The following is a 52,659-nucleotide window of genomic DNA, read 5'->3' as shown; positions in this document are numbered from 1 at the left end:
CGGCGATCTTCTCGTCGGCCAGTGCGGCGGTGCGCACGGTGTCCTCGTCGGCGTCAGCCGCGACGGTGATGCGGCTGCGCACCTTGCCCTTGACCTGGATCGGGATCTCGACGGTGTCCTGCACCAGCCACTTCTCGTCGGCGGTGGGGAACGGGCCGTGCGCCAGCGACTCCCCGTGGCCCAACCGCTCCCACAGCTCTTCGGCGATATGCGGCGCCAGCGGGGCGAGCATCAGGACCAGCGGCTCGACCACGGTGCGCGGAGCACCGTCGGGATAGGTCTTGGTCAGGTGGTTGGTCAGCTCGATGAGCTTGGCGCCGGCGGTGTTGGTCCGCAGGTTCGCCAGGTCGTCGCGCACGCCGTCGACGGTCTTGTGCAGGGCGCGCAGGTCGTCGTCGGACGCGTCGGCGTCGGTGACGCGCACCGCACCCGACTCCTCGTCGACGACCAGTCGCCACACGCGCTGCAGGAACCGCTGCGCGCCGACGACGTCCTTGGTCGCCCATGGCCGCGACTGGTCCAGCGGTCCCATCGACATCTCGTAGACCCGCAGGGTGTCGGCGCCATAGTCGCGGCAGATGTCGTCGGGGGCGACGGAGTTCTTGAGCGACTTGCCCATCTTCCCGTACTCCTGGAAGACCTCTTGATCCCCGAGGAAGAACTTCCCGTCGCGCTCCTGCACCTGCTCCGCCTCGACGTAGACGCCGCGCGAATCGGTGTAGGCGTAGGCCTGGATCATGCCCTGGTTGAACAGCTTGCGGTACGGCTCGCGGCTGGTGACGTGGCCCAGGTCGAACAGGACCTTGTGCCAGAAGCGCGAGTACAGCAGGTGCAGCACCGCGTGCTCGACGCCGCCGATGTAGAGGTCCAGCCCGCCCGGGTCGGCAGCGCCGTGCACCGACGGCCGCGGACCCATCCAGTAGGCCTCGTTCTCCTTGGCGCACAGTGCCTCGGTGTTCGTCGGGTCGATGTAGCGCAGCTGGTACCAGGAACTGCCCGCCCACTGCGGCATGACGTTCACATCGCGCGTGTAGGTCTTCGTCCCGTCGCCCAGGTCCAGTTCGACGGTGACCCAGTCGGTGGCCTTGGCCAGCGGGGGAGAGGGCTCGGAATCGGCGTCGTCGGGGTCGAAGGCGACCGGCGCGTAGTCGGCCACCTCGGGCAGCTCGACAGGCAGCATCGACTCCGGCAGCGGGTGGGCGTTGCCCTGCTCGTCGTAGACGATCGGGAAGGGCTCGCCCCAGTACCGCTGCCGCGCGAAGAGCCAGTCGCGCAGCTTGAACTGCACGGTTCCGACGCCGGTGCCGTCGGCTTCCAGCTTCTCGATCATCGCGGTCTTCGCCTCGTCGACGCTCTTGCCGTCGAGGAAGCCGGAGTCCACCAGCGGGCCGTCACCGGTCCACGCCTCGTCGGCGATGCCCTGCTCCGAGCCGATGACCTCGCGGATCGGCAGGCCGAAGGCGGTGGCGAACTCGTAGTCGCGGGTGTCGTGGCCGGGGACCGCCATGATGGCGCCGGTGCCGTACCCGATCAGGACGTAGTCGGCGATGAAGACCGGGATCTGCTCGCCGTTGACCGGGTTGGTCGCGAAGGCGCCGGTGAAGACGCCGGTCTTCTCCTTGCTCTCCTGGCGCTCCAGGTCGGACTTCGCGGCGATCGACGCGCGGTAACCCGCGATGGCCTCCGCCGGGGTCTGCGCGCCACCGGTCCAGCGGTCGTCGACGTCGGCGGGCCAGGCGTCGGCGACGATCTCGTCGACGAGGTCGTGCTCGGGGGCCAGCACCATGTACGAAGCCCCGAAGAGCGTGTCGGGCCGCGTCGTGAACACCTTGATCGTGTTGTCGCCCGGGAGGGCGAAGTCGACGTGCGCGCCCCGCGAGCGACCGATCCAGTTGCGCTGCATCGTCTTGACCTTCTCCGGCCAGTCGAGCAATTCCAGGTCGTCGAGCAGGCGGTCGGAGTAGGCGGTGATCCGCATCATCCACTGCCGCAGGTTCTTGCGGAAGACGGGGAAGTTGCCGCGCTCGCTGCGGCCCTCGGCGGTGACCTCCTCGTTGGCCAACACCGTGCCCAGCCCCGGGCACCAGTTGACCAGCGAGTTGCTCAGGTAGACCAGGCGGTGCCCGTCGACGACGGTCCGCCGCTCGGCGGCATCCAGGTCGGCCCACGAGCGACCGTCGTCGAGGGTGCGCTCGCCGGATTCGTACTCGGCGATCAGCTCGCCGATCGGCCGCGCCCGCTGCACCGTCTCGTCGAACCAGGCGTTGTAGATCTGCAGGAAGATCCACTGCGTCCAGCGGTAGAACTCGACGTCGGTCGTCGCGACGCGGCGGCGCTCGTCGTGACCGAGGCCCAGCCGCCGGATCTGGCCGAGGTACCGCTCGATGTTGGCCTCGGTGGTGGTCCGCGGGTGCGTGCCGGTCTGCACCGCGTACTGCTCGGCGGGCAGGCCGAAGGAGTCGAAGCCCATCGTGTGCAGGACGTTGCGGCCGTCCATGCGCGCGAAGCGGGCGAACACGTCGCTGGCGATGAAGCCCAGCGGGTGCCCGACGTGCAGGCCCGCGCCCGACGGGTACGGGAACATGTCCTGGATGAAGAGCTTGTCGTCGGGGGAGTAGCCGCTGACGTCGCCGGCGAGGGGTCCGACGGGGTTCGGCGCCTGGTAGACCTTGCGCTCGTTCCACTCGTTTTGCCAGCGCGCCTCGATCTGGTCCGCAAGCCGCGCGGTATAGCGGTGCGCGGCTTCGGCTTCGGGGGTTGCGGGCTTGGATCCAGTCACCCGACCAGCGTAAATGGTGGCCTACGACACGACGTAGAGTGGTGGTCGTGGCCGATGTCATCGCTCTCGTCGTCGCGGCGATCGCCGCGCTCAGCGGCATCGTCTGGATCGCGCTCGGCATCGCGGGTCAGGCAGGGATCCTGCGGCGCAACCGCTACCTCGGCATCCGCAGCCCGGAGACCATGCGCAGCGAGAATGCCTTCGCCCTCGCCAACCGCGTCGTCGCCCCCGGGCTCATCGCCACCGGCGTGCTGGCCCTCGTCGCCGCCGGCCTCGCGTTCACCCAGCGGGGTCTGGCCGGGATCATCCTGGGCGTGATCGGCACGGTCGTCGCCCTGGCCCTCGTCGGGCTGCTCTCCGGCACCGCCATCCGCGCGGCCGCGGCCCTTCCGCCCGACCCCGAGCCCGCGGGCTGCGGCGCCGAGTGCGGTTGCGGCGGGCACGAGGAAGCCGAGGCCTGCGCCGACGACGACGAGGACATCTGCGGTACCGGCACGACGTGCGGCAGCTGCGAGATGCGCGACGCCTGCTTCGACGACGACGCGACCACCCGCGCGTAGTGGCCCTCTCGCCGCGGGCACTGCTCGCGAAATCTCCGATCGACGGCTTCGTGCTGTCCATCATCGCGGCCGTCATCGTCGCCGCGCTCTTCCCCGCGACGGGCCTCTTCGCCGACGTCATGGACAAGGTCGTCATCGCCGCGATCGCCCTGCTGTTCTTCCTCTACGGGGCGCGCCTGCACCCGCGGGAGACGCTCGCCGGACTCACGCACTGGCGGCTGCACCTGCTGATCCTGGCGTTCACCTTCGTGCTGTTCCCGATCATCGGCCTCGCGATCAAACCGGTCGTCGAGCCGCTGGTGGGGGAGAACCTGTACCTGGGGCTGCTGTTCCTCTGCCTCGTCCCGTCAACGGTGCAGTCGTCGATCGCGTTCACCTCGATCGCCCGCGGCAATGTGCCGGCGGCAATCGTCAGCGCATCGCTGTCCAGCCTGATCGGCGTGTTCCTCACGCCACTGCTGGTTGTGTGGCTGATGGGTGGAACCAACTCCGGGGTGCACATCAGCAGCTCGTCGATCGTCAAGATCATGGCCCAGATCCTGCTGCCGTTCGTGCTCGGCCAGATCGCCCGCCCGTGGGTCGGCGGTTGGATAGACCGCCACCCGGCGCCGACGAAGCTCGTGGACCGCGGTTCGATCGTCCTCGTCGTCTACGTCGCCTTCTCCGAAGGCATGCGCAACCACATCTGGTCGCAGGTCGACGTGGGGCAGATCGTCACGGTGGCGCTGATCTGCCTCGCGATCATCGTGTTCTTGCTGGCGCTGACCGGATGGCTGCCACGCCGACTCGGCTTCGACCGCGCCGACACCATCGCCATCCAGTTCTGCGGCACCAAGAAGGGCATGGCGTCGGGTCTGCCGATGGCAACCGTGCTGTTCGCGGGGTCGCCGGCACTGGGCCTGATCGTGCTTCCGTTGATGATCTTCCACCAGATCCAGCTGATCCTCTGCAGCATGCTGGCCTCGCGATACGCCGCGCAGGCCGACGCCGACGCGTCCTGACTGCGAGTACCCCCCGCAATATTCGAGTAGTCCACTACTCGCGTCGCCGGCGGCCCGTCGCCCGAGACTTGGTCGCACGGCTGGAAATCCAGCAACCCGGTGTCGTCGCCCGGTACCTGCGACAGAGAAGAGGAGGGTCCCGATGCCCGCCATGAATCACAAGTCCCTGACCGCCGCACTCGGTGCCGGAGCGCTCGCCCTGTCGCTGGCCTTCGGCGGTGCCGCCGCGTTCGCCGCGAATGACGGTGCGCCCGGCGTCGCCGGCCACAGCGTCGACAAGCCCATGGGGCCGATCAAGCCGAAGCCGCTCAAGCCCAAGGGCCTGCCCACGCCGCCGAAGGGCAAGTACAACGGCCCCAAGCTGGGCACCCCGAAGACCAAGCCGCTCAAGCCCAAGGGGCTCCCCACGCCGCCGAAGGGCAAGTACAACGGCCCCAAGCTCGGCACCCCGAAGACCAAGCCGATCAAGCCCGGCAAGCCCTCCGGCCCCGACTTCGGCAGCCTGAAGTGGTGGTGATCTCGATGAGGTCCACCGGGCTGGTCGCCGTTGCCGTCGCGGTCGGCGTCGTCGGCGCTCCCGTTCTCGCCGCACCCGCGGCCGACGCGACCACGGTGTTTCCGCTGAAAGGATTCGCGCTGGTCGCCACGGACAACGGCAACGGCACCGCAACCCTCAAGGCGGTGAACACGAACGCCGTCGCCTACGGCCTCAACATCATCGTCCGGAACATGGTCGGTGCGCCCGAGAACCTGTTCATCAACGGCAGCATCGCGCCGAACACGACGCGAACCAGCACCAAACCCCTCGCACCGGGCAACTTCACCGTCAGCTGGGGCATTTGGAAGAAGGGCTATTCGAACGAGAACCGCGTCGGGCAGCCTTTCACGATGGGCAAGGCAAAGCTGAAGAATCCCAAGCTGGAGGCGCCCTACAAACCGAACAAGCCGAAGGAGAAGAAGGTCATCCCCATCGTGCCGAAGCCCAAGCCGAAGCCGGCTCCGCCCGGTCCCGACTACGGCAGCCTGAAGTTCTGGTGATCCCCTCTCACTGACTTCGGGAAAAGGTTCGGCCTCCGCGGGCACCATGCCCGCGGAGGCCGAACCATTGGCAGATCTCGGTGGCTACTTGGCCCACTCCGGCTGCGGCACGAGACCGGGGACGGTGTTCACGTTGAACTTGCCCTTGTCGTCGGTGGCCGTCGCGGTGAGCAGCTGCCAGTTGCCGTGGTGCTCGATGGCGCACTCCTGCTTCTCGCCGGCCTTGGCCTTCAGGTTGCCCTTGCACTTGACCTGGGTCAGGCCGGGCACCTGCGCGGCGATGGCGTCCTTGCTCTTGGCCTCCAGGTCGGACTTGCTCACCGACTTCTCAAAGCTGCAGCCGGCCAACGCGCCCATGCTGATGGCGAGCATCCCGATGCCCGCCGCGATCTTCGTCCGCATTCCTTGCTCCTTCGCTACTTCCGCGAGCCGGTCAGCTCGCAGCTTTCTGGGCGCGCTTGGCGTCGCGCTCGACGAGGCGGGCGCGCTGCTCTTCGAAGCGCTTGGCATCCTCGTCGGCCTTCTCGAGGTAGGCGGCCAGGCTGTCGCGGGCCTGTTCGCCGCGGGCACCGAAGTCGTCGCGCTCGAAGATGCGCAGCTTGCGCAGCACCGGCCACAGGACGTCGTCGAGGTGCTGGCGCATGTCGTAGATGCCGTACTTGGCCATCGTCAGGCTCATCTTGCGGAAGTTCGGCATGCCGATGCCCGGCATCTGGAACTGCTCGATGACCGCGCCGAGGGCCTCCATCGACTGGTCCGGCGCGAGGTCGAAGGCGTTGCTGCACATGTTGCGGTAGAAGATCATGTGCAGGTTCTCGTCGGCGGCGATGCGCTGGAGCATCTTGTCGGCGATCGGATCGTTGCAGGCCTTGCCGGTGTTGCGGTGGCTGATGCGGGTGCCGAGCTCCTGGATGGTGACGTACGCCAAGCCGGGGAGCAGGCCGCTGAGGTCGTCGGTGTAGACGCCCTTGGTCATGTTGGCCATTCGGTCGTTCTCCAGGGCGACGGGGTCGACGCCGCGGGTCACGACGAGGTAGTCGCGCATGACGATCGCGTGACGGTTCTCCTCGGCCGTCCACCGACCGACCCAGGTGCGCCAGGCGCCGTCGGCGTCGAAGTAGGCGCTGATCTCCCGGTGGTACGACGGCAGGTTGTCCTCGGTGAGGACGTTCAGCACCATCGCGGCCTTGGCGACCTCGGACAGCTGCGACTGGCCCTCTTCCCAGTCCACGCCGCCCATCGCGGCGAAGTTCCGGCCGTCGTCCCACGGGATGTAGTCGTGGGGGTGCCAGTCCCGCGCCTGGGACATGTGCCGGTTGAGCTCGTTCTCGGCCATCGGCTCGAGCTCGGTGAGCAGTTCGACTTCGGTCATTTCACGCATTGGGAATCCCTCTGGGCTGTTGACGTAAGGCACTCAGCCTAACCGCTCGCCTCGGCGAGCGTCTGGATTCCAGGGTGACCGAAACTAGCCGAACTCCTTCGACACCGGCACGTTCAGGAAGCTCGGTCGGTTCGGGTCGAGCTGGATGTGCTGCGGACGCAGCCCTGACTCGTTCAGCAGCGGGCGCAGCGGCAGACCGCGCGGCAGGTTCATCGCGAACACGTCGACGCGCAGCCGGTGACCCGGCTTGAGCAGGGCCTCCGTCGGCAGCAGGCCGAGGTCGAGCTGGACCGGGACACCCGGCTTCACGCGCTTCCGGTCGTAGAGCGACATCGTGTAGAACGGGTCGACCACGTCGCCGTTCGGCGCGTACTGGCTCTGGTTCGGGTCGATCTTGCGCAACGACGACACGATCTGGCCCGACGAGATCACCGTCGACTCGCCGTTCGGCGCGACGTCGGTCAACATCGCCGTCCAGTAGCCGTCGGTGGCGTCGGAGACCGCGTTGATCCGCAGGTTGCTGTACCCGGAGATACTCCGGTACGTGCGCACCGGCGCGGTCGTGAACGTGAGCGCGTTGTGCTCGGCGATCCGGTTGTCCCGGCCGCAGAAGCGGAAGATGGCCGTCACGCCCGCCGTCTGCTGCCCGGCGTCGCGGGAACACAGGGTCAGCACCCCGGGCCCGACGGTCAGCCGGCCGCGCGAACGCGGCTTGCCGACGCTGAGCCGGCCGTCGCGCACGGCGTGCGGGGCGGTGCCGCTCGGGCGGTCGGACAGGTACAGGCGCTGGCGGGTCATGCCCGGGCGCGGGAAGTTCGGCGCGGTGATCCAGCCGCGGCCCATCTGGTCGAGGGTGGCCGGACCGTACTGGTCGATGCCGTTGTCGATCCCCTTGAGCCACTTGTCGAACCACGCGCGTTGCAGCACGTCGATGCGCGGCGGGGTGCCCCGCTCGCCGTGGCCGGCGCCGGGCGTGATGTGGTACGCCTCGCCCATGACCAGCTGCTTCTGGCCCAGCGGCAGCGGGATCTTGTTGAACATCCGCACTTCGCTGTTGGTGAACAGGTCGAACCAGCCGCCGACGATCATCGTCGGAATCTGGATGCGGTCGGCGTGATCCATCCAGCCGCGACGTTCGGCGGTACCCGGGATCAGCAGTCGCTTCATGTCCGGCGGGATCGACCGCATGTCCGGCGTCAACAGCGCGGCGAACAGTTGCGGGAAGAAGGTCACCGGATCGGCGAGCCGGTCGGCCAGCCACTTCCAGTCGAAGCGGCCGGTGAACATCGCACCGAGGTCGGGCATCATCTTCGTCGTGTTGACGAGGGTCAACCACATCGGCAGGAAGCCGGCGCCGAGCGCACCGCCGGGCGCCACGATGTCGCGGACGAGGTCGCCGCCGGGGACCACCGGGAAGATCGCCTTGAGCGCGGCCGGGTTGCGGTTGGCCGCGTAGACCTGGTTGATCGCCGAGTACGACATGCCGGTCATGCCGATCTTGCCGTTGGAGAACCGCTGCTTGGCCGCCCAGTCGATGACCTCGACGGTGTCACGCTGCTCGCGCTCCTTGAACACGTCCCACTTGCCCTGGGAGAACCCGGTGCCGCGGACGTCGACGACGACGTAGCTGTACCCGGCTCGGACCAGGTCCTTGTCGACGGTGAAGGAGCGGAAGGTCCCACCGGTCATCGACTTGAGGAGGTCGCCGAAGCCGTCGATCGGGGTGCCGGTCAGGTTGATCATGCCGATGATCTGCTTGGCGATCGGCTCGAGGATCGGGTTCTGCATTGTCTCGGCCGCCAACGTCGAGATGAGCTTCGTGTACGGCGTCATCGTCACGATCGTCGGCGTCTTCACCGCGACCGGGCGGTCCGCGGCGTCACCGGGCCGGTAGACGTTGGCCTTGAGGACCGTGCCGTCGCTCATCCGGATCGGGACGTCCCAATCGATGTGCACGCCGGGATACCGCTGCTTCTTGTCCTTCGTGTACGCCCACCCCTTGCCGGCGGCGCCGCCACTCGGCCCGACCGGCGCGGCGCCGGCCGACGCCAGTGGCGCGAGCAGCGCCATGATCGCGAAGGCGGCAACTGCCCACAACAGTTTCCTCATTGAGCTTCCCCTGTCCCCAACTGCAGATTCAGCGTGCTTGTGCGGCGAGTGCCGCAAGGCGACCAATCGGTCGCTTGGTCAACTGACTCGTGACCCTACTCACAGGTAGTCCACAGGAACAAGGGTATGGCGGAAAGTTCCCGGATTGTCCAGTTCAGTTCGCGGTGACGTCCATCGGATAGGTCGACAGCAGCGGCAGCGGCCAGGGCTGGCGGCGCAGGACCGTCGCCCACAGATCGATGCCGGCCGGCGCCAGCACGTCGTCGGCGAGTGCCGACGCGACGAGCCAGCTGTCCTCGCCGAGCTCGTCGTCGAGCTGGCCCGGCCCCCACCCCGCGTACCCGGCCATGATCCGGACGCCGACGAGGACGCGGGCGAGTTCGTCGGGGTCGCCGTCCAGGTCGACGAGGACCACGCGGCCGCTGACCTTCATGATCCCGGTGACGCCGTGCAGATCGACGCCCCGCTCGACGACGCCCAGGCAGAGCGCCCCGTCGCGCTTGACGGGTCCGCCGACGTAGAGCGCCTTCGGGTTCGCGGCCAGCGGCGACCACTGGGGGAGCAGGTTGTGCACGGGGGAGTGCGACGGCTGGTTGATGATGACGCCGATGGTGCCGGTGTCGTCGTGCTCGATGACGTAGACGACCGTCCGCGCGAAGGCGGATTCGGTCAGTTGCGGGGAGGCGATGAGGAGGGTGCCCGGCCGGATGGGCGCCGCGCCGGAGTGACCGCCGGCATTGCCGCCGGCGGACGTCCTCGGGTCGTCGGACTCATCGCCCACGACCTCATCATGGCACGACCGCGCGGCGCCGTCGGTAGTCTTTGGGCGGTGTTGATCCGCCTCCTCGCCACGCGCCTCGCGGGGCAGGCGGCCGACGGTGTTTTCCAGGCGGCGCTGTTCGCCGCGATCGCCTTCAACCCCGAGCGCCAGGCCTCACCGCTGGTCATCGCCGGGATGCTCGCCGTCCTGGTCGGGCCGTATTCGCTGATCGGCCCGCTGATCGGCGGCTTCCTCGACCGGTGGGACCGTCGTTCGGTGCTGGTGTGGGCCAACGTGGTGCGTGGCGCGCTGATGGCCGTCGCCGCCGGGTTGCTGGCGTCGGGTCTGCACGACTTCGCCGCCCTGGGCGCCGCCCTCGGGGCAATGGGCGCGGCCCGCTTCGTCGCGGCGGGGCTCTCCGCCGCGCTGCCACACGTCACCGCGCGCGACGCGCTGGTGCGGACCAACGCGCTGTTCAACGCGCTCGGCGGCTTCGCGGCGATGACCGGCGTCGGCATCGCCGCCGGCGGGCGATTGCTGCTCGGCGCCGGCGCCGGGTCGGCCGCCGCGATCATGCTGTTGGGCACCGTTGGGGCCCTCGTCGCGGCACTGGTCGCCCGGTCCTTTCCGCGACGCTCCCTAGGTCCCGACGGAGAAGCCCGCGCCGTCACGACGAGCTGGATCCGCGGGTGGCGGGCGATCACCTCGGCGCCCACCGTCGGCGTGCTGTTGGGATCGATCGCCGCGCACCGGTGGGCGTTCGGCACCAACACCATCGTGCTCGTGCTGGCGACCAACAACGTCGGCGAGACGAGTGGACTGCGCCGATTCCTGCTGATGGTCGGGTCGGCCGCGGTCGGGGCGCTGCTCGCCGCGATCAGCACACCGATCCTCGCCCGCTGGGCGGGCCGGACGCGCACACTCGCGGCCGCCCTCCTCCTCGGCGTGTTCGGGCAGACGCTGCTGCTGACCTTCGACCTCGACATCGCGGTCGCCGCGGTCCTGCTGATCGGGTGGGTCGGCCAGACCATCAAGCTCTGCGGCGATGTCGCCATGCAGACCGAGGTCCCCGACGACAGCCGCGGCGAGGTCTTCGCCATTCAGGACGCGATCTTCAACCTGGTGTTCATCGCGGCGGCGACGACGGCCGCCCTCATCGTCCCGACCACCGGGCGCGGCCCCATCGTCCTCATCGGCGCCGGGCTCGTCTACGTGACGGCACTCATCGAAGTGCTGCGGCGAAGCCTCGCCGCGAATCAGGACGAGGTTCAGTAGCCCATCGTGCGGAGCTCGCCGGCCAAGCGGTCGAGGTCCTCGCGCGTCGCATCCAGGTGGGGGCTGAGCCGCAGCACCGAGTTGTCCAGCATCAGCGGCGAGCGTTCGGCGATCGCCGGCGTCACCAGCAGCCCGGCCTCCCGCAGCCGGTGGGCAGCGGCGACGACGTCCTGCGCTTCGAACCCCGGCGGCGGAGCCAGCGTCACCAGCGCCGAGGGCTCGTCGATCGGCTCCAACACCTCCCAGCTTGCCACCCCGTCGAGGCGTTCCCGGGTGGCTCGCCCGATGGCGGCCAGTTCGTCGTAGACGGTCTGCGGGCCGATCTGGTTCAACTCGGCGACGGCGGCGCCCAGGCCCAGGCGTCCGGCGATGAATCCGGCGGTCGCGCCCGCTTCCATGTCGGCGACGTCGATCCGCAGGCGCGAATCCGGCCGCACCGCGGCGAAGCCCACGCCCCGCGGGCCGGTGAGCCACTTGCGGCTGGTGCCGTAGACGATGTCGGCGCCGGTGTCGGTCGCGACGTGGCCGACCGATTGCGCCATGTCGACCACCACGGCGACGTCGGCGGCATGGGCGATCTCGACGATCTCGGCGACCGGCTGCACGACGCCGCTGGCCGATCCGATGTGGCAGAGGTGGATGAACTCGGGCTGCTCGAACTGCAGCATGTTCTCCAGGGCGTCGGTGTCGACGCGGCCGGACACGTCGGTGGCCGGCAGGGTGTGGACCGCGAACTCGCGGCGTTCGAACTCGACGAGGTTGGGGCCGAACTCGTTCTTGGCCACCCAGACGGTGCTCGCGATGGGCAGATTGGCGACGCCCAGCAGGCCGCGGAGCGCGGCCCGGCCGGTGTCGCGCCAGACGAGTTCGTCGGCCTGGTGCCCGATCAGCGCGGCGAGCTCGCGGGCCCCGGTCGCCAGCTGCTGCGCCGCTTCTTCCATCGCGACGTACGACCCGCGCTTCGACTCTTCCCAGAGGTGGGCGCTCAGCGTCTCGATCACCGCGTTCGACGAGCGGCCCGCCGAAGCGGCGTCCCAGTGCGCCATATCGGGTTCGACGCGTGCGGCGTGCCAAGCGGGTCCGAGCTCGCTGAGGAACATGGGTCCAATCTAGCGCCCGATCGTGCGTGTGCGGGGTCACGTTCTCGGTCGCCGGGAACCGTCCGGCCGCCCGCTGCGTCCAAGGAACATGGACCCGTTTTCCATCGCCCACACCTTCGGCACCGGCGACGGCGAGACCCACACGTGGCACGCCCCCGCCGACGTCGACTTCAACGGCGACGGCCGACTCGATTCGGTGCGCCTGGATTTCGACGGCGACGGGCGGATCGACGACCTGATGATCGATTCCGACAGTGACGGCGTCGCCGACTGTGCGGCTTTGGACCTCGATGACGACGGCGTCGTCGAGTCGTTCTTCCGCGACACCGGGAACGGGGTCTGGGGAGTGCGGGCACAGCGGCCGGAGTTCTCGTCGTCGGGACCGGGTCCGCCACCAGCCCCGCCGCGACCCCCGCCGACGCCGCCACCGCCTCCTGCCGACGAGGCGCCCCGACCGGGGCGGGTGGGTCGGCCGATCGACACCAATGGCGACGGCAAGCCCGACGCGACGCTCGTCGGGTTGCCCGACGGCGGCAGCGAGTTGCGCCTGGACACCGACGGCGACGGGCGGTGGGACACCGCGCTGGTCGACGTCGACGGGGACGGGGTGGTCGATCGGATTCGACGCCGCGAGCCGTAGGGCCGATCCGTCGGCATACTGGAAGTTATGAAGACGATTCTGAACATCATCTGGTTGGTCCTGTCGGGCCTCTGGATGGCCATCGGCTACGCCATCGCCGGCGTGATCTGCTGCGTCCTGATCATCACCATCCCGTTCGGGATCGCCTCGTTCCGCATGGCGAACTACGCCCTGTGGCCCTTCGGTCGCACGATCGAGCGCAAACAGTCCGCGGGCACGATGTCGCTCATCGGCAACATCATCTGGCTGGTCGTCGCCGGCATCTGGCTCGCGCTCGGCCACATCGCCACCGGCATCGCCATGTGCCTGACGATCATCGGTATCCCGCTCGGTATCGCCAGCTTCAAGATGGTGCCCATCTCGCTGATGCCGCTCGGCGCCCAGATCGTGCCCACCGGCTCCGACCGCGAGGTCATCGTCCACAGCTGACGCAAACCCGACTCTGCGCGACAAGACCCGACACCAACAGGTGTCGGGTCTTGTCATGTTGGGTCGGGTTTAGGCCAACGACGCGGCGGCGATCTGCTCGACGGCGGCGCGCGCCTTCTCGGCGTCGGCGGGCACCAGCCCGATCCGGGTGCGACGGTCCAGGACGTCCTCGACGGTCAGCGCGCCTTCATGGGTGAAGGCGAACTCGATCTCGGCCCGCGTCACGTCGATGCCGTCGGCAATGGGAGCCAGCGGCTCGGCCACGGTGGCCTCCTCGACGACCTTCGGCGCCTCCGCACCGAAGCGCGCGACCAGCGAATCGGGCAGACCCTCCGGCAGCGCAGGGTCGACGGGGGTCGCGCCGACCAGCGGCACCGACGTCGTCACACACGCGGAGGCGTCCAGGTCGGCGGCGTGCACCGCGGCGTCGACGGCGTCCTGCGCCATCTGCCGGTACGTGGTCAGCTTGCCGCCGATCACGCTGACCATCGTCGAATCGGTGACTCGCACGTCGTGGCGGCGCGAGACGTCGGCGAGCGAACCGCCGTCACCGCCGGCCGTGTCGATCAGCGGGCGCAACCCGGAGAACGCGCCCTTGACGTCGGCGCGGGTGACCGGGATGGCCAGCGCGGTGTTGACGGTGTCGAGCAGGAAGTCGATCTCCTCGTCGTCGGGTGTCGGGACGTCCGGGATCGGCCCGGCGGCGTCGACGTCGGTGAGGCCGAGGTAGACGCGCCCCAGCTGTTCGGGCAGCACGAAGACGAACCGGCTCATCGAGCCGGGGATGGCGACGGTGAGCGCACCGGTCGGATTGCCGAAGGTCGCCGCGTCGAAGACGAGGTGGGTGCCGCGGCTCGGGCGGATGGTCAGCGTCGCATCGAGGCCGGCCGCCCAGACGCCGGTCGCGTTGACGACGGCCCGGGCCGACACGCGCAACTCGTCACCGGTGAGCTCGTCGCGCAGCACCGCGCCACCGCCGTCGACCCGCTCCGCGCGAACCCGGGTGAGGATCTGGGCGCCGTAGCCGGCGGCGGTCCGCGCGATCGCGGTGACCAGTCGGGCGTCGTCGATCAGCTGCCCGTCCGTCGTCGACGCGCCGCCGCGCAACCCGTGCCGACGGACCGTCGGGCAGGCGGCGAGGACCTCCAGGGCCGACAGCCGCTTGGGTCCCGGCAGCACATCGTCGGGGGTGTGCGCGACGCGCTTGAGCAGGTCGCCGGCGAAGAACCCGGCGCGCACCAGTAGGTCCGACGTCTTCACGCCGAAGTCCGGCACCACCTGGCGCACCGGTCGGATGAGGTGCGGGGCGATGGTCGTCATCAGGTGGTGGCGCTCGACCGCGCTCTCGTGGGCGATGCCCACATCTCCCTTCGCCAGGTAGCGCAGCCCGCCGTGGACCAGCTTGCTGCTCCACCGCGACGTGCCGAAGGCGAGATCGTTCGCCTCGACCAGCGCGACCGACAGCCCGCGGGTCACCGCGTCCAGGGCGACGCCGACACCGGTGACTCCGCCGCCGATGACGAGGACGTCGACCGGCTCGGCCCGCGTCGCGAGCGATTCCAGGTCCGCGCGACGACGGGCGGCATTCAGGACGGTCATCGTTACTCCTTGCCGGGGTGCTGCAGGTAGCTGGCCAACACGCGGTGCAGCTCGGTGGTCCAATCCTCGCCCAGGATCGGCTCGACCAGTGCCTGCGACTGTACGGCGGACTGGGTGATCAGCAGGACCATCGCGGCGAGCTTGTCCGGGTCGCCGTCGCGGACCCAGCCGTAGGCCTGGCCGGCCTCGATGCCGTCGGCGATCAGCCGCAGCAGGCTGCGCTGGCTGGATCCGAGCCGGTCGAAGACGTAGGGCTGCAGGAAGTCGGGGCGACCGCGCCACAGCTCGGCGAACAACTCGTCGTCGCGGATGGCCCCCGCCACCCGCACGATCTGATCGATGGCGGGCGCGAAGCCGGTACCGGTGCGCAGCGGCGTGGTCGCCTGCACGGCCGCGACGATCCGGGTGATCTCGCGGTGGCACAGGTCGCGCACGACGGCGTCGAGGTCGGGCCAGCGGCGGTACACCGTCGGCCGGCTCACCCCGGCGGCCCGCGCGACGTCGGCGAGGCTCACCTTGCGCCCCTGCTGGCGCAGGATCTCCTCGCGCGCCGCATCGAGGACCCGGGTGCCGAGTTCGTCGCCCACCCCCTCGGCTCGGGCGTCCACTTCTGGCGAATCAGCATTACGAATTGACATGATGTGTAACACTGTATCGCATGACTGCTGGATTTGACCCGAAACTGCACCAACTACCCGTCCCGCCCATGCGCTGGGACGCCTGGGGCGACCCCGACCTCGCCGCGCCGCTCTCCGAGGGCACCTCGACGCTGATCCGCGGGATGCTCGGCGTCTCCGGCGAACCCGCCCTCCCGACCATCGACCCGGCGACGGTGACCGTCTCCCCGTCGCGCCTGTCCGACGACGACCTGGCCGCGCTGCGCGCCATCGTCGGCGAGCAGTGGGCGTCGACCGCCGACGCCGACCGCCTGCTGCGCGGCGCCGGGAAGTCGACGCCCGATCTGCTCCGCCGACGTCTCCCGGATCAGGACGCACCCGACGGCGTCGTCGCCCCGGCGACCGACGACGAGGTCGCCGCGATCCTCGCGTGGTGCGGTGAGAACCGCGTCGCCGTCGTCCCGTTCGGCGGCGGCACCAGCGTCGTCGGCGGGCTCGACCCCGAAGCCGGTGAGCTGCGCGCCGCATTGTCGGTCGACCTGCGCCGGATGGACGCGCTGATCGACCTCGACGAGGTCTCGCAGATCGCCACCCTCGGCGCCGGTGTCACCGGGCCCGACGCCGAGAAGCTCCTCGGCGAGCGCGGCTACTCGCTCGGCCACTTCCCGCAGAGCTTCCGCTACGCCACCATCGGCGGCTTCGCCGTCACGCGCAGCTCCGGCCAGGCGTCGGCCGGCTACGGCCGTTTCGACGACATGGTCCAGGCGCTGACCCTGGTCACCCCCGCCGGCGTGCTCGAGGCCGGCCGCTCGCCGAAGAACGCCGTCGGCCCCGACCTGCGCCAACTGGTCATGGGCTCGGAGGGCGCCTTCGGCATCGTCACCAAGGTGTCGGTCCGCGTGCACAAGATCCCCGCCGCCACCGAGTACGAGGGCTGGCGCTTCGACAGCTTCGCCGACGCGGCGAAGGCCTTCCGCTCGGTCGCGCAGGAGGGCGTCATGCCGACGGTCATGCGCGTCTCCGACGAACTGGAGACCGCGCTCAACTTGGCCAGGCCGACGGAGATCGGCGAGTCCGACTCGTCAGACGACGACCTCCCCGACAAGCAGACCCCCGGCGGCTGCCTGGCGATCACCACCTTCGAGGGCTCGCCGACCGCCGTCGCCGCCCGCGCGACGGTCGTCCGCGAGATCTTCACCTCCTGCGGCGGCCAGTCGCTGGGCCCCGAGCCGGCCAAGGCGTGGGAGCACGGCCGCTTCTCCGGCCCGTACCTGCGCGACGCCCTGCTCGACATCGGCGTCGGCTGCGAAACGCTGGAGACGGTGACCACCTGGGCCAAGCTCGACGAGGTGAAGGCCGCCGTCACGCAGGCACTCGCCGCCGCCCTGCCGGAGCCGGTCGTCACCATGTGCCACATCTCGCACACCTACGCGACCGGCGCCTCGCTGTACTTCACCATCGTCTACCGCCAGGAGGGCGACGCCCTCGCGCAGTGGCTCGCGGCGAAGAAGCAGGTGACCCAGAAGATCGCCGACGTGGGCGCCTCGATCACCCACCACCACGCCGTCGGCCGCGACCACGCCCCGTTCCTCGCCGACGAGATCGGCGACCTCGGCACCGCGGCCCTTACCGCGGTCAAGGGCGTCTTCGACCCCACCGGCGTCTGCAATCCGGGCAAACTGGTCTGATGCCGCTCTCCTCGGTCACCGTCCTCGCCAACCCGCAGGCCCGCAAGGGCACCGGGCTGGCGATCGCCGACGATGTCGCCCGGCTGCTGATCGATCGCGGCATCACCGCACGGGTGGTCGCCGGCAAGGACCTCCCCGACGCCCAGCGCGTCGCCGCGGAGGCCGTGGCGGACCCGTCGGTCGACGCGATCGTCGCCGTCGGCGGCGACGGGTCGATCCGGCTCGCGCTCGAAGCGGCAGCCGGCTCGACCACGCCGGTCGGAATCATCCCAGCCGGCACCGGCAACGACCTCGCGCGGGCGCTGGGGGTGCCGCTGGGCGATCTCCCCGGCGCCGTCGACGTCATCGCGACCGGCGCGGCGAAGGCCATCGACCTGGGCCGGGTACGGCTCGACGACACCGGTGAGACCACGCTGTTCGTCACCGTCGCCGCCACCGGGTTCGACGCCGACGTCACCAAGCGCGCGGTCACCATGCGCTGGCCGCGCGGTCAGTCCCGCTACCTGGTCGCCGCACTCGCCGAGGTGGCGAGTCTGACCACCCGGCGGTTCACCGTGCGGGTCGACGGCGAGACCCTCGCCGACGGAGAGGTCCTGTTCACCGCCATCGGCAACACCCGCTCCTACGGCGGCGGCATGCTGATCACGCCGGACGCCGACGTCCACGACGGCCGCCTCGATGTCACCGTCGCGACCAAGGATCCCGGCGTGGGGCGCGCCACCCTGCTGCGCCTGCTGCCGACGGTGTTCAGCGGCAAACACGTGGAGCACGAACTGGTGCGCACCGGCCGCGGCAAGGTCGTCGAGGTCAGCTCGGATCCGGCGGCGCTGGTCTCGGTCGACGGCGACCTGATCGGGCACCTGCCCGCCACGTTCGACGTCCTCGAGTCGGCGGTGTCGGTGCTGATGCCGCGCTAGGAGTTCTGTTCCGCCCACCAGCGACGGAGTTCGGCCTCGGCCTCGTCGCGCTCGAGCGGACCGCGTTCGAGCCGCACCTCTTTGAGGTGCTTCCACGCCTTGCCGACCAACGGCCCCGGCGGGATGTCGAGCAGCTCCATGATCGCGTTGCCGTCCAGATCCGGGCGGACGCGTTGGAGATCCTCCGCGGCGGCGATCTCCTCGATGCGGCGCTCGAGGTCGTCGTAGTTCTCCTGCAGTCGGCGCGCGCGGCGCTTGTTGCGCGTCGTGCAGTCGGCGCGGACCAGTTTGTGCAGCCGGTCGAGCAGCGGGCCGGCGTCGGTGACGTAGCGGCGCACCGCCGAATCGGTCCACTTGCCGTCGCCGTAGCCGTGGAAGCGCAGGTGCAGGAAGACGAGCTGCGAGATGTCGTCGACCATCGCCTTCGGGTATTTGAGGGCGCGCAACCGCTTGCGGGTCATCTTGGCGCCGACGACCTCGTGGTGGTGGAAGCTGACGCCGCCGCCCTCCTCATGGCGCCGGGTCGCCGGCTTGCCGATGTCGTGCAGCAGCGCCGCCCACCGCAGCACCGGGTCGGGGTCGCCGGTCTCCAGGTCCATCGCCTGCTGCAGCACCGTCAACGAGTGCGCGTACACGTCCTTGTGCTGGTGGTGCTCGTCGATGGTCAGCCTCATGCCGGGGATCTCCGGGATGATCCGCTCGGCCAGCCCGGTCTCGACGAGCAGGTCGATGGCGGCCAGCGCGTGCTCGCCGCAGATCATCTTGTCCAGCTCGACGCGGACGCGCTCGACGGTGATCCGGTCGATCTGGTCGGCCATCGCCGTGATCGCGTCGAAGGTCCGCGGCGCGAGGGCGAATCCGAGCTGGGAGACGAAGCGGATGGCGCGCAGCATGCGCAACGGGTCGTCGCCGAAGGACTGCTCCGGCGCGGCGGGGGTGTCGATGACCCCGGCGAGCAGCGCGGACATGCCGTCGAGCGGATCGTGGAAGTCCGACGCCCCGTCGGCGGTGATGGCGACGGCCATGGCGTTGATCGTGAAGTCGCGGCGAACGAGGTCGCCGTCGAGGCTGTCGCCGAAGGTGACCGTCGGGTTCCGGCTCACCTGGTCGTAGACGTCGCTGCGGTAGGTGGTGATCTCGACGAGGTGATCGCCCTTGCGCGCGCTCAGGGTGCCGTAGGCGATGCCCGCCTCCCAGACGACGTCGGCCCAGCCGTCGAGGATCGGTTTGATGACGTCGGGACGGGCGTCGGTGGTGAAGTCGAGGTCGTTGCCGAGCCGGCCCAGGACGGCGTCGCGCACCGAGCCGCCCACCAGGTACAGCTCGTGTCCGGCGTCGGCGAACAACCGGCCCAGCGGATTCAGGACATCGCCGAGATCCCGCAGCGAGACTGCCGCCGCGGCCAACAGTCGCGCACGCCGCAAATCGGACTCGGTCACGGGGTGACAGCCTAGCTTCTCGTCCGAACGGATGGCATCCACGGCGTCCTAGGGAAACTTAAGGTTACGGGCGGCTAGCATCGAAGAATGTCCTCCGCCCAGCCCTCACCGACCCCCCGCGACGCCGCGGGCACCGGGGGCGGCGAGCCCGGGAACCCCCCGAGGCGACGGCGCAACCGGAGGCGGCGCGGGCGCGGTGGCGGCGGTCAGACCCAGTCACCGCAGGGCCAGCACGATCAGCCCACGAGCCCGGCGGCCGCCGACGCCGCGTCGACCCGTCCCAAGCCGGGACCCCGGCTCGTCGCCGACGCCGAGTCGGCCACGGTGCCCGCCACCGAGGCACGACCCGAGCCCAAGCCCCACCCCAAGCCGTCCGACCTGGCCGAACACGCCAAGCCCGCCACCGCCGCCAAGCCCGCGACCGGGCGGGGCCAGCGCAATCGCGCCCGTGGCGGTGCCCGCCTGCGCACCGTGCGGGAGACCTCGGCCGGCGGTCTCGTCGTCTCCGACCTGACCCGCCCGTTCGACGAGCTGTCGGCGGCGCTGATCGGACGCGTCGACCGTCGCGGCCGGATGATGTGGTCGCTGCCCAAGGGGCACATCGAAACCGGGGAGACCGCCGAGCAGACCGCGATCCGCGAAGTCGCCGAGGAGACCGGCATCAGCGGCACCGTCATCGCCCCGCTGGGCAAGATCGACTACTGGTTCGTCAGCGAGGGCCGCCGGATCCACAAGACCGTGCACCACTACCTGCTGCGCAGCACCGGCGGCGAGCTCTCCGACGCCGACTACGAGGTGGCCGAGGTCGCCTGGGTGCCGCTGGTCGAACTGCCCAAGCGGCTCACGTACTCTGACGAGCGACGATTGGCCCGGATGGCCGAGGGGGTCATCGCCGAGTTGACCGCCGATCCGGGCCGTCTCGCGCAAAGCGAGGCCGAGAGCAATCGGACCGAGCCCAACGAATATGAGAAAGCCGCAGCCGCCCGCAACCAGCGGCGCAAGGAACCGGTACCGCCTCCGTCGCAGCGTCGACGCAGGCGTCGCGGCCGTCGGCCCGCACCGCCGGGCGACTAGCGTGCGCGGCCGGCTGCTCGCCCTCCTCCTGCCACTGCTCCTGCTCGGCTACCTGGCCGGTCCGGCCCTGGTCGTCGGCGACGCCGCGGCCGACCCGCGCTCCCCCGCCTCGCCTGCTCCGTCGAGTTCGACGCCGCGCACCGACGGCGAGGAACTGGCCGAGATCTCGATCAACGGCGTCAAGCCCACCGTCGTGACCACCGCGACCGGCCCGAACGTCGTCGTCGCCGGTACCGTCCGCAATACCGGGTCGACGGTCCTCGGCTCACTCGCCATCCGCCTGCAGCGCGGCCAACCCGCGCAGCGGGCCGTCGATCTGCGCACCGAACTCGCCGGCGACCCGGCCACGTTCGACATCAACGGCGAGTTCACCGCCATCGCCGACCGACTCGCGCCGGGCGCGACCACCGGTTTCAGCCTGACGATGCCGCTGTCCGGCCCGACCGGCCTGCGCATCACCGAGCCCGGGGTCTACCCGCTGCTGGTGAACCTCAACGCGACGCCCGCCGGCGGTGAGCAGGCCCGCGTCGCCGATTCGCGCACGCTGCTGCCGGTGCTGTCGCTGCCGGCGACCGCCGACGGGGCCCGCGAGTTCGCGCAGGACCAGGCCGGGGCCGCCCAACGCGGCCTCGGGCCGGACGGCTCGGTGGCCGCGAACAACCGCAGTCCCGCCCGCTTCACGCTGCTGTGGCCGATCGCCGCCGCGCCGCAGGCGGTACCGGGCCGCGTGGGCGCCGGGGCCACCGACCCGATCGTGCTGCTGAACGAGAACCTGTCCCGCTCGCTCTCACCCGGCGGGCGGTTGCACAACCTGCTCGTCGGGCTCCGTCCGGTGGTCAGCGCCGGCGCCGACGATCCGCGGTCGGCCGTCCGCGACAGCCTGTGCCTGGCCGTCGACCCCGACCTCCTCGTCACCGTCTCCGCGATGGCGGGCGGCTACGCCGTGCTCAGCGACCCGGCCAACCGCGCCGGGCCCACCAAGCCGGGTACCGGCGCGGCCGCCGCCGCGGACTGGCTCGCCGAACTCACCACGTTGGCGAAGGGGCGCTGCGTCGTCGCACTGCCCTTCGCCGGCGCCAGCCTCGACGCGCTGCACCGCGTCGGGAACACCGCGCTCACCAAACTCGCGCTCGCCCACCCGGCCGACCTCGTCGACTCCCTGCTCGACGTCAAGAGCGTCCGCGGGATGTCGCTGCCGACCCAGGGCGCAATCACCGACGCCGGTGCGGCCGAGCTCGCCACGGCCGCCATCGGGACCGCGCTGACCGGCAGCGACACCATCGCGGCCGACCGCGCCGACCCGGCCGGCCAGTACAACTCCGGCAAGCTGGGCCTGGCGACCTTCGACCGTCCGATCAGCGCCGCCCTCGGGGCCGCCGGATCCCGACCGCGCCGACCGGTCCTGGTCCCGCCCGGCCAGCGCGTGCCGCTCGACGGCGAATCGCCCGTGAGCCGTCGGCAGGCCGCCCTCGCGGCCCTCGCCTTCCCGTCCATCGTCGTCCCCGACACCGACGCCGGCGACGAGATGCCGACCGTCGGCCGCAGCTCGCTGATCGCCCCGCCGCCGACGTGGTCGATCACGCCGGACGACGCCGCCGACCTCGTCGCGACCGCGGGCCTGCTGCTCCGCTCGGGCGCCGCGGTGCCCGCCCCGCTGACCGGAGTCATCGACGGGGCCGGCAAGAACCGGTCCGCCGCCCGCCTCACCATCCCGGCCGACACCCCGCTGGCCGGATCGGACCAGTGGTGGCTGCCGTCGCCGACCGCCGCCGACACCATCGACAAGTCGGCGGACCTCACCTGGCAGCTGCAGGCCGCCCTCGTCGCCAGTCCCGCGGACGCGACCGACGGCGACCGCGCCACCCCGGAGAAGTACATGGCGCCGCTGCGGTACGACCTGCTGCGCGCCCTGCCCGGGCCCGTCGACAACGGCGTCCAGCCCGATGCCGTGCGCGCGGCCCGCGGCGCCCGCATCGGATCGGTGGGGCGCGCGCTCAAGCAGATGCGCGAGTCGGTCTCGATCCTCGACCCCGGCGGCCGCTACACGCAGGTCTCCGAGCGCAGCCCCCTGCTGCTGGTCACCCGCAACGAGTTGGCCCTGCCCATCCGGGTCCGCATCAATACGACCGCCCCCCGCGACTTCGACATCAAAGACGTCGGCATCGTCGAGATCCCCGGCCGCGGCACCCGCCAGGTCCGCCTCCCCGCGAAATCAGAGGCGTCGGAGAAGACGTCGGTCACGTTCGCCCTCGTCTCGGCGTCGGGCGTGCAACTCGGCGGGGACCCGATCAAACTCGCCGTGAACTCCAACGCCTACGGCAAACCGCTGTTCTTCGTGACCATCGCCGCCGGCATCCTGCTCGTGCTGCTGGTGGCCCGCCGACTGTGGCACCGCTTCCGCGGCGAACCGGACAAGGCCGACGTCGACCGTCCCGAGGCGAGCCCGCAGGACCGGTTCCTCGCCGGGCGCGACTACACGTGGCGGCACAATGAGTATGAGCACGCCCACCCCCACCCGGAAAGCACCGATGACTGACCGCGACGACGAACGCGCCTTCGCGGCGGAGGAGATCACCGCCGCGGAACTGTCCGCCGAGGAGTTGACCGCTCCCCCCGGCGGCTTCCGGCCGCTGTCGGGTCCGCTCGCCGACCCCAACAGCCCGGGCGAGCCGGCCAAGCCGCGCAAGGTGCGCCGTCCCGCGCCGGAACAGCTGCCCGAACGGCCGGTCGGCGCCAACTCGGAGACCTCGGACGAGTCGGTGGTGCGCACCGGCGGGTCCATTGCCCTCGCGACGCTGATCAGCCGCATCACCGGGTTCATCCGGACGGTGCTGCTCGTCGCCCTGCTCGGCGGCGGCGTCGCCTCCGCGTTCCAGGCCGCCTACGTGCTGCCGAACATGATCGCCGAGGTCGTCCTCGGCGCGGTCCTCACCGCGATCGTCATCCCGGTCCTGGTGCGCGCCGAATCCGAGGACCCCGACGGCGGCGAGGGCTTCATCAACCGCCTCTACACGCTGACCGTCGTCCTGCTGGGCTCGGTCACCGTCCTCGCCGTCATCGCGGCGCCCATCCTGGCGGTGATGAACGTCGGCTCGAACTCCAAGGTCGACCAGCCGTTGACGACGGCCCTCGCCTACCTGCTGCTGCCGGAGATCTTGTTCTACGGGCTGTCGGCGCTGTTCATGGCGATCCTCAACGTCAAGAACGTCTTCAAGCCGGGCGCCTGGGCGCCGGTGCTCAACAACATCGTGCAGATCGCGACACTGGTCCTCTTCCGCGTGATGCCCGGCGAGCTGACGCTCAACCCGGTCAAGATGACCAACCCGCAGCTGCTCGTCCTGGGCATCGGCACCACCCTCGGCGTCGTCGTGCAGGCGGTCGTGCTGCTGCCGTACCTCCGCAGGGCGGGCGTCCGCTTCCGCCTGAAGTGGGGCCTGGACGCGCGCCTGCGCACCTTCGGCAACATGGCCGCCGCCATCGTCGTCTACGTCCTGGTCCTGCAGGTCGGCCTGGTCATCACCAACCGCATCGCGGCCGCCCACGCCGAGACCGGGATCATCGCCTACGCGACGCACTGGCAGTTGCTGCAACTCCCCTACGGCGTGCTCGGCGTGACCATCCTGACCGCCCTCATGCCGCGCCTGTCGCGCAACGCGGCCGCCGACGACACCGACGCCGTCAAGGCCGACCTGTCGCTGGCCACCCGGCTGACCATGGTGTCGCTGGTGCCCGTCGTGGCGTTCATGACCTTCTTCGGCCCGTACATCGGCCTGGCGATCTTCAGCTTCGGCAAGTTCTCGGCGAGCGACGCCAGCCAGCTGGGCTCGGTGCTGGCGTGGGGCGCCTTCACGCTCATCCCCTACGCGATGACGCTCGTGCAACTGCGCGTCTTCTACGCGCGCGAGGACGCCTGGACGCCGACGGCCATGGTCGTCGGCATCACCGTTGTGAAGGTGGCGTCGTCCTTCCTGGGACCGGTCCTGTTCGACGACCCCGACCTGATCATCCGCTGGCTCGCGCTGTCGAACGGCCTGGGCTATCTCGTCGGCGCCATCGTCGGGCACTACCTGCTGCGCTCGCGGCTGGGCAACGAGCCGGGGTCCGGCGTCGCGCGGACGACGCTCGTCACGCTGGTTGCCTCGCTGGCGGCGGTCGCGGCGACGTGGGCGCTCGCGCGCCTGGTCTTCACGCCGTACACCCCCGACGACTCCCGCGCCGCGCCGCTGGGCGAACGCATCGGCGTCGTCGTCTTCGTCGGTGTCACGGCGATCGTCGCCCTCGCCCTCGCGTACGTCCTGATGGCCGCCGCCAAGGTGCCCGACGTCGTCGCCGTCACCGATATGGCCCGCCGCGCGATCGGCCGGTTCGTCCCCGCGCTGGCACCGAAACCGGACGAGAACGCGCCCACGGCCAACGAGACCACGCTGACCGTGCAGTTCCCCAAGATTGGCGCTGATGAATCGCTGCCTTACTCTGGTCAAGTTGAAGTCGTGCGCCGCTTCGATCGGGGATCATCGACGTGGCGCTCGTACACTGTCCACAGCGGTGGAGCGACGACCGGGAGCATCCCGCGCATACCGCATCCCGACGACGATGACCCCGCGCGCACCGACATGCGCTACCGCAGGAGAGGAATGCCGATCATGAGCGACGGCACCGGCAAGGACGCCGAACCCACCTCGACCAAGGGCGCCGCCAAGAAGGATCCGGCGCCCAAGAAGGCCGCTCCCGCATCCGCCGAGAAGAAGGCGGCCCCGGCCGCCACCGCCAAGGCTCCCGCCGCCAAGGCCGCCGAGAAGGCCGCTCCCGCTGCCGCCGCACCGGTCCGCGGACCGCGCCTGGTGCCCGGCGCCGCCGTCGCCGGCGGTCGCTACCGCCTCATCGCACACTGCGGCGGGGCGCGCGGCCTGCAGTTCTGGCACGCCCGCGACATCAACCTCGACCGCGACGTCGCCCTGACCTTCGTCGACGCCGACCAGGTCGCCGAGCCGCCCAAGGCCGGCGCCGCCGACACCGAGGGCCCGCAGGCGATCCTGTCGCGCACGCTGCGCATCGGCCACCTGAACTCGGCCGGCGCCGCCCGCGTCCTCGACGTCATCCGCGGTTCCTCCGGCGGCATCGTCGTGTCCGAGTGGACCCCGGGTTCCTCGCTCGCCCAGGTCGCCGGCACCAACCCGTCGCCGCGCGGCGCGGCACGCGCGGTCCGCGCCCTGGCCGCCGCCGCCGAGGCCGCCCACCGCACCGGGGGCGCACTGTCCATCGACAGCCCGGACCGCATCCGCGTCTCCACCAACGGCGACGCCGTGCTGGCCTTCCCCGGCACGCTCGCCGGCGACGACAAGTCCTCGGACGTGCGCGGCCTGGGTGCCGTGCTCTATGCCCTGCTGCTCGACCGCTGGCCGCTCAGCGCCGACGCCTCGGCCACGAACACGGAGAAGCAGTCGACCGATCAGATCGGCGGGATGCGCCCGGCTCTGCCCGACGACGAGGGCAAGGGCCCGATCGAACCGCAGCGCGCACGGTCGCAGGTGCCCTTCGAGATCTCCGCCGTCGCCGCCCGCGCGCTCGCCGGCAACCAAGGCATCCGCACCGCCGCGACCATCCAGCACGTGCTCGACCAGGCCACCGTCGTGGACCTGCCGACCACCGCCATCGCGCCGCTCGACTCCGACGGCAAGCCGATCGTCCCCGACGGCACGCCCGCGCCCAGCGCCGAGGACGACACCGTCGTGGCGAGCGAAGCCGGCGGCCGCAACATGCCGCTGCTGATCGGCCTCGGCGTCGCCGCGCTGCTGGTCGTCATCTCGTTGGTCATCGTGCTCGCCCGCTTCGTCGGCGGTTCGGAGCCCAGCTCGGACATCGACGCGATCCTCACGTCGAGCACCGCCGAGCACAGCGACACCCCCGGTGCGGTGATCCCGCTGCAGACCGTGGCCGTCGTCGACTACTCCGATCAGCCGGCCGACCCGGACACGAACGTCCAGAACGTCATCAGCGGCAAGTCGCCGTCGTGGGCCACCGACCACTACCAGCAGTCCGCCAACTTCGGCGGGCTCAAGCCGGGCGTCGGGCTCATGTTCAACCTGGGCGGCACGCGCACCGTGCGAACCGTGACGATCAAGACGCCGAACCCGGGCTTCAAGGTCGAGCTGCGGACCGCACAGGCCGGTGCCACCAAGTTCGACCAGACCACCAAGGTCGCGGACGTCGACGTCGACAACGACACGACGACGATCAAGATCTCCAACGCCAAGGCGGCCCCCTTCATGCTGCTCTGGATCAAGCGACTCGCCCCGTCGCAGCGCAACTACGGCCAGTACGAGGCGACGATCCAGCAAGTCATCATGAAGAGCTAGTTACCCACAGGCGGGTTTTCCCGGCCCGACCGCGGCAGCGGCGGGAATCGCTGTCACACAGGGGCTTTCCGGCCGCGCCACAACGTGGTGTCCTTTGCCGTTGTTAATCGCCGTTTCGAGTTATCCGCAGGATTGCTTGAATATGAACGGAATGGTTCCCGAGCTGGTTAGGCCATGCTTATTGTCGTGCAATGAACCGGGGGGATCTGGAGCACTACAGCGACATCGAGCTGCTGAGGGCGCACGTCGCGGGCCAGCGACACGCCTTCACCGTCCTGGTGCGCCGACACCACGACCGCATGGCTGCCGTCGCGTATCGCACCATGAACGACCCCCAGGACGTGCCCGACGCGCTGCAGGAGGCCTGGGCCAAGGCACACGAGATGGCGACACAGTTCCGCGCCGATTCGGCCGTGTCGAGTTGGCTGCACCGGATCGTCATCAACGCCTGTCTCGACCGCATGCGGCGCTCCCGGGTCCGCGCCGTGAAACTGGTGTCCGAGCTCGACGAGCGCCTGCCCGATCCCGGCGACCACGCCCGCAGCGTGGACCTGTCGATCACGATCAACAACGCGCTGCGGCTGCTGCCCGAGGACCAGCGGCGGGCCATCCTGCTCGTCGACGTCGAGGGCTACACGATCGCCGAGACCGCCGAACTGCTCGGCGTCGCGACCGGCACGATCAAGAGCCGTTGTGCCCGCGGCCGCCTGCGGCTGTCGGTGATGCTCGCGGGCCTGCGCACGTCGGTCTGACGTGTACGCCCCACGGCGCTGATCAGCGCTGCGCCGCAGGTCGGGCTCCCTGACGGGTAGCTGTGAAGTGCGCCGGGGAACCACATGGCGCCGCGCTGCGTCGTAGAGTACGAACTGTTCCCCAGCCGAAAGCAGGCCGATGTCGTCCAACGTGAGCGAAGCGTCCCGGGTGTTCCCCGAGCCGCCCTTCGCACCCGAGCTGATCGCCGATCTGCATGCCGGCGTGCTCGACGACGATCTGGCGGCGCACGTGCGCAGTCGGCTGCCGGAAGACCCGCAGGCCGCCGAGACGCTGGCCGCGCTGGAGGCGACGGTGAGTGCGCTGCACGGCGCCCCGGCACCGGAGGTCGAGGTGTCCCCCGAGCTCCGCGCCGCCAGCGAGGCCACCCTCGCCTCCCTCGAGTCCGACGACGCACCCACCGCCCCGATCCCGGCGCCGTCCCGTGGCCGCCGGTTCTCCGCCGCCTGGCTGATCGCCGCGGCCGTCGCCGGCGTCCTCATCGGCGGTGCGGCCGTCGCCGCACTCATGGCCCCCGGCCGTCCCGCGTCACCCGACGCCGGGGAACCGGTCGCGACGGGCGATGCCGCAAACCTCCTCGCCGCGGCCCGCGCCCCCCAGACCGAGGCGATGGACGCCAACCGGCTGGCCCGCTGTCTCACCGCCAACGGCATGGGCGGCGCCGCGATCGTCGGAGCGGGCTACCTCGACTACCGGGGCCGGCCGGCGCAGGTCATTCTGACCCCGGCGGGCAAGGCCGGGAAATTCACCGCGCTGGTCACCACGCGCGACTGCGACGCCGGCAAACCGCACACCATCGCGCGCACCACCGTCGGCGACTGACGACCCGCCGACGCCCCTGCCCGCGCACCGGGAACAATGCGCCCTACGCTGGTGTTGTACGACTCGACCACGAGGACCAAAGGGACGCAGCAGTGAGCACCAGCACTATCCACGAACTGATCATCGTCGGCTCCGGCCCCGCCGGATACACCGCGGCGATCTACGCGGCCCGCGCCGAGCTCTCCCCCATCGTCTTCGAGGGCACCCAGTTCGGCGGTGCGCTGATGACCACCACCGAGGTGGAGAACTTCCCCGGCTTCCGCGAGGGCATCCAGGGTCCCGAGCTGATGGACGAGATGCGCGAGCAGGCCATCCGCTTCGGCGCCGACCTGCGCATGGAGGACGTCGACGCCCTGCGCCTGGACGGCGAGATCAAAGAGGTCGAGGTCGCCGGCGAGGTCCACCGCGCCAAGGCCGTCGTCCTGGCGATGGGGGCCGCCGCCCGCTACCTGGGCATCGACGACGAGCAGCGCCTCCTGGGCCGCGGCGTCTCGGCCTGTGCGACCTGTGACGGCTTCTTCTTCAAGGACCAGGACATCGCCGTCATCGGCGGTGGCGACTCCGCCATGGAGGAAGCCACGTTCCTGACCAAGTTCGCCAAGAAGGTCTACCTGATCCACCGCCGCGAGGAGTTCCGCGCGTCGAAGATCATGCTCGACCGCGCCCGTGACAACGAGAAGATCGAATTCGTCACCAACACCGCCGTCGAGGCCATCAAGGGCGACGACTCGGTCACCGGGCTCGTGCTCGTCGACACCGAGACCGGCGAGAAGCGCGATCTGGACGTCACCGGCATGTTCGTCGCCATCGGCCACGATCCGCGCAGCGAGCTGGTCAAGGACCAGGTCGACCTCGACGGCGAGGGCTACGTCGTGACGCAGGGCCGCAGCACCTACACGTCGCTCCCCGGCGTCTTCGCCTGCGGCGACCTCGTCGACCACACCTACCGACAGGCCATCACCGCCGCCGGCAGCGGCTGCAGCGCCGCCATCGACGCCGAGCGCTGGCTGGCCGACCAGGAGGCCCAGGCACCCGCCGCGGCCGCCAACGCCTGACCGACACCCCCCCCCCGGACAAAGGAGACCCCATGGGCGCCCACACCACCGACGTCACCGACGCCAGCTTCGCCGGCGATGTGCTGAGCTCGGCCAAGCCGGTCCTGGTCGACTTCTGGGCCACCTGGTGCGGCCCGTGCAAGATGGTCGCACCGGTGCTGGAGGAGATCGCCCGCGACAACAGCGACAAGCTGACCGTCGCCAAGGTCGACGTCGAGGCCAATCCGACGATCGCCCGGGACTACCAGATCGTCTCCATCCCCACCCTCAAGCTCTTCGTCGACGGGGAGGTCGTCAAGACCATCGTCGGCGCCAAGGGCAAGGCGGCACTGCTCCGGGAGCTCGACTCCGTTCTGAAGTGAACGGATCATTTGTGTTGGCCAACTCCCACCTGCCACAATTGGCGGAAGGTTTCACCACCGCCGCGCGGTAGTCGAGGAGTACATGCATGCCGAATCTCAGGCTTGGAGATCAGGGCTCAGCCATCGCTGAGATCCGCTCCATCCTGGTCGGCCAGGAACTCCTCCCCGACACGGCCGGCCCCGAGGGCCTGCTTGCCACCGAGGGCGGCTGGGCCTCCCCCGAAGCCGTCTTCGACGCGCAGCTGGACCACGCCGTGCGCGCCTTCCAGCAGCACCGCGGCCTCGTCGCCGACGGCATCGTCGGACCGGCCACCTACCGGGCCCTGCTGGAGTCGTCGTACCACCTGGGTTCGCGCGTCCTGCTCTACCGCCTCTCCGCCCCGATGACCGGCGACGATGTCGCCGCCCTGCAGTCCCGACTGCAGAACCTGGGCTACTACCCGAGCCTGGTCGACGGCGTCTTCGGCGAGACCACCCACCTGGCCCTGGGCCGCTACCAGGACGAGGTCGGCCTGACCTCCGACGGGATCTGCGGCCCGGCCACCCTCCGCTCGCTGGAGCGCCTGGGCAACCGCATCACCGGCGGTTCGCCGCACGCCATCCGCGAGGAGGAGCGGGTCCGCCGCTCGGGCCCGCAGCTCGCCGGCAAGCGCGTCCTGATCGACGCCGGCTGCGGCGGCCAGCACCCGCTGTCCACCGGGCCGGTCGCCGACCTCGAGAACCGCGTGCTGCACGATCTCGCCCAGCGCCTCGAGGGCCGCATGGGCGCGGCCGGCATGGACACCTATGTCTCGCACGCCGAGGACTCCGCCCCCAACGACGCCGAGCGTGCCCGAACGGCCAACGCCGTCGACGCCGACCTGGTGATCGCACTGCGCTGCGGACACCACCAGACGACGGCCGCCAGCGGCGTCGCCAGCTTCTACTTCGGCAACAGCCACGGGTCGTACTCGTCGATCGGCCGGAACCTCGCCAGCTTCATCCAGCGCGAAATCGTCGCTCGCACAGGGCTTTACGACTGCCGCACCCATCCGCGGACGTGGACGATCCTGCGCGAGACGCGGATGCCGACGGCTCTCATCGAGGTCGGCTACGCCACCAACCCGGTCGACGCCGCCTGGCTCGACGACCCGCACAACCGCGACGTCGTCGCCGAGGCGATCCTGATCGCCGTCAAACGCGTGTACCTCCTCGGCGAGAACGATCGGCCGACCGGCACCTACACGTTCGCCGACCTGCTGGCCGCCGAGCAGAAGATCTCCTAGGCCCGACGGCTATCGGCTCGTCGGCACCAGATCCACCCGCGCGCCACCGGTGATCTGCATCGCCGCCTCCACCACGAGCCGCTCGAGCGCGCCCTCCACGGCCGACTTCCAGCCGAGGCCCTCGTCGAGGGCGAGGCGGTACCGCGGGAACCGGTGATGCGGCGCCACGAGCTCGAAGCCGGAGTCGCTGAGGAACTGCGGGTCGATCATGCACTCGGTGCAGATCCCGTCCAACGACCCGGCCGGCGCCGACTCGGCGCGCAACCCGAACGCCTCCACGGCCCGCACGCCGCGCTGGACGAGATCGGCGACGACGGCGTCGAGGAGCATCCCGCGTGCCTCTGCGAAGCCCTCATCGGCCCGCAGAGACGTCAGCAGCACGGCGTCGGGACTCACCGGCGAGGTGGGGAAGTGGGCAGCGCGGGGGACGCGCAGCGGCGGCGCGTAGAACGCGGTGCCGATGACCGACTGCGGTCGGATGCTCGGCCCGTCGCCGGACACCGCGAGCTGTGCGCAGGTGCCCCACTCGAGGAGCAGCCCCGACGTCCACGCCTCCTTGTCGAAGGCACTCGTCTGGATGTCGGCGCTCGGGTCGACCTCCCAGAAGACACATTCGCGGATATGGGTCGGCAACGACTCAAATCCGTCGGTATCCAGGGCGCGCAGCCTGATTCCCACCGCCATTCACCCGCCCATGCTGCGGAAATGCCGAGAGTTGTTGTCGCACAAGGCTTTTCGGCTCAACTCTCGTCCTTTCCGGGCTATCCGTCACAGTGACGTTTTGAACTGGGGTGGCCAGGTGCGGGAATCACGCCCCTCGTTGCGAGATTTCGTCGACCAGACGTTCGAGATCCTCGACCGAGCCGAACTCGACGACGATCTTGCCCTTCTTCTTGCCGAGGCTCACCTGGACGCGGGTGTCGAGCCGGTCCGAGAGCTTCTCGGCGACGTCCTGCAGGCCGGGCATCACCATCTGCTTGCGCTTGGCCGCCGGCGTCGCGGGGTCCGGTCCGTCGCCGCGGTTGGCGAGGGTGACCGCCTCCTCGGTGGCGCGGACGGAGAGGCCCTCGGCGACGATACGGGCCGCCAGGGCCTCCTGGGCGTCGCTGCCGCCCTCCAGGGCGAGCAGGGCGCGGGCGTGGCCCGCGGACAGCACTCCGGCCGCCACGCGGCGCTGGACCGCGATGGGGAGCTTGAGGAGGCGGATCATGTTGGTGATGAGCGGACGGGAGCGGCCGATGCGGGTGGCCAGCTCCTCCTGCGTGACGTCGAACTCGTCGAGCAGCTGCTGGTAGGCGGCCGCCTCTTCCAACGGGTTCAACTGCGCCCGGTGGATGTTCTCCAGCAGGGCGTCGCGGAGCATGTCGCCGTCGGGGGTCTCGCGGACGATCGCGGGGATCACCTCGAGGCCGGCCTCCTGGCTCGCGCGCCAGCGGCGCTCACCCATGACGAGTTGGTACTCCACGTCGCCGACGGGGGAGGAGAGGCGGCGGACCACGATCGGCTGCATGAGGCCGAATTCGCGGATCGAGTGGACGAGCTCGGCGAGGGCCTCCTCGTCGAAGACCGTGCGCGGCTGCTGGGGGTTCGGCTGGATCTGCGTCGGGCGCAGTTCTTGGTAGACCGCGCCGACCTCGCCCACCGGAGCGGCCGGCGCCGGCGCGGGCGGGGTGCCGCCGATGACGACGTCCGCGGCCGCAGAGCCCATCGGCGGGGTGCCCATCGAGCTGCCCGGGTCCTCGGTCGGACCGGTGGGGATCAGGGATGCCAGCCCGCGGCCCAAGCCGCCCTTGCGCTGATTGTCTCGTGCCATGGTCGCCGCCCCTCCTAACGCGCCGCCGGAGCGCCGGCCATGGCCAGCTCCCGTGCCGCGTCCACGTAGCTCATAGCGCCCCGCGAACCGGGGTCGTAGTCGATGATCGTCATGCCGAAGCCGGGCGCCTCGGACACCTTGACGCTGCGCGGCACGATGGTCTTGAGGACCTTGTCGCCGAAGTGGCGGCGGACTTCCTCGGCCACCTGATCGGCGAGCTTGGTGCGGCCGTCGTACATCGTGAGGAGGACGGTCGACACCTGCAGCTCGCGGTTCAGGTGCGCCTGCACCAACTCGATGTTGCGGAGCAGCTGGCTCACGCCCTCCAGGGCGTAGTACTCGCACTGGATCGGAATGAGGACCTCGCGAGCGGCCACCATCGCGTTGACGGTCAGCAGTCCCAGCGACGGCGGGCAGTCGATGAAGACGTAGTCGAAGCCGAACTGGGCGAGGGCGTCGCGACTCAATGCGTTGCGGAGTCGGTTCTCGCGGGCCACCAAGGACACCAGCTCGATCTCCGCGCCGGCCAGATCCAACGTCGCCGGGACGCAGTAGAGGTTCTCGTGGGCCGGGCTCTGCTTGATCGCCGACGCCAGATCGGCGTCGCCCAGCAGGAGCTCGTAGACCGAGACGAGGCCCGGCTGGCGGTGGTCGATGCCCAGCGCCGTGCTCGCGTTGCCCTGCGGGTCGAGGTCGACGACGAGAACGCGGAGGCCGTGGATGGCGAGCGCCGCGGCGAGGTTCACCGCCGTCGTGGTCTTGCCGACGCCGCCCTTCTGGTTGGCCACCGTGAGGATGCGGGGCTGCGGCGGGTGGGGGAGGGGCGGCGTGCCACCCGGCGTCAGGATCTCGCTCGCGCGGGCTGCGGCAGCGGCGATGGGCGTATCGACGAACGCCCCCGGGTCGCCGGCGTGCGATGTTTCACGTGAAACATGCGGTTGATTTCTCGGCACTCTCGTCCATCCTTAATCGTTCAACACTACGTATTCTGCGCGCTCCGTCTGACACGGACAACACCGGGTTCAGCGGCCGGAGCGAGGCCGTTTGGTCTTGCCGCCCCCGGTCTTTCGTCCGGTCACGAGCGTCGTGGGTTCGGCCAGCAGCTCGCCTCCGACGACCGCCACCGCGAGGTCGACGATCCCGGCCTTCGCGCACGCCGGAGCGTGCTCGTCGATCTCCGCCTGGGCACGCGATCCCTTCATGGCGACCAGGCGGCCTCCCGGCCGGATCAGCGGTGCCGACCACCGGACCAATCGATCCAGGGGGGCCACCGCCCGCGACGTCACCGCATCGGCGCCACCGTGCTCGGTGACGATGGGCTTCTCCTCGGCCCGCCCGCGCACGACGGTGACGTTGTCCAGGCCGAGGTCGGCGACGACCTCGTCGAGGAAGGTGGTCCGCCGCAACAGCGGCTCGACCAACACGACGCGCAGATCCGGGCGGGCGATCGCGAGGGGGATGCCCGGTAGACCGGCCCCGCTCCCGATGTCGACGACGCGTTCGTCGGGCCCGAACTCCGCGCCGATCACGGCACAGTTGAGGATGTGGCGATCCCAGAGTCGGTCGGTCTCGCGCGGGCCGATCAGCCCGCGGGTGACGGCCGCGTCGGCCAGCCATTCGCGGTAGCCGACAGCCACGGGGAGCCTGGCGCCGAACACTCGGCTGGCAACCTCGGGTACCGACACGCGCTTCCTCTCGCTGGCGCGACAGCCCATGTTTCACGTGAAACATCGCTGTCTGCGCTCCGATGTTTCACGTGAAACATCGGAACTTACATCGATGTGATTCGGTCCCCCGAAAGCGAGAAAGGCCCCGGCGCGAGCCGGGACCTTCTCGATGGAACGTCGTCGCGCATTAGCTTACGCGACGCAGTGGGGGAGCTACGCCTTGATCACCACGACCCGGCGCTTGGGCTCGGCGCCCTCGCTCTCGCTGACCACGCCGTCGACGGCGGCGACCGCGTCGTGCACGATCTTCCGCTCGAACGGCGTCATCGGGTCGAGGGCCTCGCGCTCGCCCGAATCGCGGACGCGCTCGGCAACCTCCGTGCCCAGGCTCGCCAGTCGCTCGCGGCGGTCGGCACGCCAGCGGGCGATGTCGAGCATCAGCCGGCTGCGGTCGCCGGTGGCCTGCTGGACCGCCAGGCGGGTCAGCTCCTGCAGTGCGTCGAGCACCTCGCCGCGACGGCCGACGAGCTTGGCCAGGTCCTTGCCGCCGTCGATGCTGACGACCGCGCGGTCGCCGTCGACGTCGAGGTCGATGTCCCCGTCGAAGTCCAGGACGTCGAGCAGTTGCTCGAGGTAGTCGCCGGCGATCTCGCCCTCCTCGACCAATTCGTCTTCTTCGCTCAGCTCGTCATCCTCGACGGCCTCGTCGGCTGCTTCGTCGACGATCTCGACGATCTCTTCTTCGGGAACCTGCGCATCGGCAGTCATTGGGCTCTCCTCTGTCTCGTGCAAACGGTGTGGGGGTGGTCCGGGGCTGGCGCGGACTACCGCTTTTTCTTCTTGCTCTTCTGGGCGGCCTTGCGGTTCTGCCGACTGCCGGCCTGCTTGCCCTTGGCCGCCGCCGAGCCCTGTGCGGACTTCTTCTTCGCGGTAGCGGGCTTCTGTCCGGGCGCCGGCTTCGACAGCTTGGCGTCGGCCTCAGCGGCCTCTGCTTCGGCGGCGGCTTCCTCGCGCTTGGTCCGGCCCGGCTTGGCACCCGGCTTCGGGGCGAGCTCCTTGTTGGCCGCTTCCTTGGCCTCGGCGGCCGCCTTCTCTTCCTTCTCGATCCGGTTGAAGACGAGGTGCTGCTGACCGTAGGTCCAGATGTTGTTGCTGACCCAGTAGAGCAGGATCGCGAGCGGGAAGAACACGCCGGACACGAGGATGCCCAGCGGGAAGATCCACATCGACAGCCGGTTCATGATCCGGGTCTGCGCCTGCTCGGCGGCCTCGGGCGCCTGGCGGTTCACCGACGCACGGGCGTTCATGTGCGTCATGAACGAGGCGATCAGCATGATCGGCACGATGGCGGCGATGATGGCGACCTTGGTGAAGGGACTGCCGATCGCCTCGAGGTGGCCGTTCACCGGCAGATCGATGAAGGCACGCCACTGGTCGGTGTCCGGCTTCATCGTGATGAAGGAGCCGATCGGCACGCCGAACAACCGGGCCTCCAGGAACTCCTGGACCTGATGGGCGCTGAAGAAGTAGTTGCCGGTCTGGGCGTTGTCGAGCACGCCCATCGTCTCGACGCGCGGCGAGAAGGACATGCCCTTGGTGCGGTTGAACGACCGCAGCACGTGGAACAGGCCGATGAAGACGGGGATCTGCATGAACATCGGCAGGCAGCCCAGGAGGGGGTTGAAGCCGTGCTCGCGCTGCAGCTTCTGCATCTCCTCGGCCATCTTCACTTGATCCTTGCCGTACTTCTTGCGGATGGCCTGCATCTGCGGCTGGATCTCTTGCATCTTCTTCGTCGTCTGGATCTGCTTGACGAAGGGCTTGTAGAGGATCGCGCGCAGGCTGAAGACCAGCGCGACGACCGACAGCGCCCAGGCGATCCCGTGACCGCCGGCGGTGTCCGGGGTGATCTTGTCGAACACCCAGTGCCAGACCCACATGATCCCGGAGATCGGGTAGTAGATGTAGTCCAGCGAAGCGAAATTGAATTTCACGGTTGCCTCTTATCCGCTTGTGATGGCGTCCCGGTCGGGGACGGAAGTGTGGGTGTCTCGGTGAGACGGGACGGGGTCGTAGCCGGGCTTGTGCCAGGGGCCGCACTTGAGCAGGCGCACCACCGACAGCCAGCCGCCGTAGAGAAAGCCGTGCTCGCCGAGCGCCTCGACGGCGTAGGCGCTGCAGGTCGGCTCGAAGCGGCACGACGGCAGTCGGGTGGGGGAGATCCAGACTTGGTACCAGCGGATCACCGCGATCAGCATCCGGCTCACGGCGCCACCGCCTTCGACAGCTGCGCCGCCAACTCGTCGGCGGAACGACGGGCAGCCGACGGTCGGGCGCGCACGACGACATACGCCTCGGCACCGCCGGGCAGCACCGCGGCGCGGAAGGCCGCGCGGAGGCGTCGGGCGAGGCGGTGTCGGACGACCGAGTTGCCGACCTGCTTGCTCACGATCATGCCGAGCCAGGGTCCGCCGGACAGCGCGACATCCGTGCGGGAACGGTCGGGCCATGCGGTCGCCGGCGTCAAGGTGTGGACGTCGAGGTCACGCGTGCGGGTGCGCACGCCCTGCGAGAGGGTGCGTTGGAAATCGGATCGTCGACCGATCCGGTGCGGGGAGTTCATCGTCGAGCGAGCACCGGGTGTCCCCGATGCGTGGCCAAACGGAACTCAGGCGCTCAGCTTCGCGCGGCCCTTGCTGCGGCGGCCGCTGATGATGGACCGGCCGGCACGCGTGCGCATGCGGAGACGGAAGCCGTGCTTGCGCGCGCGACGACGGTTGTTCGGCTGGAAAGTCCGCTTGCCCTTGGCCATCGGATGACTCCTTCAAAGTCTGTGCCCACTGCCGTAGGCGGTACAAAAGTCTGGTTCGCCCCCGCGGTGCCGAGTTGTCTCGGATAGTCTGACCAACCACGGTCGAACCGTAAATCCGCGCGGGCGGATATGACCTGTCGAGGGTACTGACTCCGATCACCACAATCAAACCGCCGACCTCGGCTTTTGTGCACACTTGTGTATAACTGTGTGGAAAACTTGGCCGTCGTCGGGCGCCCGTGGCATGCTTGGATCCCTCGACGCCGACGGCAAGCAGGGGGAGTGATGACAGAATCGGGGGACGGCTTTCCCGACGTGTGGATGACGGTCGTCGACGAACTCCGCGACGACTCCCGCGTCAACCCTCCGCTCAGCCCGGCGCAGAAAGCGTGGATCTCGTTGGTCCAGCCGCTCACCCTCACCGAGGGATTCGCCCTCCTGTCCGTGCCCAACCGCGTCGTCCAGGAACACATCGAGCGCGATCTCCGCGACGTCATCTGCAACGCCCTCTCGCGCCAACTCGGCGAGTCCGTCGACCTCGGTGTGCGCGTCCAGCCGATCCCCGTCGGCGGCGACACCGCTGAGCCCGAGGCGGAGGAGGACGTCCCCGAGGAAGACGACGGCTGGATCTCCCGACGACGGCGCGACAACGACGACGGCTGGAAGGACTCGTTCACCGACAGCCCCGGCGGCCAGTCCGCGGCGCAGACCTCCGGCAAGCTCAACCCGCGCTACACCTTCGACACCTTCGTCATCGGTGCGTCGAACCGCTTCGCGCACGCCTCCGCGGTCGCCGTCGCCGAGGCACCCGCCCGCGCCTACAACCCGCTCTTCATCTGGGGGGAGTCCGGCCTCGGCAAGACCCACCTGCTGCACGCGGCCGGCCACTACGCGCTGCGCCTCTTCCCGGAGCTGCGAGTCAAGTACGTCTCGACCGAAGAGTTCACCAACGACTTCATCAACTCGCTCCGCGACGACCGTCGGGTGCAGTTCCAGCGGCGCTACCGCGACGAGGTCGACATCCTCCTCGTCGACGACATCCAATTCTTGATGGGCCGCGAGGGAACGCAGGAAGAGTTCTTCCACACGTTCAACACGCTGCACAACGCGGAGAAGCAGATCATCATCTCCTCGGACCGGCCGCCGCATCAGCTGGCCACCCTGGAGGACCGCCTGCGGACCCGCTTCGAGGGCGGACTCATCACCGACGTCCAACCGCCGGATCTCGAGACGCGCGTCGCCATCCTTCGCAAGAAGGCGCAGATGGACAAGATCAACGTCCCCGACGACGTCCTCGTCTTGATCGCCTCGCACATCGAACGCAACATCCGCGAGCTCGAGGGCGCCCTCATCCGCGTCACCGCTTTCGCCTCGCTGACCAACGCCGAGCTCAACCGCTCCCTGGCCGAGGTCGTGTTGCGCAACCTCCTGCCCGAGTCCGGCGCCCAGGAGGTCAGCGCGCCCCGCATCCTCGCGGTCACCGCCGACTACTTCGACGTCACCCTCGACCAACTCACCGGTGCCTCCCGCAAACAGGAGATCGTGACGCCGCGCCAGATCGCCATGTACCTCTGCCGCGAGCTGACCGACCTGTCCCTGCCGAAGATCGGCGAAGCCTTCAACCGCGATCACTCAACGGTCATGCACGCCGAGAAGAAGATCAAGGAACAGCTCGCCGAGCGCCGCGACGTCTACGACCACGTTCAGGAACTCACCGCCCTGATCCGACGTCGGCCCGGTCCGTCCTGAACCCCACCTCCCGCGAACCCTCGACTCACCACCGAGGGTTGACCGTGGACCGCACCGGCCGTCGACGAAGGCCGACTCTGCTGCTCGCGCCCTGTGGACGACCGTCGGAAAACCCCGGTCCACATGTGCACAGTCGCGGGACAACCGAAGAACAACTCGCGCCCGCTCCACACCGACTCTGAAGACCCGCAGACTTACCCACAATCCGTCCACAGGAAGACATGCTGGTAGACCTGCGCGTTTGCGACTTACCCACAGAATTCACGGTGCCTACTATTACTTCTAATCCCTATAAAGAGTTTTCTTCTAATAGTCGGCGTGTGCACAACCGCGGCCCCGCGCCGGACTCCCCGGATTCGTCGTAGATCTTTTGCGACCCGCGGCGCCCACAGCGGCCCGGACGCTTTACAGTGGCCACCATGAAGTTTCGTGTCTCACGTGACGAGTTCGCGGAGTCGGTGGCGTGGGTTGCCCGCAGCCTTCCGCCGCGGCCTCCGGTCCCCGTTCTGGGTTGTGTCGTCCTCACCGCCGGCGACAACGGTCTGACCGTCTCCGGCTTCGACTACGAGGTCTCGGCCCAGGAGTCGATCGCGGCCGAGGTCGCCGAGCCGGGCCGCGTGCTCGTCTCCGGCCGACTGCTCGCTGACATCACCAAGGCGTTGCCGGCCAAGCCGGTCGACGTCGGCCTGGACGGTTCGCGCGTCGCGATCTCCTGCGGCAGCGCCAAGTTCTCGTTGCCGACGATGCCGGTCGAGGACTACCCGGAGATGCCGGCCATCCCCGCCACGACGGGAACGATCCCGTCGTCGATCTTCGCCGAGGCCATCTCGCAGGTCGCCGTCGCCGCGGGTCGCGATGACACCCTCCCGATGCTCACCGGCGTGCGCATCGAGATCAACGGCAAGACCGTCGTGCTCGCCGCGACCGACCGCTTCCGTCTCGCGGTGCGCGAGCTCGAATGGAAGCCCGCCGATGCCTCGGCCGAGGGCGCGGTCCTCGTTCCGGCCAAGACCCTCTCCGACGCGGCGAAGACGGCCGGCGGCGAAGCCGAGACCGACATCGCCCTCGCCTTCGGCTCGGGTGATGCGATCGGCGCGGACGGGATCTTTGGCATCCTCGGCGGCGGCAAGCAGACGACGACCCGGTTGCTCGATGCCGAGTTCCCGAAGTTCCGGCAGCTGCTGCCCGCCAGCCACACCGCGGTCGCGACGATCGAAAGCGCACCGCTCCTCGACGCGATCAAGCGCGTGGCCCTCGTCGCCGATCGGGGCGCCCAGGTGCGCATGGAGTTCTCCGAGGGATCGGTGCTGCTGACCGCCGGCGGCGACGAGGCCGGCAAGGCCGAGGAAGAGCTGCCCGTCGTGTTCCACGGCGAGCCGCTCACCATCGCCTTCAACCCGGGGTACCTCCAGGACGGTCTGAACGCGATCGGCGTCCCGACCGTCGACTTCGGTTTCACGACGCCGAGTCGTCCCGCGGTCCTGCGACCGTCGACCGGCGACGAGCCGACCGCCGATGAGAGCGGGGCGTTCCTCGCACCCGACTCGGTCTTCAGCTACCTGCTGATGCCGGTCCGCCTCCCCGGCTGATCGGTGTTCGTCCGCCGGTTGCAGCTGCGGGATTTTCGGTCGTGGCACGAGTTCGACGTCGAGCTCGCCGCGGAGCCGACGATCCTCGTCGGCCGCAACGGCTTCGGTAAGACCAACGTCCTCGAGGCGCTCTACTACCTGACGAACCTGCGCTCGCACCGGGTGAGCTCTGACGCCGCGCTCGTCGCTGATGGTGCCGAGTCTGCCCTGATTGGTACGACCGTCCAGAACGACGGCCGCGAACTCGACCTCGAAATCGTCGTCCGCCCGAGCGGGGCCAACAAGATCACCCTCGGCGGCCGACCGATTCGCCGCCACCGCGAAGTCATCGGCGTCCTGCGCTCGGTGATGTTCGCTCCCGAGGACCTCCTCCTCATCCGCGGCGAGCCGGCTGAGCGCCGTCGCTTTGTGGACGAACTCGTTGTCGGACTCGGCCCCGGGGCGGTCGCGGCCAAGGCCGACTACGACCGGGTGCTGCGCCAACGCGCCGCCCTCCTCAAGACCGCGGGTTCCGCGATGCGCCGCGGCGGGGCCGATGCGGAATCGGTGATCTCGACGCTCGACGTGTGGGACGGGCAACTCGCCGCACTCGGTGCGCAGGTGACTGCGAACCGCATCAACGTCGTCAACGCCGCGTCGCCGCACTTCGCCGAGGCCTATGCCGCGATCGCGCCGCACTCGCGACCGGCGTCCATCGCGTATCGCAGTGCGGTCGGCCCGGCGGTCGTCGACGAGGACGGCGCGCCGCTGCCCGTCGACGGCATCGAGCAGGTCCTCCTGACCGCGCTCGCCGAGGCGCGCGGCAAGGAAATCGACCGGGGCGTCTGTCTCGTCGGCCCGCACCGCGACGACCTCGACATCCGGCTCGGCGACCAACTGGGCAAGGGCTACGCCAGCCACGGGGAGTCGTGGTCGTTGGCGCTCGCCCTGCGACTCGCGACGGTCGAGTTGGCGCGGGCCGACGGCGTCGAACCGGTCATCATGCTCGACGACGTCTTCGCCGAGCTCGACGCGCGCCGCCGCGAACATCTCGCGGAGTTCACCGCCGACGCCGAACAGCTCCTCATCACCGCCGCGGTTCCGGAGGACCTGCCGGCGGGCGTTCGCGGGCGGCGGTTGTCGGTGGAGATGACCGAGGAGCGCCGGTCGACTGTCAGTGACGACAGTAAAATGGAAGAACCATGACCGAGCCGAGCGGATACGAGATCGCCAAGAAGGCGCTCGAAGAGGCGCGCGCGAAAAATCGTCGTCGCCCGGCTGCGCCGGGCAAACCGCAACTCGACGACGCACCCCGGAACAAAGCGCGCCGCCGATGGTCCGGCGCCGGTCCCGATCACCGCGACCCGCAATCGCTCGGCGCACTCGTCGGCAGGCTCTCCCAGGCGCCCGGGTGGAAGGGGCGCGTCGGCGCGGCGACGGTCTTCAACACCTGGGACTCGATCGTCGGACCGGACGTGTCCGCCCACGCCCAACCCAACCGCCTCGACGACACCATCCTCTATGTGACCGCCGAGTCGACGGCGTGGGCCACGCAGCTGCGCTACGTCCAGAGTCAGATCATCGCGAAGATCGCGGCGGCCGTCGGCGACGGCGTCGTGACCCAATTGAAGATCACCGGACCACAGGCGCCGTCGTGGCGGAAGGGTCCGCGGCACGTGCCCGGGCGGGGCCCCCGCGACACCTACGGGTAGTCCGCCGAGCCAATGTCCGACCGGCCCGGCACGATAGGCCCAAGCGGCCCGAAAACGCCGCCGAACGAGGTTTTTCCACAATCGGCCCACAAGAATGTCGAAAAAATCGATCTGAGGGCCTGCTAGCGGCCTGCCATCCCCGTTCTAGTGTGGCTGAGCCAGTACGATGGTCGCAGTGCCCGAACTAGGGCTGGCGCGGGCTGAAACGCCCTCGAGACCGAATTTCAGGCGGATGCCTGTAGAAGGAGCGGACGAAGCCCGTGGCGGAGAAGAAGAAGCCGAAGAAGAACGCCGACGAATACGGTGCTGATTCGATCAGCATCCTTGAAGGTCTCGAGGCCGTCCGCAAGCGGCCCGGCATGTACATCGGCTCCACCGGCGAACGCGGTCTGCACCACCTCATCTGGGAGGTCGTGGACAACTCGGTCGACGAGGCGATGGCCGGCTACGCGACCCGCGTCGACGTCACCCTTCTCGCCGACGGCGGCGTCCAGGTCGTCGACGACGGCCGCGGCATGCCGGTCTCCATGCACGCGACCGGCGTACCCGCGGTCGAGGTCATCATGACCCAGCTGCACGCCGGCGGAAAGTTCGACTCCGACGCCTACGCGGTGTCGGGCGGTCTGCACGGCGTCGGCATCTCCGTCGTCAACGCGCTGTCCACCCGCGTCGACCTGGAGATCGAGCGCGACGGATTCGCGTGGTCGCAGGAGTACAAGAACGCCGAGCCGAGCAAGCTGAAGAAGGGCGACAAGTCCTCGAAGACCGGCACGACGGTCCGCTTCTGGCCGGACGGCGGCATCTTCGAGACCACGACGTTCAGCGCCGAGACGATCGCCCGTCGACTGCAGGAGATGGCCTTCCTCAACAAGGGCCTGACCATCACCTTCACCGACAACCGCATCTCCGACGAAGAGGCGCAGGCCGAGGCCGAGCTCGACGGCGACGGCACGGATCTGGCCGAGTCGGTCAAGTCCGACGAGGAGAAGAAGGAGCAGGCCGCCGTCGTGCGGACCCGCACCTATCACTACCCGGACGGACTGGTCGACTACATCAAGCACCTCAACCGGACCAAGACGCCGATCCACTCGTCGGTCATCGGCTTCTCCGGCAAGGGCGAGGGCCACGAGGTCGAGATCGCGATGCAGTGGAACAGCGGCTACGCCGAGTCGGTCCACACCTTCGCCAACACGATCAACACCCACGAGGGCGGCACCCACGAAGAGGGCTTCCGCGCCGCGCTCACCGCGACCGTCAACAAGTACGCCACCGAGAAGAAGCTGATCAAGGAGAAGGACGGCAAGCTCACCGGTGACGACATCCGCGAGGGCCTGGCCGCCGTCATCTCGGTGAAGGTCGCCGACCCGCAGTTCGAGGGCCAGACCAAGACGAAACTCGGAAACACCGAGGTCAAGAGCTTTGTGCAGAAGACCTGCAACGAGCACCTGGCCCACTGGTTCGAGGCGAACCCGGCCGAGGCGAAGACCATCGTCCGCAAGGCCGTCGACTCCGCCCAGGCCCGCATCGCCGCCCGCAAGGCGCGCGAGCTGGTCCGGCGCAAGACGGCCACCGACATCGGCGGCCTGCCCGGCAAGCTCGCCGACTGCCGCAGCAACGACCCGACCAAGTGCGAGGTCTACATCGTCGAGGGCGACTCGGCCGGCGGCTCGGCCAAGTCCGGCCGCGACTCGATGTACCAGGCGATCCTGCCGATCCGCGGCAAGATCATCAACGTCGAGAAGGCCCGCATCGACCGTGTGCTGAAGAACGCCGAAGTGCAGTCGATCATCACCGCATTCGGCACCGGCATCCACGACGAATTCGACATCAAGAAGCTGCGCTATCACAAGATCGTGCTGATGGCCGACGCCGACGTCGACGGCCAGCACATCGCGACGCTGCTGCTGACCCTGCTGTTTCGGTTCATGCGCCCGCTCATCGAGAACGGTCACGTGTACCTGGCGCAGCCGCCGCTCTACAAGCTCAAATGGCAGAAGGGTGCCGAGCCGGAGTACGCCTACACCGACCGCGACCGCGACCGACTGCTCGAAGAGGGTCGCGAGGCCGGCAAGAAGATCAACACCGACGACGGCATCCAGCGCTACAAGGGCCTCGGCGAGATGAACGCCAGCGAGCTGTGGGAGACGACGATGGACCCGTCGATCCGCGTGCTCAAGCAGGTCACCCTCGACGACGCGGCCGCCGCCGACGAACTGTTCTCCATCCTGATGGGCGAGGACGTCGCGGCTCGTCGCGGCTTCATCGCCCGTAACGCCAAGGACGTCCGGTTCCTCGATGTCTGATCGCCGCGGATGACTCGAATCTTCCTGTCCCACAACAACTTCGGTGACGACCGACAGTCGTCGCCAGTACTGAAGAGGTATCGATGACCGACACCACGCTGCCGCCCACCGACGACGGCGGACACGATCGCATCCTGCCGGTCGACATCCAGCAGGAGATGCAGAACAGCTACATCGACTACGCGATGAGCGTGATCGTCGGCCGTGCGCTGCCCGAGGTCCGCGACGGCCTCAAGCCGGTGCACCGCCGCCTGCTGTACGCGACCAACGACGCCGGCTACCGCCCGGACCGCCCGTACGTGAAGTCGGCCAAGCCCGTCGCCGAGACCATGGGCAACTACCACCCGCACGGCGACACCGCGATCTACGACGCGCTCGTCCGCCTCGCCCAGCCGTGGTCGATGCGCTACCCGCTGATCGACGGCCAGGGCAACTTCGGCTCGCGCGGCAACGACGGTCCGGCCGCCATGCGCTACACCGAGGCCCGGCTCACACCGCTGGCCATGGAGATGCTGCGCGACATCGACGAGGAGACCGTCGACTTCGTGCCCAACTACGACGGCAAGACCGAGGAGCCCACGGTCCTGCCTGCGCGCATCCCGAACCTGCTGATCAACGGCTCGGGCGGCATCGCGGTCGGCATGGCCACCAACATCCCGCCGCACAACCTCAACGAGGTCGCCGACGCCGTCTTCTGGGCGCTGGAGAACCCCGAGGCCGATGACGAGACGATGCTCGCCGCCTGCATGGAGGTCGTCAAGGGACCGGACTTCCCGACGGCCGGCCTGATCGTCGGCGGCCAGGGCATCCGCGACGCCTACACGACCGGCCGCGGTTCGATCCGGATGCGCGGCGTCGTCGACATCGAGGAGAACAGCAAGGGCGTCACCACCCTGGTGATCACCGAGCTGCCGTACCAGGTCAACCCGGACAACCTGATCCAGTCGATCGCCGAGCAGGTCAACGAGGGCAAGCTCAAGGGCATCAGCCGCATCGAGGACCAGTCGTCGGACCGCGTCGGCATGCGGATCGTCGTGACCCTGCGCCGCGACGGCGTCGCGAAGGTCGTGCTGAACAACCTCTACAAGCACAGCCAGCTGCAGACGAGTTTCGGCGCCAACATGCTGTCCATCGTCGACGGCGTGCCGCGCACCCTGCGCCTGGACCAGATGATCCGCTTCTACGTCGCGCACCAGATCGACGTCATCGTGCGGCGCACCCGCTACCGGCTGCGCAAGGCCGAGGAGCGCGCCCACATCCTGCGCGGCCTGGTCAAGGCGCTCGACGCGTTGGACGAGGTCATCGCCCTGATCCGCGCGTCGGCGAACACCGAGGCGGCGCGCACCGGCCTGATGGACCTACTCGACATCGACGAGATCCAGGCCGACGCGATCCTCGCGATGCAGCTGCGCCGGCTGTCGGCGCTCGAGCGCCAGAAGATCGTCGACGAGCTCGCCGAGATCGAGCGCGTCATCGCCGACCTGAAGGACATCCTCGACAAGCCCGAGCGCCAGCGCGCGATCGTGCGCGACGAGCTCAAGGAGATCGTCGACAAGTACGGCGACGAGCGGCGCACCAAGATCATCGCCGCCGAGGGCGACGTGGCCGACGAGGACCTGATCGCCCGCGAGGACGTCGTCGTCACGATCACCGAGACCGGGTACGCCAAGCGCACCAAGACCGATCTGTACCGCAGCCAGCGGCGCGGCGGCAAGGGCGTGCAGGGCGCCGGCCTCAAGCAGGACGACATCGTCGCGCACTTCTTCGTGTGCTCGACCCACGACTGGATCCTGTTCTTCACCACGAAGGGCCGGGTCTACCGCGCCAAGGCGTACGAGCTGCCCGAGGCGGCCCGCACCGCGCGCGGCCAACACGTCGCGAACCTGCTGGCCTTCCAGCCGGAGGAGCGGATCGCCCAGGTCATCCAGATCAAGTCGTACCAGGACGCCCCGTACCTGGTGCTGGCCACGCTCGGCGGCCTGGTCAAGAAGTCCAAGCTTGAGGACTTCGACTCCAACCGCTCCGGCGGCATCGCCGCGATCAACCTGCGCGGCGACGACGAGTTGGTCGCCGCCCGCCTGTGCAGCGCCGAGGACGACCTGCTGCTGGTGTCCGCGCACGGGCAGTCGATCCGGTTCAGCGCGACCGACGAGGCGCTGCGCCCGATGGGCCGGCAGACCTCCGGCGTGCAGGGCATGCGCTTCAACGAGAGCGACACCCTCCTATCCATGGTCGTCGTCGACGAGGCGGACTACCTGCTCTGTGCGACGTCGGGCGGTTATGCCAAGCGGACGCCGATGTCGGAGTACCCGGTGCAGGGCCGCGGCGGCAAGGGCGTGCTCACGATCCAGCACGACAAGAAGCGCGGCGAGCTGATCGGCGCGCTGCGCGTCGACGACGACAGCGAGCTGTACGCCATCACCTCGACCGGCGGCGTCATCCGCACGCGGGCCAAGCAGGTGCGACGCGCCGGGCGCCAGACGAAGGGAGTTCGTCTGATGAACCTGGGTGAAGGCACTACGCTGTTGGCCATCGCCCGAAACGCCGATGAGCCCGACGAGGACTCGACGGACTAGATAGGAAACCACACGTGAGCACTGACGATCGCGACCCGAAGTCCGACGAGGCGAACAAGAGCGCGGCGTCCGCCGGCGAGAAGGCCAAGAACGCGGCCCTCGCGGCGGCGGGTAAGGCCGCTGATGCGGCGAAGGCCGCCGAGGAGAAGGTGGTCGAGGGCGCCAAGGCCGCCGAGAAGAAGGTCGCGGACCTCGCAAAGGCCGCCGAGGACAAGGTCTCCGGCAAGGACGAGCCGAACGCCGCTGCGGCGAAGAAGGCCGCTCCCGCCAAAGCGGCCCCGGCCCCGGCGAAGCGGAAGAAGCCGCTGATCACCGGCACCGCGGCGCCGAAGCAGGACGAGCCGGCAGAGGCCGCGGCACCAGCGGCAGCGGCGCCGGCAGCAGCTGCGGCCAAGGCCGGCGGCGACCGGTTCGTCGAGTCGCCCACCCGCGACATCGGCCGTTCCGCGGTGCGGTCGAAGGACCTGCCGGACCTCGATCAGATCCACGCCACCGGAACCACCCAGCACAACGTCGCCAAGGTCGGTCAGCGGTCGGCGCCGACGCAGGTCGGCGCGGCCGGATCGGGCAGTCGTGCCCTGCGCGCGACCGTCCAGGTCCGCCGCATCGATCCCTGGTCGGTGCTGAAGGTGTCGGCCGTTCTCGCCGTCGTCGGCTTCTTCATCTGGATGATCGCCGTGGCCGTCCTCTACCTGATCCTCGAGGGCATGGGCATCTGGTCCCAGGTCAACTCGTCGGTCGGCACGCTGACCACCGACGGCGGTGGCTCGTCCGACGCGATCGGGGCCGGCACGATCTTCGGCTGGGCCTTCCTGCTGGGCGTCGTCGACGCGATCCTGCTGACCGCGCTGGCCAGCGCCGGGGCGTTCATCTACAACCTGTGCGCCGACTTCATCGGCGGCGTCGAGGTCACCCTCGCCGACTTGGATTGACGCCGACGGCCGTTTTGTTTCCCCGGCCTGTAGTGCGGTAATGTCTCCATTCGGTTCACGGGCCTATAGCTCAGGCGGTTAGAGCGCTTCGCTGATAACGAAGAGGTCGGAGGTTCAAGTCCTCCTAGGCCCACCACCCACACCTGTCAGCCCGGCGAGTCCCACTCGCGCGACTGGCGATCGGGGCCTTAGCTCAGTTGGTAGAGCACCTGCTTTGCAAGCAGGATGTCAGGAGTTCGATTCTCCTAGGCTCCACAATTTTTTTCGCGAGCATCATCCGGTGGCGCGCCGTCCATCCCGCGCCGACACCAAATCGTGACATCGATTAGTGTGAGGTTCATGTTGGCCCTTGGTCGGGGGCGTCGAGGGGCGTCACGCTGGATCGCGCTTGCGATCGCTGCCGTTGCCGTCCTCGGCACCGGCCAGATGGCCGCCCCCGCCGACGCCAAACCCGGCAAGCCGGTCGCCTCCGAATGGGAGAAGCTGGGCCGGGTGCCCGGGGCCAACTGGTACGGCGCCTACATCCCGTCGGCGGGCGGGGCCAAGCTCTACGCCGACGTCCTCCTCCCGCGCAAGCGCAGCGGCCGCGTTCCGACGATCCTCATGGCCGGTCCGTACTTCCAGCACCTGCGCCAGACCCGGGGCCTGCCGGTCCAGACACCGCCGGACCGCTACGACGACCTGGTCTACGGCGCGCGGCTCCTCGAGCGCGGATACGCCGTGGTCTTCGTCGATCTGCGCGGCTACGGCGGCAGCAGCGGCTGCCCCGACAACAGCGGTGCCGCCGACCGCGCCGACCTGCGGCAGATGGTCCGCTGGGCGGCGACGCAGCGGTGGTCGTCGGGCAAGGTCGGCATGTACGGCAAGTCCTACGACGCGGTGACCGGTCTGATGGCCGCCGGCGGACGGATCCCCGGACTGTCTGCCGTCGTCGCCGCCGAGCCGGTGTACGACTGGTACCGCTACCTCTACGGCAACGGCGTCCCCCGCACGACCCGGGTGGGCACCCCGCTGTCGCTGGTCTACACCTCGACGAACCCCCCGCCGCAGAACGTCGACAGCCGCCAATGGCGCGAGCACACCCAGCGCTCGGCAGCGAACCTGATGAACGCGGCCTGCCTGCCGTCGGCGATCGTCCGGGCGCAGAACCCGGAGCCCAACGATCCGTACTGGAAGAGCCGCCCGATCCTGCCGAAGCTGCGCGGCTCGCGGGTGCCGATTTTCCTGTCGCAGGGGTTCATCGACCAGAACACCGCCGCCGACGGCCTCGTCGAGGCACTGCAGAAACTCGGCGGACCCGTGACCGGCTGGCTCGGCATGTGGGATCACGTGCGCGGCAACGACACCGACCGCACGGTGATGATGGGCCGCGCGACCGACCGCTCCTCCACCGGCCGCACCGACTACCTCGACCAGGTGGCCGCCTTTTACGACCACTACCTCAAGGGACAGGGCACGGCACCGACCGGCTTCTACGTGCAGGACAACACCGCCGCTTGGCGCACCCAGCCGAGCTGGCCGGGGTCGACGTCGACGCGGACGGTCGACCTGAAGACCGGCACCTTCCGCTACGACGGCAAGCAGGTCGCGACCAAGATCCGGTACAAGGGGCGCTGGGTGGCGACCCAACTCGACGGCGTCGCGGCCGCGGCGGCGGCCAACCGGGCGAGCTTCGACGATCCGCGCAATGCCGTATGGACGGTCCTGCCGCCGGAGTCGACCGCGATCCGGATCAGCGGCAAGCCGAAGGTCACGGTGACCGCGCGGGTGCGCAACCCGGAACCCGCGGTCGCGTTCGTCGAGACCCCGATCGCCGTCGACCTCTACGACGTCGACCCGGCCGGCAACGCCGTCATGATCAGCCAGAACGTCTCCGTCGTCGAACGGGGCGAGACCGAGGTGCGGCTGTACGCGACCGACTGGGTGGTGCGCGCCGGACACCGACTGGCGATCCGAGTCACCGACTCCAACCGCTACCGGTGGGACTACTACGACCCGAGCGGTCGCGCACGGGTGACGATCACCTCGGGTCGGGCGCAACTGCCCCTGGCCCCGGTGAATGTGGGAAGCCCGACGACGGGCACCTCGAACACGAGCCTCGAGGGCTACCTGCGCCGGTACCGCTACCCGGTGCCGGTGAAATAGCCGCCGGTCAGCGGGCGCCGATGACGAAGATCAGGTACGTCATCAAACCCAGGCCCAGCGCGGTGAGGTAGGCCCACCCGATGATGAGCGCGGCAATCGCGTACGGCTCGCCGGTCTCGCCGGTGCGGGCGATCTCGCCGCGCGCCTTGCGCCCCAGGTAGACGCCGACGGGCGCGGTGATGCCGAAGAACGAGTAGAGCATCGCCTGCCAGGCGTGCTTGTTCACCGGTGCGTCCTCGCGCGGCGGAATCGGGTGCGGCTTGGCGCCGGCCGGCTTCTTCGACCACGGCGTCGGCACCGACTTCGCGGCGGCAACCGTGGCGCCGGCCTTGCCCTTCGCCGGCCCGGTGGGCTTCGACGAGTGGGTCGTGGGGCTCGGGACGGCGGGTTTGGCACCGGTGGGGCCCGCTGCGGCGGTGCCGGTGGGGATCGGCGCGGCGGTACCGGTGATCAGGGGCTTCTTCCGCTTCGCCGCGGCTCCGGCCTTCTTCGGCGGCGCCTTCTTCGCGGGCGGGGCGGGGGTGCCGCCGGTGACCGGGGGGATCACCTCGGTCTGGCCGGCGTCGGGGGCGCCGTGCTTGGGTCCGCCGGGGGCGGGCGGGGGCGTCGCGCCGGGCGGCGTGGTCGGCGGTCGACGGCGCGCCGGTGCCGGATCGGCGGGCGTCCAGGAGTTGCGGCGCGTCCGCGACGTCGTGGTCGGCGGCGGCGGCGGAGTCGGGCCGGCCGCGGCGGTGCCCGGGGGAATGGGCGCGGGCCGACGGGTCAACGGGCTATCGGCGGCCGCGTCGTCCCTGCGCTCGTGTGAACTCATATGGCAAAACTACCCGGTGCGCGGCACTCAGTGCGAGAAGTCGGTCACGCGCGGCGGCGCGTCGGCGACGGGGTCGACCCCGCCGGCGGACAGTCGTCGGGCCACGACGACGCCGACAGCCACGGACAGGGCGGCGACGATGGCCGCCAGGAGGGACTTCGAACGCATGCGTCCAGCCTGCCAAACGGGTCGCCCGCGCACCAAACCGCGGGCCGAGGTGGTTGGATGGTCGTGTGACGAATACAGCGATCATCCACACCAATCGCGGCGACATCGCCGTGACCCTGTTTCCCAACCACGCGCCGAAGACGGTGGCCAACTTCACCGGCCTCGCCGACGGGTCGAAGGAGTACTCGACGAAGAACGCGAAGGGCGGTGACTCGGGCCCGTTCTACGACGGCTCGGTCTTCCACCGCGTCATCGACGGCTTCATGATCCAGGGCGGCGACCCGACCGGCACCGGCCGCGGCGGCCCGGGCTACAAGTTCGAGGACGAGTTCCACCCGGAGCTCACCTTCGCCAAGCCCTACCTGCTGGCCATGGCGAACGCCGGCCCCGGCACCAACGGCTCGCAGTTCTTCATCACCGTCGGCCCGACCCCGCACCTGAACCGGATGCACACCATCTTCGGCGAGGTCGCCGACGAGGAGTCGCGCAAGGTCGTCGACGCCATTGCCACGACGCCGACCGGTCCCGGCGACCGGCCGCGCGACGAGGTCGTCATCGAGTCCATCGAGCTGAAGGACTAGCCATCACCGTCTCGACGCCCCGGCCGGGTCCCGCTGCCACACGGGCCCGGCCGTTGGCCACCTACGGCCTGATCGCGATCAACCTCGCGGTCTTCGCGGTGTGCGTCGCCCAGGCCCACACCACCGACTTCTTCGGCGCCTCCTCGTCGACGGTGTTCAACGAATCGACGTTGAGCCCGCTGGCCATCGCCGACCACGAGTACTGGCGGTTGCTGACGTCGGGCTTCCTGCACCTGTCGGTGATCCACATCGTCGTCAACATGGTCTCGCTCTACATCCTCGGCACGATGATCGAGCCGATCCTGGGCACGGCGCGGTACCTGCTGATCTATCTGATCTCGCTCTTCGGCGGCAGCGCCGCCGTGGTGCTGTTCTCCTCCCCGCACCAGGAGACCGCGGGGGCGTCGGGTGCCATCTACGGACTGATGGGCGCGATGCTCGTCATCGTCCTGAAGCTGAAGGCGCCACCCGGGCAGGTCATCGGCATCATCGTCGTCAACCTCGTCATCTCGTTCACCGTCCCCGGCATCTCCATCTGGGGGCACCTGGGCGGGTTGGCCTTCGGCATCCTCGCGACCGTCCTGGCGCTCTACGTGCCCGAGTGGGTCGTGGGCGGCAAGACGTTGACGGCGGACCTGCGCAGCAGGGCGGTGAGCTCGGCGTGGGCCGCGATGATCGTGCTGCTCGGTGTGGCGGTCCTGCTCGGCGTCGCCGCGCCGCATCTGCGCACCTAGGTCTCGGCCTGATCTCGGGTCGATCAGTTCACAGTAACCTTCCAGGTGTCC

At 69.6% G+C, this 52,659-nt stretch carries 47 protein-coding genes and 2 tRNA genes; 29 read left to right on the top strand and 20 right to left on the bottom strand.

Features of this window, described 5'->3' with window-relative positions:
* A partial coding sequence (gene leuS, locus QM728_RS15010; RefSeq protein WP_415032805.1) for a leucine--tRNA ligase occupies positions 1–2,779 on the bottom strand: 2,779 nt, incomplete at its 3' end.
* A 47-nt stretch (positions 2,780–2,826) separates the two neighbouring features.
* Here leuS and QM728_RS15005 point away from each other — a divergent pair.
* From QM728_RS15005 to QM728_RS14990, 4 genes are all read left to right on the top strand, one after another.
* Complete coding sequence (locus QM728_RS15005; protein ID WP_415032804.1) at positions 2,827–3,339, top strand: SdpI family protein; 513 nt, start codon at positions 2,827–2,829, stop codon at positions 3,337–3,339.
* Positions 3,339–4,340, top strand: a complete 1,002-nt coding sequence (locus tag QM728_RS15000; RefSeq protein ID WP_415032803.1) for a bile acid:sodium symporter family protein — start codon at positions 3,339–3,341, stop codon at positions 4,338–4,340. The genes QM728_RS15005 and QM728_RS15000 overlap by 1 nt, the downstream gene beginning before the upstream one ends.
* A 142-nt stretch (positions 4,341–4,482) precedes the next feature.
* Positions 4,483–4,857, top strand: a complete 375-nt coding sequence (locus QM728_RS14995) for a hypothetical protein (protein WP_415032802.1) — start codon at positions 4,483–4,485, stop codon at positions 4,855–4,857.
* A 5-nt stretch (positions 4,858–4,862) separates the two neighbouring features.
* The gene (locus tag QM728_RS14990) at positions 4,863–5,378 is read left to right on the top strand and encodes a hypothetical protein (protein ID WP_415032801.1); all 516 of its coding nucleotides are present in this window, start codon (positions 4,863–4,865) and stop codon (positions 5,376–5,378) included.
* An 84-nt stretch (positions 5,379–5,462) separates the two neighbouring features.
* Here the strand turns inward: QM728_RS14990 and QM728_RS14985 are convergent, their stop codons facing one another.
* The 4 genes from QM728_RS14985 to QM728_RS14970 all read right to left on the bottom strand — a co-directional run bounded on the left by QM728_RS14985 (position 5,463) and on the right by QM728_RS14970 (position 9,649).
* Positions 5,463–5,780, bottom strand: coding sequence for a DUF4333 domain-containing protein (locus QM728_RS14985; protein ID WP_415032800.1), 318 nt, complete (start codon positions 5,778–5,780; stop codon positions 5,463–5,465).
* A gap of 31 nt (positions 5,781–5,811) precedes the next feature.
* Entirely contained in the window at positions 5,812–6,759 is a 948-nt protein-coding gene (locus QM728_RS14980) for an acyl-ACP desaturase (RefSeq protein ID WP_415032799.1), read from the bottom strand.
* Positions 6,760–6,843: 84 nt separating this feature from the next.
* Positions 6,844–8,868 (bottom strand): CocE/NonD family hydrolase, encoded by a 2,025-nt coding sequence (locus tag QM728_RS14975; RefSeq protein WP_415032798.1) that lies wholly within the window; start codon positions 8,866–8,868, stop codon positions 6,844–6,846.
* A gap of 154 nt (positions 8,869–9,022) precedes the next feature.
* Entirely contained in the window at positions 9,023–9,649 is a 627-nt protein-coding gene (locus tag QM728_RS14970; protein WP_415032797.1) for a YqgE/AlgH family protein, read from the bottom strand.
* Positions 9,650–9,697: 48 nt separating this feature from the next.
* On the opposite strand from QM728_RS14970, the gene QM728_RS14965 reads away from it, so the two are divergent.
* Positions 9,698–10,903, top strand: a complete 1,206-nt coding sequence (locus QM728_RS14965; RefSeq protein ID WP_415032796.1) for an MFS transporter — start codon at positions 9,698–9,700, stop codon at positions 10,901–10,903.
* Here the strand turns inward: QM728_RS14965 and QM728_RS14960 are convergent.
* Positions 10,897–12,003 carry an aminotransferase class V-fold PLP-dependent enzyme gene (locus QM728_RS14960; RefSeq protein ID WP_415032795.1) on the bottom strand — a complete coding sequence of 369 codons (1,107 nt, stop codon included), beginning with the start codon at positions 12,001–12,003 and terminating at the stop codon, positions 10,897–10,899. The two genes, QM728_RS14965 and QM728_RS14960, sit on opposite strands and share 7 nt — an antisense overlap.
* Positions 12,004–12,091: 88 nt before the next feature.
* On the opposite strand from QM728_RS14960, the gene QM728_RS14955 reads away from it, so the two are divergent.
* Together QM728_RS14955 and QM728_RS14950 are read left to right on the top strand one after the other, a co-directional pair.
* Entirely contained in the window at positions 12,092–12,643 is a 552-nt protein-coding gene (locus tag QM728_RS14955; protein ID WP_415032794.1) for a hypothetical protein, read from the top strand.
* 27 nt (positions 12,644–12,670) lie between these two features.
* Positions 12,671–13,072 carry a YccF domain-containing protein gene (locus QM728_RS14950; RefSeq protein ID WP_415032793.1) on the top strand — a complete coding sequence of 134 codons (402 nt, stop codon included), beginning with the start codon at positions 12,671–12,673 and terminating at the stop codon, positions 13,070–13,072.
* Positions 13,073–13,141: 69 nt separating this feature from the next.
* On the opposite strand, the gene QM728_RS14945 is transcribed toward QM728_RS14950, so the two are convergent.
* Positions 13,142–14,671, bottom strand: coding sequence for a glycerol-3-phosphate dehydrogenase/oxidase (locus QM728_RS14945; protein ID WP_415032792.1), 1,530 nt, complete (start codon positions 14,669–14,671; stop codon positions 13,142–13,144).
* A 2-nt stretch (positions 14,672–14,673) separates the two neighbouring features.
* On the bottom strand, positions 14,674–15,309 hold the full coding sequence (locus QM728_RS14940) for a TetR/AcrR family transcriptional regulator (RefSeq protein ID WP_415032791.1): 636 nt from the start codon (positions 15,307–15,309) through the stop codon (positions 14,674–14,676).
* A gap of 20 nt (positions 15,310–15,329) precedes the next feature.
* Here QM728_RS14940 and QM728_RS14935 point away from each other — a divergent pair, with 20 nt between their 5' ends.
* Together QM728_RS14935 and QM728_RS14930 are read left to right on the top strand one after the other, a co-directional pair.
* On the top strand, positions 15,330–16,976 hold the full coding sequence (locus tag QM728_RS14935) for an FAD-binding oxidoreductase (protein ID WP_415032790.1): 1,647 nt from the start codon (positions 15,330–15,332) through the stop codon (positions 16,974–16,976).
* Positions 16,976–17,893, top strand: a complete 918-nt coding sequence (locus QM728_RS14930) for a diacylglycerol/lipid kinase family protein (protein WP_415032789.1) — start codon at positions 16,976–16,978, stop codon at positions 17,891–17,893. Before QM728_RS14935 ends, QM728_RS14930 begins: the two co-directional genes overlap by 1 nt.
* Here QM728_RS14930 and QM728_RS14925 read toward each other — a convergent pair.
* Positions 17,890–19,332: a CCA tRNA nucleotidyltransferase gene (locus QM728_RS14925; RefSeq protein WP_415032788.1), complete on the bottom strand. Its 1,443-nt coding sequence runs from the start codon at positions 19,330–19,332 to the stop codon at positions 17,890–17,892. The genes QM728_RS14930 and QM728_RS14925 overlap by 4 nt on opposite strands.
* An 87-nt stretch (positions 19,333–19,419) precedes the next feature.
* Between QM728_RS14925 and QM728_RS14920 the strand changes: the two genes are divergently transcribed.
* From QM728_RS14920 to QM728_RS14885, 8 genes are all read left to right on the top strand, one after another.
* A complete protein-coding gene (locus QM728_RS14920; protein ID WP_415032787.1) occupies positions 19,420–20,406 on the top strand; it encodes an NUDIX hydrolase in 987 nt (328 codons plus the stop codon).
* Position 20,407: 1 nt separating this feature from the next.
* Positions 20,408–22,942, top strand: a complete 2,535-nt coding sequence (locus QM728_RS14915; RefSeq protein ID WP_415032786.1) for a DUF6049 family protein — start codon at positions 20,408–20,410, stop codon at positions 22,940–22,942.
* On the top strand, positions 22,935–26,762 hold the full coding sequence (gene murJ, locus QM728_RS14910; protein WP_415032785.1) for a murein biosynthesis integral membrane protein MurJ: 3,828 nt from the start codon (positions 22,935–22,937) through the stop codon (positions 26,760–26,762). Before QM728_RS14915 ends, murJ begins: the two co-directional genes overlap by 8 nt.
* 191 nt (positions 26,763–26,953) lie before the next feature.
* Entirely contained in the window at positions 26,954–27,514 is a 561-nt protein-coding gene (sigM, locus tag QM728_RS14905) for an RNA polymerase sigma factor SigM (protein WP_415032784.1), read from the top strand.
* Between the two features lie 151 nt (positions 27,515–27,665).
* On the top strand, positions 27,666–28,355 hold the full coding sequence (locus tag QM728_RS14900; RefSeq protein ID WP_415032783.1) for a hypothetical protein: 690 nt from the start codon (positions 27,666–27,668) through the stop codon (positions 28,353–28,355).
* A gap of 92 nt (positions 28,356–28,447) precedes the next feature.
* Positions 28,448–29,410 carry a thioredoxin-disulfide reductase gene (trxB, locus tag QM728_RS14895; RefSeq protein ID WP_415032782.1) on the top strand — a complete coding sequence of 321 codons (963 nt, stop codon included), beginning with the start codon at positions 28,448–28,450 and terminating at the stop codon, positions 29,408–29,410.
* 32 nt (positions 29,411–29,442) lie between these two features.
* The gene (trxA, locus tag QM728_RS14890; protein WP_415032781.1) at positions 29,443–29,772 is read left to right on the top strand and encodes a thioredoxin; all 330 of its coding nucleotides are present in this window, start codon (positions 29,443–29,445) and stop codon (positions 29,770–29,772) included.
* Between the two features lie 86 nt (positions 29,773–29,858).
* Positions 29,859–31,037, top strand: a complete 1,179-nt coding sequence (locus tag QM728_RS14885; RefSeq protein WP_415032780.1) for an N-acetylmuramoyl-L-alanine amidase — start codon at positions 29,859–29,861, stop codon at positions 31,035–31,037.
* A gap of 9 nt (positions 31,038–31,046) precedes the next feature.
* Here the strand turns inward: QM728_RS14885 and QM728_RS14880 are convergent, their stop codons facing one another.
* The 9 genes from QM728_RS14880 to rpmH form a co-directional block, all read right to left on the bottom strand.
* Positions 31,047–31,715 carry a hypothetical protein gene (locus tag QM728_RS14880; protein WP_415032779.1) on the bottom strand — a complete coding sequence of 223 codons (669 nt, stop codon included), beginning with the start codon at positions 31,713–31,715 and terminating at the stop codon, positions 31,047–31,049.
* A 130-nt stretch (positions 31,716–31,845) separates the two neighbouring features.
* Positions 31,846–32,850 (bottom strand): ParB/RepB/Spo0J family partition protein, encoded by a 1,005-nt coding sequence (locus tag QM728_RS14875; protein ID WP_415032778.1) that lies wholly within the window; start codon positions 32,848–32,850, stop codon positions 31,846–31,848.
* A 14-nt stretch (positions 32,851–32,864) separates the two neighbouring features.
* Entirely contained in the window at positions 32,865–33,803 is a 939-nt protein-coding gene (locus QM728_RS14870) for a ParA family protein (RefSeq protein ID WP_415032777.1), read from the bottom strand.
* A 69-nt stretch (positions 33,804–33,872) separates the two neighbouring features.
* Entirely contained in the window at positions 33,873–34,565 is a 693-nt protein-coding gene (gene rsmG, locus QM728_RS14865; RefSeq protein WP_415032776.1) for a 16S rRNA (guanine(527)-N(7))-methyltransferase RsmG, read from the bottom strand.
* Positions 34,566–34,730: 165 nt separating this feature from the next.
* Entirely contained in the window at positions 34,731–35,285 is a 555-nt protein-coding gene (locus QM728_RS14860; protein ID WP_415032775.1) for a protein jag, read from the bottom strand.
* Positions 35,286–35,341: 56 nt separating this feature from the next.
* Positions 35,342–36,511: a membrane protein insertase YidC gene (gene yidC / locus QM728_RS14855; RefSeq protein ID WP_415032774.1), complete on the bottom strand. Its 1,170-nt coding sequence runs from the start codon at positions 36,509–36,511 to the stop codon at positions 35,342–35,344.
* Positions 36,512–36,520: 9 nt separating this feature from the next.
* Positions 36,521–36,775, bottom strand: a complete 255-nt coding sequence (gene yidD, locus QM728_RS14850) for a membrane protein insertion efficiency factor YidD (RefSeq protein WP_415032910.1) — start codon at positions 36,773–36,775, stop codon at positions 36,521–36,523.
* Positions 36,776–36,780: 5 nt separating this feature from the next.
* Positions 36,781–37,140 (bottom strand): ribonuclease P protein component, encoded by a 360-nt coding sequence (rnpA, locus tag QM728_RS14845; protein ID WP_415032773.1) that lies wholly within the window; start codon positions 37,138–37,140, stop codon positions 36,781–36,783.
* A gap of 45 nt (positions 37,141–37,185) precedes the next feature.
* Complete coding sequence (gene rpmH, locus QM728_RS14840; RefSeq protein ID WP_007323803.1) at positions 37,186–37,329, bottom strand: 50S ribosomal protein L34; 144 nt, start codon at positions 37,327–37,329, stop codon at positions 37,186–37,188.
* Between the two features lie 285 nt (positions 37,330–37,614).
* Here rpmH and dnaA point away from each other — a divergent pair, with 285 nt between their 5' ends.
* The 10 genes from dnaA (at position 37,615) to QM728_RS14790 (ending at position 50,314) form a co-directional block, all read left to right on the top strand.
* On the top strand, positions 37,615–39,078 hold the full coding sequence (dnaA, locus tag QM728_RS14835) for a chromosomal replication initiator protein DnaA (RefSeq protein WP_415032772.1): 1,464 nt from the start codon (positions 37,615–37,617) through the stop codon (positions 39,076–39,078).
* 419 nt (positions 39,079–39,497) lie between these two features.
* The gene (dnaN, locus tag QM728_RS14830) at positions 39,498–40,667 is read left to right on the top strand and encodes a DNA polymerase III subunit beta (RefSeq protein ID WP_415032771.1); all 1,170 of its coding nucleotides are present in this window, start codon (positions 39,498–39,500) and stop codon (positions 40,665–40,667) included.
* Positions 40,668–40,670: 3 nt separating this feature from the next.
* Positions 40,671–41,852: a DNA replication/repair protein RecF gene (gene recF / locus QM728_RS14825; RefSeq protein WP_415032770.1), complete on the top strand. Its 1,182-nt coding sequence runs from the start codon at positions 40,671–40,673 to the stop codon at positions 41,850–41,852.
* The gene (locus QM728_RS14820) at positions 41,849–42,358 is read left to right on the top strand and encodes a DciA family protein (protein WP_415032769.1); all 510 of its coding nucleotides are present in this window, start codon (positions 41,849–41,851) and stop codon (positions 42,356–42,358) included. Before recF ends, QM728_RS14820 begins: the two co-directional genes overlap by 4 nt.
* Before the next feature lie 260 nt (positions 42,359–42,618).
* Complete coding sequence (gene gyrB, locus QM728_RS14815; RefSeq protein ID WP_415032768.1) at positions 42,619–44,661, top strand: DNA topoisomerase (ATP-hydrolyzing) subunit B; 2,043 nt, start codon at positions 42,619–42,621, stop codon at positions 44,659–44,661.
* A gap of 83 nt (positions 44,662–44,744) precedes the next feature.
* A complete protein-coding gene (gene gyrA, locus QM728_RS14810) occupies positions 44,745–47,237 on the top strand; it encodes a DNA gyrase subunit A (protein ID WP_415032767.1) in 2,493 nt (830 codons plus the stop codon).
* Positions 47,238–47,251: 14 nt separating this feature from the next.
* The gene (locus QM728_RS14805; RefSeq protein WP_415032766.1) at positions 47,252–48,169 is read left to right on the top strand and encodes a DUF3566 domain-containing protein; all 918 of its coding nucleotides are present in this window, start codon (positions 47,252–47,254) and stop codon (positions 48,167–48,169) included.
* A 59-nt stretch (positions 48,170–48,228) separates the two neighbouring features.
* Positions 48,229–48,305 (top strand) — tRNA-Ile (locus QM728_RS14800).
* A gap of 46 nt (positions 48,306–48,351) precedes the next feature.
* Positions 48,352–48,424, top strand: a tRNA-Ala gene (locus QM728_RS14795).
* Between the two features lie 84 nt (positions 48,425–48,508).
* Positions 48,509–50,314, top strand: a complete 1,806-nt coding sequence (locus tag QM728_RS14790) for a CocE/NonD family hydrolase (protein WP_415032765.1) — start codon at positions 48,509–48,511, stop codon at positions 50,312–50,314.
* A 7-nt stretch (positions 50,315–50,321) separates the two neighbouring features.
* Here QM728_RS14790 and QM728_RS14785 read toward each other — a convergent pair whose 3' ends face one another.
* Both QM728_RS14785 and QM728_RS14780 read right to left on the bottom strand, forming a co-directional pair.
* Positions 50,322–51,125: a DUF4190 domain-containing protein gene (locus tag QM728_RS14785; protein ID WP_415032764.1), complete on the bottom strand. Its 804-nt coding sequence runs from the start codon at positions 51,123–51,125 to the stop codon at positions 50,322–50,324.
* Between the two features lie 27 nt (positions 51,126–51,152).
* Positions 51,153–51,293: a hypothetical protein gene (locus tag QM728_RS14780; RefSeq protein WP_415032763.1), complete on the bottom strand. Its 141-nt coding sequence runs from the start codon at positions 51,291–51,293 to the stop codon at positions 51,153–51,155.
* Positions 51,294–51,358: 65 nt separating this feature from the next.
* Here QM728_RS14780 and QM728_RS14775 point away from each other — a divergent pair, with 65 nt between their 5' ends.
* Positions 51,359–51,874, top strand: coding sequence for a peptidylprolyl isomerase (locus QM728_RS14775; protein ID WP_415032762.1), 516 nt, complete (start codon positions 51,359–51,361; stop codon positions 51,872–51,874).
* Between the two features lie 53 nt (positions 51,875–51,927).
* The gene (locus QM728_RS14770) at positions 51,928–52,608 is read left to right on the top strand and encodes a rhomboid family intramembrane serine protease (protein ID WP_415032761.1); all 681 of its coding nucleotides are present in this window, start codon (positions 51,928–51,930) and stop codon (positions 52,606–52,608) included.
* Positions 52,609–52,659 lie beyond the last annotated feature (51 nt).

Origin of the sequence: Gordonia sp. (in: high G+C Gram-positive bacteria) (assembly GCF_047602025.1) — a bacterium.
In the GTDB taxonomy this organism is placed as follows: Bacteria; Actinomycetota; Actinomycetes; order Mycobacteriales; family Mycobacteriaceae; genus Gordonia.
This window is presented reverse-complemented; position numbering and strand designations above follow the sequence as displayed.

Coding starts and splice junctions, on each gene's coding strand:
- QM728_RS14995 (WP_415032802.1), top strand. CDS start 4,483: ATGCCCGCCATGAATCACAAGTCCCTGACCGCCGCACTCGGTGCCGGA.
- QM728_RS14990 (WP_415032801.1), top strand. CDS start 4,863: ATGAGGTCCACCGGGCTGGTCGCCGTTGCCGTCGCGGTCGGCGTCGTC.
- QM728_RS14985 (WP_415032800.1), bottom strand. CDS start 5,780: ATGCGGACGAAGATCGCGGCGGGCATCGGGATGCTCGCCATCAGCATG.
- QM728_RS14980 (WP_415032799.1), bottom strand. CDS start 6,759: ATGCGTGAAATGACCGAAGTCGAACTGCTCACCGAGCTCGAGCCGATG.
- QM728_RS14975 (WP_415032798.1), bottom strand. CDS start 8,868: ATGAGGAAACTGTTGTGGGCAGTTGCCGCCTTCGCGATCATGGCGCTG.
- QM728_RS14960 (WP_415032795.1), bottom strand. CDS start 12,003: ATGTTCCTCAGCGAGCTCGGACCCGCTTGGCACGCCGCACGCGTCGAA.
- QM728_RS14955 (WP_415032794.1), top strand. CDS start 12,092: ATGGACCCGTTTTCCATCGCCCACACCTTCGGCACCGGCGACGGCGAG.
- QM728_RS14950 (WP_415032793.1), top strand. CDS start 12,671: ATGAAGACGATTCTGAACATCATCTGGTTGGTCCTGTCGGGCCTCTGG.
- QM728_RS14945 (WP_415032792.1), bottom strand. CDS start 14,671: ATGACCGTCCTGAATGCCGCCCGTCGTCGCGCGGACCTGGAATCGCTC.
- QM728_RS14940 (WP_415032791.1), bottom strand. CDS start 15,309: ATGTCAATTCGTAATGCTGATTCGCCAGAAGTGGACGCCCGAGCCGAG.
- QM728_RS14935 (WP_415032790.1), top strand. CDS start 15,330: ATGACTGCTGGATTTGACCCGAAACTGCACCAACTACCCGTCCCGCCC.
- QM728_RS14930 (WP_415032789.1), top strand. CDS start 16,976: ATGCCGCTCTCCTCGGTCACCGTCCTCGCCAACCCGCAGGCCCGCAAG.
- QM728_RS14920 (WP_415032787.1), top strand. CDS start 19,420: ATGTCCTCCGCCCAGCCCTCACCGACCCCCCGCGACGCCGCGGGCACC.
- murJ (WP_415032785.1), top strand. CDS start 22,935: ATGACTGACCGCGACGACGAACGCGCCTTCGCGGCGGAGGAGATCACC.
- sigM (WP_415032784.1), top strand. CDS start 26,954: ATGAACCGGGGGGATCTGGAGCACTACAGCGACATCGAGCTGCTGAGG.
- trxA (WP_415032781.1), top strand. CDS start 29,443: ATGGGCGCCCACACCACCGACGTCACCGACGCCAGCTTCGCCGGCGAT.
- QM728_RS14885 (WP_415032780.1), top strand. CDS start 29,859: ATGCCGAATCTCAGGCTTGGAGATCAGGGCTCAGCCATCGCTGAGATC.
- QM728_RS14875 (WP_415032778.1), bottom strand. CDS start 32,850: ATGGCACGAGACAATCAGCGCAAGGGCGGCTTGGGCCGCGGGCTGGCA.
- rsmG (WP_415032776.1), bottom strand. CDS start 34,565: ATGGGCTGTCGCGCCAGCGAGAGGAAGCGCGTGTCGGTACCCGAGGTT.
- QM728_RS14860 (WP_415032775.1), bottom strand. CDS start 35,285: ATGACTGCCGATGCGCAGGTTCCCGAAGAAGAGATCGTCGAGATCGTC.
- yidD (WP_415032910.1), bottom strand. CDS start 36,775: ATGCTGATCGCGGTGATCCGCTGGTACCAAGTCTGGATCTCCCCCACC.
- rnpA (WP_415032773.1), bottom strand. CDS start 37,140: ATGAACTCCCCGCACCGGATCGGTCGACGATCCGATTTCCAACGCACC.
- rpmH (WP_007323803.1), bottom strand. CDS start 37,329: ATGGCCAAGGGCAAGCGGACTTTCCAGCCGAACAACCGTCGTCGCGCG.
- dnaA (WP_415032772.1), top strand. CDS start 37,615: ATGACAGAATCGGGGGACGGCTTTCCCGACGTGTGGATGACGGTCGTC.
- dnaN (WP_415032771.1), top strand. CDS start 39,498: ATGAAGTTTCGTGTCTCACGTGACGAGTTCGCGGAGTCGGTGGCGTGG.
- QM728_RS14820 (WP_415032769.1), top strand. CDS start 41,849: ATGACCGAGCCGAGCGGATACGAGATCGCCAAGAAGGCGCTCGAAGAG.
- gyrA (WP_415032767.1), top strand. CDS start 44,745: ATGACCGACACCACGCTGCCGCCCACCGACGACGGCGGACACGATCGC.
- QM728_RS14790 (WP_415032765.1), top strand. CDS start 48,509: ATGTTGGCCCTTGGTCGGGGGCGTCGAGGGGCGTCACGCTGGATCGCG.
- QM728_RS14785 (WP_415032764.1), bottom strand. CDS start 51,125: ATGAGTTCACACGAGCGCAGGGACGACGCGGCCGCCGATAGCCCGTTG.
- QM728_RS14780 (WP_415032763.1), bottom strand. CDS start 51,293: ATGCGTTCGAAGTCCCTCCTGGCGGCCATCGTCGCCGCCCTGTCCGTG.